Origin of the sequence: Kribbella orskensis (assembly GCF_004342085.1) — a bacterium.
In the GTDB taxonomy this organism is placed as follows: Bacteria; Actinomycetota; Actinomycetes; order Propionibacteriales; family Kribbellaceae; genus Kribbella; species Kribbella orskensis.
On the sequence record NZ_SLWM01000022.1, the window covers coordinates 55,990 to 112,425 of the forward strand.

Genomic DNA, 56,436 nt, shown 5'->3' on the forward strand with positions numbered 1-56,436 from the left:
GGCGATCCGCAGCGGCGTGACGAGGAAGGCGTTCACCAGCCGGGCCGTCGGCGTCACCGGAGTGATGTCGCCGTACCCGGTCGTGGTCAGGGTGACGGTCGCGTAGTAGATGCTGTCGATCAGGCTTACGCTGCCGTCGTAGGTGTCCTTGTAACCGTCACGGTCGACCACCACGATGAGCACCATCAGGGTCAGCAGCGCCAGCGCGATCAGAAAGCGCCGGAACAGCTCCATCACCGGCGAACGTGTGCTCGCGGGAAGGTTGACCAGTAGACCGTGCGGATTGCGACCGGAGGGCAGGGATGGCACGCGTCTGACGATAGGGCACTGACGGCCGATCCACCGCATGCGACAGGCTCTGGTCGGACAGGGCGACCGTCACCATCAGGTGACCGCTGTCCTGCACCACCCGGGTCCGCATCCGCAGCCCCTCGACGGTGCGGAGCATCCCGTCGTTCTCGGGCTGCACCATGCAGACCACCCGGTCGGCACCCAGGTACCGCGACTCCTGGATCACCCGGCGCAGCAGTTGCGAGCCGAGGCCCTGCCGCTGCCAGCCGTCCTCGACCAGAACGGCCACCTCCATCGCCGTACCGCTGAGCTCCTCCCAGGGAGCCGCGGTCGCCATCCCGATCACGGCGTCGCCGACGGTCGCCACGATGGAGACGCCACCCGCGGGGGCGGACAGGTGCCTCGCAGTACGGGCGGTCAGCTTCGGCATCGGCACGTGGTACCGGCGTGTGCGGCTCTCGTACGAGCACCGCTCGTGCATGTCCACCACAGCCGACGCATCCTCGACAGTGGCCCTGCGCAACTCCGGAACTCCGCTGCCGGGGCGTGGGCCCTCCGTGACAGACCCCTGGTAGCGCTCGGCCAGGCGTCCCGCGATCTCGACCAGTACGTCGGCCCGGGCCCACTCGGCGGGCGTGTACTCCTCGAAGCCCTGCAGGGTCTCGAGTTCCTCGTCGACCGAGACCGGGTCGTCGATGAGCCGCAGTACGGCCCGCAGGTAGCGGGTCGGTGCGTCGCTGAGCACGTCGGCCTGGCACGGCCGGACCGTCGTGTTGGAGCAGCCGGCCTCGGCGACCAGCGCGGTCAGGTCCTCCGCGGTCCAGCCGACCCCGGTGGAGATGACGAGTTCGTCGATCGCGCCGGATTCGGCGGTGAAGACTTCCAGACTCAGAATATTGATGTCATCCGCACCACAGCGTGCGGCGAGTTCGGCCAAGGCGCCGGGACGGTCGGCGAGTTCGGTCCTGATCTTCCAGAGCATGAGTGAGGCCCCTCCCTCGTGGCACCGCCCGGTTGCAGGCGGTTCGTTCCAGGGTGCGTGGGAGGTGTTGCCTAACCGGGTCCTGCGTGTTACGCCGAGGTAACCCTGGTGTGATCCAGGGCCCGTGAGAGGCGCTCGCCACAGTCAGCCGCGGCGCTTGAGGTGGGGCAGTCGGGGGCTGACCCTGGGCTTCTGGGCGGTCAGCGCGACCGCGTCCTCGCGGCGGTCGAGGTCGGCGTGCCGGAGCAGCTCGGGGTAGCTGGACTGCGGAACCGGCGGGTAGGTGGTGACGATCGCGTCGCCGCTGAAGACGAAGAAGATCGCCTGGCCTTCCTTGATCACCTTGAGCAGCGAACCATCGCGGACGGTGAGAGCGTGCTCGAGCGCCCTCTTCCGCGCCGACCGCTTCGCCAGCGCGGCCTGGAGCGCCTGCTGGGCCGGTTCCCGCCCGTGCTTGACCGCCTCGAACGCCATCGGCCCGTACCGGACGCCATACTTGACGACGTTCTTGACCAAGCGACTCCGACCGGCTGATGCCATGCCTCCGACTGTACTGACCAGGAGGTCGCTTTGCGGTGTCCTCTGCCTACCGAGCGGTCGCAGTGCCGGGTCGGAATGCGGTCTTGGAGCGGGTCGGGCACCATTGGGCGAGTGACCGCACCTACGCCGCGCCGGCCGATCCTGCCGGGTGCCAAGCTGTTCGAGTCGCTGCCTGGCGCCCATGACCCGGCGGCGGTCGCCGAGGTCGCGCACCGGACGGCCGAACTGCTCGTTCGCGGCGCCCGGTCGAGCGATGACGCCGACGTGATCGCGCGAGTGGTCAAACTGGCCGACGACTACGGTCTGGACGAGTTGGCCGACCTGTGGTCGGACGCTCCCGCCGACTCGCTGCCCGGCACGCTCTGGCGGCTCTACCTGCTGCGCTCCTGGGTGCACACCTCGGCTGAGGACGTCTCCCGCGAGTACGACACCGGCCGCAAGTACGCGGAGGTCCACGCGGTGGTGGCGGGCGTCGCCGACCCACCCGGGCCGACCGAGGTCAAGGACATGGTCGACGCCGTACTGCGAGGCGTCGCGACGGGTGATTTCGCCACCACGCTGGACCGGGCCGCGGCATTCGCGCGGATCGTCGCGACCGGCCGGGCGCACCTGGCCGACGACGGGCACGACCAGGTCCGTTCCGCGTCCCGGCTGGTCGAGATGGCAGACCAGTTGCAGGTGGCCGCGCGGACCGAACGCGCCGGCCAACTCTGGTAGTTCGCCGCGCTGTCAGGTTGTTCACCGCCGGGGTACTTGCAACCTGACGAACAAGGTGTTATCGGCGTCCGATGCGTGACATCTCAACAGGACAAGGGGTTTGGGCACCCGTTACACTGTTGGAGGTGTCGGGCCGCGGTAGCCCCGGGTCCCAAAATTAGCCGCTTCGAGCGGCCACGCGCCGTGAGGCGCTTCCCGGTCCGGCACCACAAATCCTCTCCCGTCGCCATCGTCGCGCGGGCTCATCCGTGAGCCGGACATCCCAGCGCCCCTGGGATGCCCGGCCCGGCTCTGAGATGTCTAGCGAATTCCGTAGAAACGCTTCAGGGTCTGGGTGCCCGACTTCCCGTTCGCGTCGGTCAGCTCGACCTTCAGCGTGACGAAATCGGTCGCCAGGGTGTTGTCCACGCTCGCGGTGACCTTCGTCCCCGTGTTCTTCACCGGTACGTCGAGCCAGGTCCCGCCGTCGTCGTACGACGCCCAGGCGCGGGCCGAGGTGATCTTGCCGGGCTGGTACCACTCCCCCCGCGTTGGCGCCGCCACCGAACCACGGCTGCCGGTCGGGATCAGGTTGAGGCTCCACGGCCGCCACACGTCGGTGTACTCAGGGTCATCTCGGGATCGCCGAGGAACGAGTACGACTCGACCAGCTCGTCAGCGCCGGGCGTGGCGACGACCGCCGCCAGGGAGTAGGTGCCCGCCCGCAGGTGCAGCGTGCGGTCGGCGCCGTCGAACCCGCTGCGCGGCGATGCTGTCGAGGTCGAACACGTCCAGTGTGGTGATCGACGAGGCGGGCTTGCCGTTGCGGTCGATCATCCTGACGGTGACATCCACGTGCTGCGGTTCGAGGTAGAACCCGAGCGGGGACGACCGTCCGGCCGTCGTTGCTGGTGGCAACCACCCGCGCGCTGATCGCGCCGTACAGGCTGTAGTCGAGGTCGACGGACGGATCGACGACGGACAGGGTGGACCGCCGGATCGCGCTGGTGCCGCTTGATGCCCGCATCCTCGGGTTGCTGCTGGCCAGGCTCACCGACCAGGCCGTGGCGAACCAGTTGGGCCTGTCGATGCGCACGGTCCAGCGGCGCGTCCGGGCCTCGATGGACCCGGTGGCCGCCGAGCCCGCCTTCAACTCGGCTTCCAAGCCGCCCGCCGCGGCTGGCTCTGAGCAGCCTGCGGTCTGGGACCTGAGGGCGGGCAACCAGGGTCGAGCCCGGGAAAACCCTCTATCGGGATCCACCGAACGCGAGCAGACTCGACCAAAGGCAAAAGGGATGAGGCCTGCTGGGGCGGCCGCTGAACAGCCGGGGAGGGACGATCGGCATGGAGGGGCAATTGAACGGACAGACGTCCGTCGTTCTCGCGGACGACGTCGTACGGGTCTATGGCGAGGGAGACACGGCGGTCCGCGCCCTGCGCGGGGTCAGCGTCGACATCGCGCCCGGACAGCTGACGGCGGTGATGGGGCCGTCGGGATCGGGCAAGTCGACGCTGATGCACATCCTGGCCGGCCTGGACAAGCCGACCTCGGGCTCGGTGCGGATCGACGGCACCGAGATCACCACGCTCGGCGACAACGACCTGACCAGACTGCGGCGCAAGCACATCGGCTTCATCTTCCAGTTCTTCAACCTGCTGCCGATGCTGACCGCGCGCGACAACGTGCTGCTGCCGATGACGATCGCCGGGGAGAAGCCGGACCCGGCCTTCTTCGACGAGTTGATCGACCGCGTCGGGCTCCGGGACCGGCTCACCCACCGGCCGGCCGAGCTGTCCGGCGGCCAGCAGCAGCGGGTCGCGATCGCGCGGGCGCTGGTGTCCCGGCCGACGGTGATCTTCGCCGACGAGCCGACCGGCAACCTCGACTCGAGGACCAGCGGCGAGATCCTCAACCTGATGCGCGCCTCGGTCGACGACTACGGCCAGACCACGGTGATGGTCACCCACGACGCTCGCGCCGCCACGATGGCCGACCGGGTGCTCTTCCTCGCCGACGGCGAGATCGTCAAGGAGACCGGTCAGGCCAGCCAGCACGAGATCCTGCAGATCATCGACACGCTGGACCTGCAATGATCCGGTTCGCACTCCGCGGGCTGCTCGGCCGCAAGCTCCGTACTGCGCTCACCGCGGTCGGCGTCGTCCTCGGAGTCGCCCTGGTCTCCGGCACCTACGTGCTGACCGACTCGATCTCGAGCGCCTTCGACTCGATCTTCTCGGAGAACTACAAGAACACCGACGCGGCGATCACCGGGAAACCCGCGTTCGAGCTGAGCGACGACAGCGCCGGCGTGGCGCCATCGTTCGACCAGAGCCTGCTGCCGAAGGTCGCCGCGCTGCCTGAGGTCGATCTCGCCGACGGCGCGGTCGCGGGCGAGGCGCAGCTGATCGGCCGCGACGGCAAGGCGATCGTCTTCGGTGGCGCGCCGAACCTCGGCTTCAGCGTCAACCCGGACCGACCGGAGTTCAACTCCCTCGCCCTGGTGAGCGGCGACTGGCCCGCTCCGGACGAGGTCGTGATCGACACCAAGACCGCCAAGGAGAAGGGCTTCGCGGCCGGCGACACGATCGGCGTCCAGGCTCGCGGCGCGGTCCAGCGGATGCGGATCTCCGGACTGGTCGAGTTCGGCGCCGTCTCCTCGATCGGTGGCGCCACCCTGGCCGGTTTCGAGCTGCCGACCGCGCAGCGGCTGTTCGACAAGCCCGGCAAGCTGGACCAGATCCTGCTCACCGGCAAGGACGGCATCTCCCCGCAGCAGCTGGTCGACGCAGTACAGAAGATCCTGCCGGAAGGCACCCAGGTGCGAACCGCGGACGACCAGGCGGCCGAGGACTCGGCCGGAACCGCCGGCTTCCTCGACTTCTTCCGGACCTTCCTGCTGGTGTTCGGCGGCATCGCGCTGTTCGTCGGGTCGTTCGTGATCGCGAACTCCCTGTCGATCACCATCGCCCAGCGGACTCGCGAGTTCGCCACCCTGCGGACGCTCGGCGCCTCCCGCCGTCAGATCCTCGGCTCCGTGGTGCTCGAGGCACTCGTCACGGGCGTGGTGTCGGCCGCGGTCGGGTTGTTCCTCGGCCTGGGCATCGCCACCGGCCTGTTCAAGATCTTCGACGCGGCAGGGTTGACGCTGCCCAACAACGGACTCGTGTTCCGCACCCGAACCGTCCTGGTCGCGCTGGCCGTCGGCATCCTGGTCACCTTGCTGGCCAGCCTGCGGCCCGCTTGGCGAGCCACCCGGGTGCCGCCGATCGCCGCCGTACGGGAGGGCGCCAAGCTGCCGCCCGGCCGGTTCCACCGGTTCCGGCCTCTGGGTGCCGCCCTGCTCGCTGTCGGCGGCGTCGCCCTGGTGATCGCCGGCTTGTTCGTCGACGGGCTCAGCACCACCGCGCTGTTGTCCCTGCTGGCGGTCGGCGTCCTGCTGATCTTCATCGGCATCGCGCTGTTCGCTGCCCGGCTGGTGAAGCCGTTGGCCGCTGCATCGGACCCGATCGCCCGCTGGTCCGTTGTCGTCCTGTCAGCGCTGGCGTGGCCGCTGTTCTCCTTGCCGTACTGGTTGCTGCGCCGTGGATTCTGGGGACCCGGGTCAGGCGCGAGCCGAGCCGGTGGATTCGTGCTCGGCGCAGTACTCAACCCGATCCTGCTCGTGATCGTGGCCCTGATGGCCCTCCGTCGCGCGGTGACCTCCTGGCAGCCGGAGTGGCCGGCGGACTTCCCCGGCGTACTGTCGGATCGGCCGGCGGTACAGATCGGCGGACAGAACAGCCGTCGCGATCCGCAGCGGACGGCGTCGACCGCGGCGGCCCTGATGATCGGGCTGGCGCTCGTGACCTTGGTGGCGACGCTCGGGGCCGGGATCATCCGGCCGTTCGAGGACGCCGTCGACAAGATCTTCAGCGGCGACTATGCGATCGCCGCGCAGAACAACTTCAGCCCGCTGCCTCCGACGGTGGCCGCAGCCGTCGCGGCTGTGCCTGGCGTCGAGGCGGTCTCCAGTGTGCGAGGCGGCCAAGGACAGGCTTTCGGCGAGACGATCAATGTCACTGCGGTGGACACCCAGGCTCCCGGAGTACTGAGGTTCGACTGGCAGGGCGGATCGCAGGCCACCCTCGGCGAACTGGGTCGGGACGGCGCCATCCTGGACGAGCCGTACGCGACCAAGCACAACCTGCAGGTCGGCTCGAAGCTCTCGATGACCACCGTCACCGGCGCCACCCTGCCCTTGACGGTGCGCGGCATCTTCAAGCCACCGGCGGGTGGTTCGCCGTTCGGCAACGTGACGATCTCGACGACGACCTTCGACGCCACCAACCCGCAGCCGCAGAACCTCTATACCTTCCTGAGGATGCAGGGCGGCGTCACCGCCGCGAACACGGCGGCGCTCAACTCCGCGCTGAGCTCGTTCCCGAACGCGAAGGCGCAGACCCGCGAACAGTTCAAGGACGCCCAGTCGGACGGCATCCGGAGCCTGCTGAACGTGCTCTACGTGCTGCTCGCGCTGTCGGTGCTGGTCAGCCTGTTCGGCATCGTGAACACGCTGGTGCTGACCGTCTTCGAGCGGACCCGGGAACTCGGCATGCTGCGTGCGATCGGCCTCACCCGGCGGCAGGTGAAACGGATGATCCGGCACGAGAGCGTGATCACCGCACTGATCGGCGCGGTGATCGGGATTCTGCTCGGACTCGGCCTGGCCCTGCTGCTGGCCGCCCGCCTGGACGAGGTCAGTTTCGCCGTACCGACCGGGCAACTGGTCATCTTCGCCGTCGTGTCGGTGGTGGTCGGCCTGTTCGCCGCGATCTGGCCCGCGCGCCGGGCCGCCCGCCTCAATCCGCTGGAGGCGCTGCAGTACGAATAGCGGTCTGTCGGCGGGTTCCGGCACCGTTAGTCATCACCTGGCGACTCCAGGCTCACCATTCCGCCCTTTTTCGGCTACCTTCGCGAGGGCCACGGTCCATCTGAGCGGTGGACCATCGGCCCGTCCGCCCCGTGCCCCGAAGAAGGGAACCCCTCATGCGCCGCCTCCCCCGCGCGCTGCTCCCGTTTGCCCTGGCCGCCGGTCTGCTGTTCCAGAGTGTGGTCGCGGTGCCTGCCGGCGCCGGCCGTGGCCGCGAGTTCGACATCCAGGCCCACCGCGGCGGCCTCGGCCTCACCGTCGAGTCCACCGTCGCCTCGTTCTCCCGTGGTCTGGAGGTCGGCGTCAGCACGCTCGAGCTGGACGTCCAGATCACCGAGGACGGCCACGCGGTCGTCACCCATGACCGCAAGGTCACCGGCGCCAAGTGCAAGGACACCGCTCCCTACACGCCCGGCGACCCGGAGTACCCGTACGTCGGCAAGTTCATCAACACGCTGAGCCTCAAGCAGGTCAAGCAGCTCGACTGCGGGTCGCTGCCGCAGGCCGGCTTCCCCGGCCAGACCCCGGACCCGGGCGCCCGGATGCCGGAACTGCGGGACGTGTTCGACCTGGTCCACCGGTTCCGCGCGGACAAGGTCAAGCTGAACATCGAGACCAAGGTCGAGGCCGGCGCGCCGACCGAGACCGCGCCGCGCGAGCAGTTCGTCCAGGTGGTCGCGCGCGAGATCCGCAAGGCGAAGATCAGCCGCCAGGTGACGATCCAGAGCTTCGACTGGGGCGCGCTGATGCGGATGCGTCAGGTGGCCCCCGAGCTTCCGATCGTGGCGTTGACGAACTACGACTTCCTGCAGACCGGCCAGCCGGGCAAGTCCCCCTGGCTCGGTGGGATCGACATCGACGACTTCGGCGGTGACCTGGTCAAGGCGACCAAGTCGTTCGGCGCCGACGCGATCTCCCCGGTGCACGGGTTCCCCCAGGACGGCAAGGTCACCGACCCGGCGTACCGGCCGTACGTGACCACGGACATGGTGCGCTCGGCCCACAAGGCCGACATGAAGGTCGTGCCGTGGACCGTGGACGACCCGGCCACGATGCGGTCGCTGATCGACAAGGGTGTCGACGGCATCATCTCGGACTACCCGGACCGAGTCCGGACGGTTGCCCAGGACGAGGGCTTCCGGCTGCCCACGGCGTACGACCAACCTGCGATCCGGGCGCTGCCGGCGGCTCACGCGCACAACGACTACGAGCACCGGCGGCCGCTGCAGGATGCCCTCGACCGCGGCTTCAACAGTGTCGAGGCCGACGTCTGGCTGATGGACGGCGAGCTCCGCGTCGCCCACGACCAGGAGGACGCGGTACCCGGCCGCACCCTGGAGAGCCTGTACTTGCAGCCGCTCGTGAAACAGGTGAAGCAGAACCACGGGCAGGTCTACCGGCACGGCGCCGACTTCCAGCTGCTGATCGACATCAAGAGCGACGGCCCGAGCACCTATGCGGCGATCGACCAGGCTCTGCAGAAGTACCGCGGCATCAGCACGGTCTACGTCAACGGTCGTACCTACACGGGCGCGGTCACCTCGGTGATCAGCGGCAACCGCCCGCTCGACGTACTGAAGGCGCAGAAGGTCCGGTACGCGGGGTACGACGGCAGGTTGTCCGACCTGAACTCCAAGCTCCCGGCGTCGCTGATGCCGCTCGTGAGTGACAACTGGTCCAACAACTTCACCTGGCGTGGCGTCGGGGCGTTCCCGGCGGACGAGCGGGCCAAGCTGCGGGACATCGTGACGACGGCGCACCACGCGGGCTACCGGGTGCGGTTCTGGGAGACGCCGGACACGCCTGGAGCAGCTCGTGAAGCCGTCTGGTCCGAGCTGGTCGTGGCTGGTGTCGACCACCTCAACACCGACGACCTGCACGGTCTCGAGGACTTCCTGCGCTAGCGGACCCCCCGGAGCGCGCGAAACCTCGCCCGCCGCAGCCGCACAGTGTGCTCCGCCCGCGCTGAGAGGGTTCGCCCACTGTCAGAACAGTGGGCGAACCCCCCGAGGAGACAGCGAACCCCCCAGAGCACCAGTGAGGCTTCGCCTCTGACCGCCGAGTGCGGGGCTGGCGTGGGTGTCATGGCGCGGGGTCTGGCCGCCGGCGCCTGGTCAGGGCTTGATTTCCGTGAGGGCGACGATGTCCTCGCCCTCACGGAAGGCCTTGCGCTGCTTGGCGGCGCCGTTGCCTTCTCTGAGCAGCCGCTGGAGGCTCTCGTCCACCAGGTCGAGCTCGTTGAGCTCCTCGAGCGCCGGAGTCACGTGCTGCCGCAGGAGGTCGAGCAGCTTCGGCATCGGGAGTGTCTGGGCCCGGAGCACGTCCAGCCCGTCGTTGGACAGCCCGTCACGCGCGGACAGCCAGTACGCGGCCCGCAGTACCTCTGGCTCCAGCTTCGGGCCCAGGCCACCATCGGCGAGCGCGGTCGTCACCAGGGCGCGGATCAGCGTCGCGAGCAGCACTGTCTCGTCGATGGTCAGCGGGACGTCGCTGATGCGCACCTCGACCGTCGGCAGATGAGTGGACGGCCGGATGTCCCAATAGACCATCCGCTCGTCCATGATGCTGCCCGACTCGACCTGCATCGCCACCGGCGCGTCGTAGTGCTCAGCCGACTCGAAGTACGGCGGTGGCCCGGAGCAAGGCCAGCGAGAAAACATGATCGAGCGCCAACTGCTGAAGCCGGTGTCAGCGCCCAGGTAGATCGCCGAGTTGGCCGTCAACGCCAGCAACGTCGGCATCCAGGGCCGTAGGTGGTTACTGACCCGGATGGCGGCTTCCTTGTCCGGCACGTCGACGTGCACGTGACATCCACACACGCTCTGCTCGCGAGCCAGCTGCCCGTAGCGCGCCTCCATCTCCAGGTAGCGCGGCTTGTTGGTGATCAACTGCACAGCCTCACCACCAGGCGGTACGGCGATCGCCAGGAGCTTCGCGCCCTCCTCGGCGGCGGCCCGGGCCAACTGCGAGCGGAGGCGCTGCAGGTGATCGCGGAGCTCGGCGGGCGTGTCACAGACGGGGAGGTTGATCTCCACCTGTGCCTGGGTCAGTTCGAGCTCCACGTCGATGCCCTCGGCCTCGGCGGCGACGGCCTTGCTGCGCGGCAGGGGTCGACCACTGGCGGACACCAGCAGCAGTTCCTCCTCGACGCCCATGGACGGATGGGTCAACGTGTCTCCTCGGTTCGGTGCACTCCGAGGTACCCAGCCCGCTCAGGGCGGAAACAGCGCGCCTGGCGTGCGGTCCGCGAGCGGGTGGCCGGCGGCCATGGCCTAGGCTCTGCGGCGTGAGTCTGCCGATCGTCACCGCCACCCGGTACGTGCTGCCGCTGCGCGAGGGTGGATCGCTGCCGGGCGTTGTCGAAGGCAACGATCTCGGCACCTACGTGCTCAAGTTCCACGGCGCCGGCCAGGGCCCGAAGGCGCTGGTCGCCGAGATCATCGTCGGCGAGCTCTTCCGCCGGCTCGGCCTGCGGGTGCCCGAGCTGAAGCTGATGGAGCTCGACCCGGCGATCGGCAAGTCGGAGCCGGACTACGAGATCCAGGAACTGCTGATCCGCAGCGCCGGGCTGAACCTGGCCGTCGACTTCCTGCCCGGCGCGTTCGGGTACGACGGCTCCAGCGGCAAACCGGACGACGCCACCCGGGCCAAGATCCTCTGGCTGGACGCGTACGTCGCCAACGTGGACCGCTCCTGGCGCAACACGAACCTGCTGGTCTGGCACAAGGACCTCTGGCTGATCGACCACGGAGCCGCGTTGTACTTCCACCACTCCTGGATGTCCGCGGAGAAGTTCACCGCCCTCGCGTACGCCGCGGCCGACCACGTGTTCGCCGACGTCGCCCCGCAGGTGCCGGGGATCGATGCGGAACTGGCGGCGGCGATCACGCCGGAGCTCCTCACCGAGGTGCTCGCCCTGGTGCCTGACGAGTGGATCGTCGAGGGCGACCGGGAAAGGTACCTCGGCCACCTCTGCGCCCGGCTCGCCGATCGGACCGCCTGGCTGCCGGGTGGTGGCCGGTGAACAACATGGTGAATCTGGTGCCCTTCGACTATGTGATCCTCCGGGCTGCGCCGCGGATCGAGCGCGGCGAGTTCGTGAACGTCGGCGCCGTGCTCTACTGCCGCTCGCTGGACTTCCTCGGCGCCGCCTGGGACGTCGAGCCGAACCGGTTGAAGGCCCTCGATCCAGCGGTGGACGTGGACGTCGTGTGCGCTTCGCTGGAGCACATCCGCGCGATCTGCGCGGGTGACCCGGACGGCGGCCCGGCGGCAGCCACCCGGATCGGCGAACGCTTCCGCTGGCTCGCGGCGCCCCGCAGTACGGTCGTCCATCCCAGCCCCATCCACAGCGGCCTGACGAACGACCCCACCGCAGACCTCGACCGCCTCGTCGAAGCCTTCGTCCGCTAGCCCTCGAGGGCTCCTGACACCACCTCGCGGGCCTGGGCGAAGACCTGGTCCAGGTGGTCCTTGCCCTTGAAGGACTCGCCGTAGATCTTGTAGAGGTCCTCGGTGCCGGACGGCCGCGCGGCGAACCAGGCTGACTCCGTGGTGACCTTCAGCCCGCCGATCGGCGCTCCGTTGCCCGGAGCACTGGTCATCCGATCCAGGATCGGCTCGCCGGCCAGCTCGGTCGCGGTGACCGCGTCGGCCGAGAGCGCGGCCAGCTTCGCCTTCTCCTCGCGGCTCGCCGGCGCGTCCACCCGCGAGTACGCCGAGGCGCCGAACCTCTCCACCAGCTTCGCGTGCGCCTGCGACGGGGTCTCACCGGTCACCGCGGTGATCTCGCTGGCCAGCAGCGCGAGCAGGATGCCGTCCTTGTCGGTGGTCCAGACCGTGCCGTCGAACCGGAGGAAGCTCGCGCCCGCCGACTCCTCGCCACCGAACCCGACCGAGCCGTCGATCAGGCCGGGCACGAACCACTTGAAGCCGACCGGCACCTCCCACAGCCGGCGGCCGAGGTCCGCGACCACCTGGTCGATCAGCGACGACGACACCAGCGTCTTGCCGACCGCGACCTGCGGACCCCACTGCCGGTTGGCGAACAGGTAGGAGATCGCCGCGGCCAGGTAGTGGTTCGGGTTCATCAGCCCGGCGTCGGGCGTGACGATGCCGTGCCGGTCCGCGTCGGCGTCGTTACCCGTGGCCAGGTCGAAGCGGTCCTTCTGCGCGACCAGCGAGGCCATCGCGTACGGCGAGGAGCAGTCCATCCGGATCTTGCCGTCGTGGTCCAGCGTCATGAACGACCAGGTCGGATCGAGCCGCGGGTTCACCACGGTCAGGTCGAGGCGGTGCCGCTCGGCGATCGCGGCCCAGTAGTCCACGCTCGCGCCGCCCAGCGGGTCCGCGCCGATCCGGACGCCCGCACTGCGGATCGCGTCCAGGTTGAGCACCGCGGGCAGGTCGTCGACGTAGTGGCCGAGGAAGTCGTACTCCCCCGCCTGTGCCCGGGCCGCCTCGAACGACTTCCGCCGTACTTCGCGGTTGCCGCCGGCGATCAGCTCGTTCGCCCGCGAGGCGATCCAGCCGGTCGCGTCGGAGTCGGCGGGGCCACCGTGGGGCGGGTTGTACTTGATGCCGCCGTCGCGCGGAGGGTTGTGGCTCGGCGTGATGACGATGCCGTCGGCGCCGGCGCCCGCGCCGCGGTTGAGCCGCAGGATCGCGTGCGACACCCCAGGGGTCGGGGTCAGCCGGTCAGCGCTGTCCACCAGGGTCTGTACGTCGTTCCCGGCGAGCACCTCCAGCACGGTGCGCCACGCGGGCTCCGAGAGGCCATGGCTGTCCCTGCCCACCAGCAGCGGACCCGTAGTACCTTCTCCCGCACGGTACTCGCAGATCGCCTGGGTGATGGCCAGGATGTGTGCCTCGTTGAAAGCGCCGTCGAGACTCGAGCCGCGGTGGCCCGACGTACCGAAGACGACCTTCTGGGCGGGGTTCTCGACGTCCGGCGTGATCCCGTCGTAGGCCGCGAGCAGCGCGTCGACGTCGACGAGATCCTCGGGCTGTGCGGGCTGACCTGCGCGTGGGTGCATGTGGACATGCAACAAGCCTTCGGCGGCTTCCACAACTCCTGCGGTGGTGCGTCTCAGCTCGGGTAGGGAGTGAGCAGCTGATCTACCGGTGCGTAGTCATCGGTGAGGACCGGTCCTGCACCGATGAAGCTCTGCACCGCGGGGGCGTCGGAGAGCAAGGTGGACCGGCCGGCCAGCCGCTGCCGGATCGCCGCGGCGTCGATCGGCTGGTCCGACGCGAGCAGGACGAAGTTGCCGCCCTCGGCGCCGCTCAGCGCGTTCGGCCTGGAGATCACGGCGACATGCGGGAACTCCGCCTCGAGGGTCCGAGTCTCGGCCTTGGCGAAGGCCTGCGGCGGGTAGTCGATGACGTTGACCAGATAGAGGCCGTCCGGCTTGAGCACCCGGCGGACGTCGGCCACCACCTCGCGGGTGGTCAGATGCCACGGCACCGCCACTCCCCCGAACGCGTCCATCACGACCAGGTCCCGGCTGTCAGCCGGCTCCGACCGTACGCCGAGCCGCCCGTCGCGGACCTGCAGGTCGAGGCCCGGGCCTGGCTCGGCGCCCAGTTCCGCCTTGTCGATCTCGATCACCCCCGAGTCGATCTCGTACACCTTGTTCTCGGTGCCCGGGCGGGTGGCCGTCAGGTAGTGCGGCATGGTCAGGCCGCCACCACCGATGTGCAGCGCGGTCAACGGCTGCGCGCCCGGCCAACTGCCGTCGATCGCGGCGCCGAAGTCCTTGGTGTACTCGAACTCGAGGTGCTCGGGGTCGTTCAGGTCGACGTACGAGTGCCGGAGCTGGTCCAGGTACAGCGTCCGGCCACCTTCCCGGTTCGGGTCCGCCACCACCCGGGCGCAGTGGTATGCCGTCTCGATGTCGCACGGCCTCGGCGCGACGACCGTCAGGCCGGTGCCGATCAGGGCGAGCACGAGCGGGCGGGCGGCTGCCTTCAGCCCACGGAAGTAGATCGTCAGCGCGGCGCCCCCGACCACCAGGACGCCGCCGAGGCACAGCACGATCGTGCTGGTCGGGACCTTCGCGACGAAGACGAACCCGGTGAGCACGGTGCCGACGATCGCGCCGACCGTGGCGTAGGCGGACAGCCGTCCGACCACCGTTCCGGTCTGCGTGAGCGTGGACAGCCGGAGCTTGGTCACCATCGGAGTCACCGCGGCGAGCAGCGATGCCGGCAGGAACAGGGCGATCGCGACGGCGAGGAACACGGCGTCGCCGGCTGAGCCGCGGACCGCCTCGCCGGTCCAGCGGACGACCGGGAGGATCAGGAGCACCAGAGCGCCGCCGAACATGATGAGCGGGCCCAGCGTCCTGGTCGGCGGCACAGCGTCCGCGAACTTGCCGCCCATCATGGCGCCGGTGGCGATCGCGGCCAGGGCGACACCGATCACCGCGGTGTTCGTCTCGAGGGTCAGCCCGAGGTACGGCGCGACCAGCCGCAGGGAGACCAACTCGAGGACCAGCACCGCGGCCGAACTGCCGAACGCAAGGGCGATGGCCACTTTGTCGCCGACCGTTTTGCCACCGCTGATTTGTTCCCCGCTCGGGTGCTGGGCGGGCGTCTCTGCCGTCTCGCTCACCGCGCCACCCTATCGACGCCTGTCGAATCTCGCGTCAGCCGTTCGTCAGGGTTTCAATGAGATGCAGAGGAGGTGCTGCCATGGACGCGACCGAGAGTGCCGATCTGTACGCCGCGACGCGGGCGCGGGTGACCAAGGCGGCGCAGGCGTTGACCGCCGACCAGCTGACCACCCGGGTGCCCGCGTGCCCCGACTGGACCGTGCACAACCTGATCTCGCACCTGGCAGGTGTCGCTGGTGACTTCGTGACGGGCAACCTGGACGGTGCACCCCGGCCGCCCTGGACCGCAGTACAGGTGAACGCTCGTCAGGATCTGCCCGTCGACGCGATCCTGGAAGAGTGGGCGGAGACCGGACCGACGCTGGAGAAGCTGATCCGGAGCGGCAGCACGACCCACCCGCTGGTGTGCCATCCGTATGTGGACGCAGGCACCCACGAGGCTGATCTGCGCGGCGCGATCGGCACCGGGCGGCCGCCGCGGGAGATCTGGCTGGCTGCTCTCGACTGGATGCTGCCGGATCCCCGGCCGTCGGACGAGGCGCCCGGGACACTGTCGATCATCACACCCGACGGGACCTACCAACTCGGTTCGGGCGAGCCGAGCGCCGAGGTCCACACGGAGACCTACGAGCTCTTCCGCGCCATCTTCGGCCGCCGGAGTCCCAGCCAGATCGAGTCGTGGCAGTGGCCGGCCGACGCGCGTTCCTGGTCGGCCGCCGTGTCCCGTCTTCCACAGCGCCCTGATCATCAACACGACTGAATTGCCTTGTGGACAAGGCGGTTTCGAAGGTCGGAGGCTCGTACTTTCCTTGGCATGAGCAAACGAATCGTCGCCTTCTGTTCCGATCTCATCACCGCTGCCGGCCCGCAACCCACCGACGAACTGGCCCGCCGAGTAGCCGCGGCCGGCCTGACCAAGTCGACCAACCCGGTGACCACGGTCCGCACTGCGCTGCGCCAGTCGCCGATCATGGTGCACCTCCCGGACGGCCGGTTCGACAGCGCCCGGCGGATGCTCGACGGTGCTGCCCTGACCCACCGAGTCCGCTACGGCACCAAGGACCGTCAGGTGTTGTTCACCGGTCCTGAGCTGGCGGTGCTCGACCACCTGCTCGTGCACGAGGGCTCCCTCGCCCTGGCGGCCGGCGGGGCCGTGACCTCCTCACTCGGCGAGTTCGGTGGCTGGTGCGGTCCACCCGACTGGCTGCCCGACGTCCCGACCGACTCGCTGCTCGCCTTCCGCCTCAGGAACGGCCGGCTCTGGGTCGAGCCCGTCGCGCACGAACCACCCCACCAGAGCCCCGAGCTGGAACGCCTTCGGGTCGTGCTCCGGCGGCATCTGAAGTCCGACGACAGCCTGAACAACTGGCGCAGCCACCACACCCTCGGCCAGGTAATGCTCCGCGCCCTCGCCGAGGTCCCCGATCTGCTGATCGACCCCCTGCCACCGCTCGACGAAGTCCTGCAACTGGGCGACGAGCGCTGGGCTCGTGACTGGCCGGTGGAATCCGTCGAAGGGCTCCGGCCGGGACACCGGGTCGTCCTCGAAGACGTACCGGGAGCGCTGGTGACCGCCCTCCGCCGGGATGCCGAGCAGCTGGGCGTGACCACCGGCGAGTTGACCGTCCTCCTGCTCTCGGCAGCCACCTACCGAACGGCCATGCCCTGCCGTCATGACGCCCGAGCCGCCTGGCTGGCCGATCCGTCAGGCCCTGGGCGCGAGCTGCCTGAGCTCAGAAACGGACGGGACACGCGCGAGCTCCCTGATCCCAGCCACGGCCGGGATGACTGCGATGTCGCCGAGGACGACTTCTCCGAGCACTGGCCCGAGGATCTCGGCGCTCTCACCAGCGATTCGGCCTCGCCGAGTGGCTGAGTCGCTTTACCGCGGTCCGGACTGGTCGAGCTGCGCGATCAGCGTCTTCGGGGCGATCTGGCGGTAGGCGTCGTCGACGATCTCCTCGAGCTGGTCCCAGTCCACTCCCTCGACATCCAGATACACCCCCAGCCAGCCACGATGACCGACGTACGGCGGCCGGAAGAAGTGCTCCGGATCCGCCGCCACCAGCGACTCCTGGACACCCTCGGGAGCCGCACACCAGAAACCGGTCCGGTCGTCGTGATGCTGGTCGGCGAACATCACGAACGTCTTCTTCCCGCGGATGAACCAGGTCGGCTCCCCATGACTCAACCGCTCAGTTGTATCCGGCAACCGGAGGCAGAGCTCCCGCAACCTGTCCAGCCCGTCCACCACGACCACCCTGCCTCTCCACCCGATCCCGCCCCAGTCGTCTCACCCTCCCACCGGAAAGGAGCGATCGTCTTGTCGAAACGGGAGCTCGTTTGTTCAATGGCGCGGTCCCGGGCTGACCACACCGGACTCGTAGGCGTAGACGACAGCCTGCGCTCGATCCCGAAGGTCCAGCTTGGTCAGGACCCGGCTCACATGGGTCTTCACCGTCTGCTCCGCGAGCACCAGGGTCGCGGCGATCTCCCGGTTGGACTGACCCCGCGCCACCAGCCGGAGTACGTCGGTCTCGCGCGGGGTGAGGTCGGCTGCAGTGGTCGGGAGGACGGGCTGCAGCCGGGCGAAGTCCTCGACGAGCCGGCGTGTGATCGACGGAGCCAGCAGCGCATCTCCCGCCGCGACCACCCGTACTGCGGCGGCGAGTTCGTCCGGCGACGAGTGCTTCAGGAGGAACCCGCTGGCTCCGGCGCGCAGCGCGTCGTACACGTATTCGTCGAGGTCGAAGGTGGTGAGCATGATGACCCGGGGCGGTTCACCGGGTGTCGTACCGGTGAGGATCTGCCGGGTCGCCGCCAGCCCGTCCAGAACCGGCATCCGCACGTCCATCAGGATGACGTCGGGCGCCTTCTCGGCGGCGAGCTCCACCGCCTCGGCGCCGTTCGCGGCCTCGCCCACGACCTCGAGATCCGGTTGTCCGCCGAGCAACGCGCTGAACCCGGCGCGGACCATCGCCTGGTCGTCCACCACCAGGACCTTGATCGTCATCCGGCTTCCTTCGCGTTCAACGGAATCGATGCTTGCACCAGGTATCCGCCCTCGGAGGTCGGCCCTGCCTGGAACGTGCCGTCGAGCAGTCCGACCCGCTCACGCATCCCGACCAGCCCGTGCCCGCTCCCCGGCGCCGCACAATCCCCTGTCGGCGAAGGCCCGTTCGCCACAGTCAAGACAAGCGCATCCCCCGCTCCATCGACTGCCACCTCCACCTTGGCGCCGGGGGCGTGCCGCACCGCGTTGCTGATGGCCTCCTGCGCCACCCGGTACGCCGTGAGCTCCGCCGCCGGGTCCGCCTCGGCCGGAAGTGCGACCTCAAGCCGTACGTCGGCACCTGCCCGGCGGGTGGTCGCCACGAGTTCCTCGAGCTCGGCCAGACCTGGCTGCGGACCAAGCTCCGTCGGCCGGTCCACCTCGGCGGCGGGATCCTCCCGCAGCAAGCGGAGCACGCGGCGCATCTCCATCAGGGAGGAGCGCGCATCGTCCGCGATCCCGGCAAACTCCTCCCGCACTTCAGCAGGCAGTTCTCGCAACCGGTGTGGTGCGCTGTCCGCGCGAACCACCACGACGGACAGGTGGTGCGCCACGACATCATGGAGTTCTCGGGCGATGCGTGCGCGCTCCTGCAGCCGGGCACGTTGCGCACGTTCTCCTTCGCTGATGGTCTCCTGCTCAGACAACCGGCGTCGTGTCTCCGCTCGTGACCGGAGCAGGTCCGCTACTCCGACGGCCACCGCCGACAACACCGCCATCGTCAGCAGGCCGGCCCAGGTACCGCGCTCTGGCGCCAACGCCATCGCGACCACGCCGACTACCTGCGTGGCCGCCCACCAGACCGCCAGCGCGGTCCGCGATGCACCACGCGCGCCGACGATGACCAGCACCGCCGCCTGCCCGAAGACGCTCGTCACCGGCCAGGGCCAAGCCTCGTCCGGTGAGACCGGCACACACACCGCGGCGGTCAGAGCCGTTCCCAGCAAGGAAACAGGCACCGCCACCGTCGGCCGCAACCAGGCCGAGGCCAACGCCAGGGCGCGCAACGTTGCCAACGCAAACGCGCCGCCCAAGGGCACCTCGTAGTGCTGCCCCAGATCGGCCGTCGTCAATACCAGCAAGGCCCCAGTGGCAACGCCGGCCGCGATCCCACCCCGCCCGGCAGGCCAGCCGGCCTGAACACGCCGCTCGGAGGTCACCACGCGAGCCTAGACCGCTCAATCTCCCGCGTCGTCATATCTGCTGGGTCCAGGAGTACAGGAGTGCGAGACCGGCAAGAGTCAGCACCGCGGTGACCGGGATAGTCCACCAACGAGTGAGGGAGCCGTAGAGACGGCGCACAGTCGCAGCCTGCAGGAGCGCGATGCCACGGAGGGCGAAACCGAGCACCGGAATGAGCGGCACGGCGACTGCGGCGTGGACCGCCCAGGCACCCGCTTTGGTCGGCCCGCCCCACGTGCCGGGCCCGTAAGGACCGTGCTCGACAAATCCATAGAACGGCCCACGGACGACAGCAAGCACCAGCATCATCACCAGAAACCAGCACAGCACCCCAAGCACCAGACTCGAGAACCCATGCAGGAACAAGGCCGCCTGCCCCGGCCGCCTAAGCCGAACGGCCTCGGCGGCCCCCAGAAACCGCCCAAGCCTCCGCCACCTCTCGTGCACACCATCCCCCCGCCCAACCACCGCTCCCACCATCGCCGCGACACCCACCGGCACCAACGCCACGTCATACGCAATCGCCCGCACAACCCGACCCACAAGGCCGCGACGCCGCCCCTCCTCCCCCGCCGCCAGGCCTGCCACCGGTCCGCGGCCGTTCGCAGCGGACGTGGTGCCGCCGCGTGCCGCGGGGCTGGTGCCGGGGGTTGCCGCGGAGCTGGCGCCGGGGGTTGTGGAGGTGGGCGGGAGGCTGTTCGTCATGGGGTGCTCCTTGGTCTCAGTAAGTGAGATCGAGCCTAGGAATCTGCGTCCCATCTGGCATCCAGCCACAGAGCGAAGTCGCATCCCCTACCCCAGTACGGGGTCAGCTGTGATCTAGCTCACAGTGACCACGGTCCGTGTCGAGGCGTTACACGGTCAGTGCCGGTGGGCGCGAGCGGCAGTGCCGCGCCCGACAGGAGGTTCGGACAACATGCGCATTCGGAACCTGGCGGTGATCGCCACGCTGATCCCGGTCCTGATGCTCACAGACTGCGGCAACGACGAGTCCGCCGAGGTGGCCGCGTCGTCGCCAGGCGCCAAGAAGGCGTCCAAGCACGGCCTGCCCGACCCGGTCGCGAAGGAAGCGGCGCCCGACGAGAACGCCGGCCCCTCGGACGACCCCGTGGTCAACGCGTACTACGAGTACCGCGTCGCCTTCGACGTGATGATGCAGAGCGGCGGTCAATCGACCAAGCAACTGGTCCCGGTGATGACGCCGACCCTGTACAAGTCGATCAGCCAGCAAGCGAGGTACTACCGCTCCAAGAAGCTGCACAACACCGGCGAGACCAAGGTGCTCTGGGCCAAGCGGACCCTCGGCACCACCGGCGTGATCGTCCGCGCCTGCTACGACACGACCCGGGCCCGCACGGTGAACGCCAGAGGCAGGAGCGTCCTCCCGGCGACGACCCCGACCCGCTGGCTCGACGAGATGCGCGTCGAACTCCGCGAAGGCGTCTGGGTGGTCGACGGCGGCCGCACCACCCCGGAGAAGTGCTGAGTCACACCCGCAAATCGACTCCGGTCCGATGCCGCCGGGCACACCTCGCGGACCGGAGCCAACTCACAGCGCGGAGAGCCCCATGCTCTCCGCGCTGTCGTTTCTCCACCCAGGCAAGGGCGCCGAGACAACTCTCCAGCTCTCCAGCTCTCCAGCTCTCCAGCTCTCCAGCTCTCCAGCTCTCCAGCTCTCCAGCTCTCCAGCTCTCCAGCGAGGATGATGAGGCCTCCCGGCGAGGTGGTGGTCTGGCTCCCCGGGGTTGTCAGGCGTGGCGGCTCGACTGGTGAAGGAGGGATTCGACGGCTTCCAGCAGGATGGGGTCGTCGATGGGGCCGGACCACACGATGACGCGAGCCTTGTCGCCGAGCTTGGCCGCCACCAGTTCACGCGCCGGCGTGGGGTCGCCCTGATTCAGCAGTACGACGAGACGTCGACCGTCGCGCTGGAGCCGGTCCAGCAGCGGCGGCAAAGTGGAACCGCGGAACAAGCCCGGGTCGCTCTTCACCTTCGTCTCGATCATCACCCCGCGGCCGCGGACCACCAGCAGGAAGTCCGCGCGATCCCGGGTGAACTCGCGATCGTGGTACACCCGCGCCTTCGGCCAGAGTCGCTGCAGGGCAAGATCCACCTCAGCGTCGTACCGGGTCGCCAGGCGGCTGACCCGGGAACTCGTGCCGCGCGGACGGAACGTCTCCGGTGTGCGGCGACCTCGCCGCCGGCGCCCCAGCAGGGGCCGTAACCATCGATACAGCGTGGTGTCGATCATCGGCGGACCCCCTGGACCTAGCCGGCACTCACAGAAAGTCTGTCAGCACCGACTGTGACGAACCAGGCCCGGAAAGGGTCCACCGCTGATCGTGACACCATTGCGACGAACCCGCGAAACATCCGCCACCCAACAATTTCCGCGACCTCGGATTTCCACGACCTCGGTCTGTGGATGGGGTGGGCGGCGTTGCCGAAGCCGGCGAACTGCCGGGCATGCGCGGGGTAGCTGGTCAGGCGTTCTTGATCGCCGAGATCTCGATCTCGAGTGCGACCTTCTCGCTCACCAGGACGCCGCCGCCCTCGAGGGCCGCGTTCCAGCTGACCCCGAAGTCCTTCCGGTTCACCACGACCGCTCCCTCCAGACCGATCCGGGAGTTGCCGAACGGGTCGGTCGCCGCGCCGGTGAACTCGAAGTCGATGTCGACCGACTTCGTGATGCCGCGGATGGTGAGGTCACCGGTCACCTTGAAGCTCTCGTCGCCCTGCGGCTCGATGGCCGTCGACGCGAACGTGATCTCGGGGTGGTTGTCCATATCGAGGAAGTCATTGCTGCGCAGGTGGTCGTCGCGTTGCTTGTTTCGGGTCTCGATGCTCTTGGCCTGGATGGCGACCCGGCCGTGGGAGTTCGCCGGCTTCTCGCCATCGATGTGCAGCGCGCCTTCGAACTCGTCGAACCCGCCCCGCACCTTGGCCACCATCGCGTGCCGGGCGACGAAGCCCATCCGGCTGTGCGCCGCGTCGATGGCGTAGTCGCCGGTCAGTTCGGGATGTCCAGTGGTCATGCAGTCCGCCTCCCAAAGAGGTAGTTTAGTTTTCATCTTCTAACTTGTCAGACCGGGAGCCCTTCGTCCAGACCCGATTACGGGATGTCCGCGGATCCGCCCAAGAAACCTCCTGCCGCCTCAACAAGCGCCAGGAGCCGCTCCTCCACGCCTCACGGGCTGGCCGTCCACCACCTTCGTGTCCGCCAACGCCGCCCTCTCCGGGCAACGGCTGACCTGACTCCCGCCCACGACCGCCACCCCGAGCCGCGCCAATCCACCGCAACCGCCGACTAGCGAGTTGTCGACGCCGTCTCGCATCGACCTTCTTGCTTAAGGCAACGAGATTATTTCGGTTGCCAGCCCGCCGCCCGAGCGGGTTGGCTGTGGCGGCAGCCCGAGGAAGTCGGCTGCGCCAATCGTCGACCGATCCCGGAGGACCAGCCGTGCAGCCGCTCAGTGCGGACGAGATCAGAAGCTCCTTCGTGAACTCGTCCAGGAGCCTGGTGAAGGCGATGACGCTCCCCCGCGACTTCGACTCCCTGCCCTGGGACAGCCTGGACTACCTCGGCTGGCGCGACCCGAAGGCCCCCGCCCGCGGCTACCTCGTCGTACGCCGGGACGACTGCGTGACCGGGATCGCCGTGAACACCGCGGCGACCGGCAAGCCTCGGCGCGGTACCGGGTTGTGCGACCTGTGCCACACGGCGCACCAGGTCACCGACGTGGCGTTGTTCGTCGCGCGCAGGGCCGGCGCGGTCGGCAAGGCCGGGAACACCGTGGGCACCTACATCTGCGCGGATCTGGCGTGTTCGCTCTACCTGCGCGGCCTTCGCGAGCTCGAGGTACCGCAGGGCGAGACCGTCGCCGCGGAGGTCCGGGTCGAACGTCTCGGACAACGGCTTGAAACATTCGTCAGCCGGGTACTCGCCTAACCACGACCAGGACGACACAATCTCTCTGTCCGACTGGTCCGGAGAACTAGTCTGATCGACAAGGCCAGGGCAGACCGCCAAGGGAGAACGAGGTCGCGATGTCGGAGTTCAGAATCACCCACGAGATCCACAAGGTCCACCCGGACATCCGCGAGCAACTCACCGCCACCACCATCGAGGCGATCAACGAGTCGAGTTCGCGGTCCGCCGAGGACGCCGCCCTCGTGCTGCGCAACAAACTGGGTGAGATCGGCGTACACATGAGCGAGGAGGCCTGCCTGTCGGCCATCGAGCGACTCCGATCCGGCAAAACCCTTCGCTTCGAAATAGAGCGCGAGGACGGCCACTCCCACATCGAGGAGTGAGCCACACCCCTGAACCCAAACACCCCGGTACGCCGGACCGGATCCGCCGGCATGCCCGCACCTGAGCATCCCGTCGCGCCGGGGGGCGAGTACTTCGTCGGTGTGGACCTCGCTTGGGGACAGCGAGGTACCACCGGCCTCGCGGTCCTCGACCACACCGGATCACTGCTGGACGTCACCACCCGGCAGACGGACGAGGACATCCTCGCCTGGTTGCGCCCGTGGACGGCGGGCCCGTGCTTCGTCGCGTTCGACGCCCCGATCATCGTGGTGAACCCCTCGGGCCACCGCTCGTGCGAACGTCTGGTCTCCCGCCACTTCGGCCGCTTCGGCGCGTCCTGCCACGCCGCCAACACCGCGAACCCAAGCTTCACCAACGGTTCGCGAGCCCTCCGCCTAGCAGACGCGCTAGCCCTGGACCTGGCCCCAACCTCCCCAAGACGAGCAGCCGAGGTCTACCCCCACCCCGCCCTCGTCACCTTCTTCGACCTGCCGAAAATCCTCACCTACAAACACAAACCAGGCCGGGACTTCAACCACCTCCAGTCCGAACTACTCCGCCTGATCACCCTCCTGGACTCCCTCGCAGACGCCTCCCCGCCTCTACTCCTGAAGTCCGACCCGGACTGGCAAGCCATCCGCTCCGCAGCCGAACTCGCCACCCGCAAGTCCCACCTGAAACGCCTCGAAGACGCCATCGACTCAGTCGTCTGCGCCTACATAGCCCTCTACTCCACCACCCACCCCACCAGAACCCGCCTCCTAGGCAGTCCCACCACCGGTCAAATCCTGGTTCCCGTCTCGCCCACCCAAGCCAACCAAATAGACCACCCCTAACCACATCCCGAGCCACCGCCAGGGAGACTCCGCAAGCGACGCCAAGCAGCCAGCGCCCCAGGAGCAGCCGGCGAGCAGAGCCCAGCCGTCGGAGCACGACGCGCAACAAGCAGACGATCACCCGAGGCCAGCCGCCGGAACACAGCCCGAGCAACCAGCAAGCGACCGCCCGAGGCCAGCCGCCGGAGCACAGCGAGCGGCGGGCAGGCGATGGGCAGACACCGCCGAGTGGCGGCGCATGGCGAGCGTCGATCGGGTGATGACCTGGGGCAGCGACCAGTGATCTGGTTGGACGTCGGCCGCGAAACCGCGACGACTTTGTGCATCGCGTGAGCGCCCCAACCGGCGACGAGCGCTCAGACCGTGCACAAGGTGCCGGCCCGCCCGCATCTGCCATCCACTTAGTGCACCGGACGAGTAGTCCTCGGTTCCGTCGACGCACGAACGGTGCACAAAGCCGCGGCGCACCCGGGCGCGGTCGAGAGGCTGCGGAGGGCGGCCGAGGTACGGCGGCGGGTGCAGGCGCGCGCTGGAAGGAGGTCGGCAGCCGGTGGGAGCGGACGCGGCTGGAGCTAGGTGTCCAGCGGACGGGAGCGGGCGCGGGGAAAGAGGTCGGCAGCCGGTGGGAGCGGACGCGGCCGGAGCTAGGTGTCCAGCGGACGGGAGCGGGCGCGCTGGAAAGAGGTGGTCAGGCGGTGGGAGCGGACGCGGCTCGGGCGAGGGATGCGGGCGGGAGCGGGCGCGCGGGAAAGGGTGGGCAGGCGGCGGGGAGCGGATGGCGCTGGGAAGAGGTGGGCTGGTGGTGGTCAGCGGGCAGGTGGGGCCGAGGTCTGGCGTCGGGGTGGGGGTAGGAGAGGCGGGGGTGTGCGGTTAGGGGTGGGGGGTGGGTGGGCGGAGGTTGGTGGCGGTCAGGAGGGAGCGGAGGGTGATGTTGGCGAGGGCCAGGGCTTCGTGGCCGCCCTGTTGGCGGTCTACTACGCAGAGGGCGGAGTCGATGGTGGCGCCCAGGGTGCGGAGGTCGTTGGTTGACTGGAGGATTTGGCCGCCTTTGGTTACCACGTCTTCGACGATCAGGACTCGGCGGTTGGTGACGTCGGTGCCTTCGGCCAGGCGGCGGGTGCCGTAGGGCTTGGCGTGTTTGCGGACGAAGGCGCACGGAAGACCGGTGTGGCGGCTGAGGGCGGTGACGACGGGGATGCCGCCCATCTCCAGGCCGGCGAGAACCTCCGTGTCCGGCGGGACGAGGGGTGCCATCGCCTCGGCGATCGCGTCGAGGAGGACCGGGTCGGACTCGAAGCGGTACTTGTCGAAGTACTCGTTCGTGGTGATGCCCGAGCGGAGTACGAACTCACCGGTCATATGCGAGGTTTGATAGATCCGCTGCGCCAACTCGTCGAGGTCCACGCCCGCACCTTAACCACCGCCCGACCCGCCGGTTGCATCCGGCACCTAATCCCCCGCGGCGAGCCGACATCTCCCCCGGCAGCCCGACCCCCGACACCTCCTCGGCCAGTCGATCCCCGCCAGCCCGACACCTCCCGGCAGACCGACAACCTCCCCCGCGGGCCAACGCCCCGACTCCCGAGACCTCCCGGCAGGCGTCTCAGCCGGCCTTGCGTTCGTTGGAGGATGGGAGCAGGTGAGGCGGCAGCATGCGGACGAAGTCCTCGAGCGCGACGATCGGCACGCTGAGTTCCCGAGCCGCCTGCGCCTTCACCGACAGGCTGTCCACGTCAGCGGCGACCAGGAACGTCGTGTCCGGCCGCACCGCCTCCTGCGGGATGAACCCGGCAACCACCGCCCGGTCCCACCACACCTCGCGCTGCTCGACCATGTCCCCGGTGAACACCATCGTGCTCCCCGCGGGAAACGCTCGCGCACCGGGACGCGCCGGTACGACGTATCGCCCGTTGCTGGCTCGGACCAAAGCATCATCAACGTCGGAAGCGCGGTGCCCGAGCATCACCGCCACCCGGTCCAGGTCGTTGCGCTCGTCGGCGCTGACGTCGAAACCCTCGGTCCACAAGGCATCCGCGAGATCCGCCACGTAGACCCGGTGCAGCTCGTCCACCTGCGACCGGCTCAACCCGAGATCGGTCGCCACGTGCACGAGCTGATCCGCGCCCTCCTGGTTGATCTCGCGATCGGCCAGGATCATGTCGAGCACGGCGAGGTACGAGTCGGCCTGCGGCGGCTCCGGAACACGGGGCAACTGGTCGACCAGACGGCTCATCCATCCGTGCCGGCCACCCGCGTGCACCGGCCGCACGGTGGGCGTGAACTCCCCACCGGGCATCGAGGGCCACCTCAGCCGGCGGACCTCGTCGTACGCCCATTGCCAGGGCGGTGGTGAAGGGAAAGCGCGCAGATAATGACTGAAGAGTTGGGCTGTCGCGCGAGTATCCGCCAGCGCCGAATGCCAGCCCTCGATGGAGATGCCGGCCGCCGAACAACACGCGCCGAGGGTGCGCTTGGCACCCGGATACAGATAGCCCGCGAGCGCCATCGTGCACATCGACCGCTCGGTGATCAGCGGTACTGCGAAGCCGAGGCGGGCGAACTCCGCGCGGAGGAATCCGAGGTCGAACTCGACGTTGTGCCCGACAACCATCCGGCCGGCGAGCAACTCCCCCAGCTCCCGCGCGACATCGGCGAACTCGGGCGCGGCGAGAACGTCCGCGGTCAGAATCCCGTGGATATGTTGAGGTCCGAGGTCGCGCTGCGGATTCAGCAGCGTCACCCACTCGCGCTCAACCCGGCCGTGCGCGTCGAGCAGCACGACGGCGATCTCGATCACCCGATGCCGGTGTCCGGGCAGCAGGCCGGTGGTCTCGGTGTCGATGACGGCATACATCCCCGGCGCCTCCTCCAGCTCGAATTCCAACCTGCCTCAACCCAATCACACCCCGCCGACACTTTCCGTCGACCGCCCCACGCGGAGCCCACCGGCAACCTCGAACACACGACTCGACAGCCACACCTGCACACGTTGCCGCACGAAACGAAATGACAGCCGCAATTCGTTGTAACGAACGCATTGGAACGATCGATAGGCCAGATGCGTGGGGGGAACGCCGGACGGCGCCGCGCATCAAACGAATGCGCCGCAGCGCGCACCGGAGGGAAATCACTGATGAGTCACTCAACTACGCCCAATTTCTCGCTGCCCGGCGAGGACCGCCCGGAAATGCCACTGCTGGAGGCTTCGGCGAACGCCCAGGCACCCGCAGCCGCGCCGACCGCGGCACAGCAGACGGAAGTCCCGCAGCCAGCGCAGTACGGCAACTGGCAGGCACCTGTCCCGCAGCCGATTGCCCACGGCACACAGCGGCCCTTGCCGGCTCACACAGCGCCGGCCTACCAGCCGCTGCCGATGCACCAGCAGCAGGCGATCGGCCAGATCCGCAGTACCGGGTTGGCGATGTTCCTGTTCGTGATCACGCTCGGCATCTACGGACTCGTCTGGTTCTACCAGGTGCACGATGAGATGAAGCGCCACACGGGCCAAGGTCTCGGCGGCGGGCTCGGCCTGCTGACCGCCTTCTTCCTGGGCATCGTGAGCCCGTTCATCGTCTCCGCCGAGGTCGGCCAGTTGTACCAGCAGCGCGGGCTGCAGCGGCCGGTCAGCGGTACGACCGGACTGTGGTACGTGCTCGGCATCTTCATCCTGGTCGGGCCGATCGTCTGGTTCGTCAAGACCAACAGCGCATTGAACGCGTACTGGCGTTCGCTCGGCGCTAGCTGAGAACGCCTTGCGCAGCTCACAACGGAGTGACATGCAACTGACTATCGACACAAGTCTCAGGCCGCGGCTTCTGGAGTTCGTCACGGACTCCGAGGCAGTCGAGGATCTCGCGAGCTACTACCAGGAGGGACCGCCCGGCACGGGGTACAGCGGGCGGTGGTTCGAGCGGATCGGGACGCCGGAGGACCAGGAGCGGGACCGGAACAGGCTGACGGCTGATGACATCGTTGCCGTATCGGCCCTGGGGATTCGGTTGCCGATCACGGTGTCCAGTCGGCTGCTGGGTGAGGACGCCGCCGAGATCTCCGAACTGCTGGCGGAGATCCCCGCCGATGTGGACCTCTGGGACGCCTCCAGGTCTGACCTCGGACCGCGGTCGGCGGCCGGCCGGCTGTTCCAGCGGTTCCGGGCGATGGCGTGGAACGGCGGGGAACACGGGACGTCCGGAGTCACCGCGAGCAAGCTGCTGGCTCGCAAACGGCCCCTGCTGATCCCGATCTACGACCGCCAGGTGAGGACTCTGGTCGGCCTGAGCAACGGCGCGAACTGGTGGGTGTCCTTGAACGCCGCGCTGACCCAGGAGCTCCGCGAGCACCTCGAGGTGCTGCACCAGGAAGCCGGCCTCGAACCGATCATCACCCCACTGCGGACGCTCGACGTGGTCCTGTGGATGCGCGCCCGCCGGCACGCGGCGGCAGCCCGAGCTTCCTGACCAACGCCCGTACGCCGCGGGAGGCGTACGGCGCAGGGGACCTTTCGCTGATCGGGGGGCGTCAGCGCAGGGAACCTCCCCACCGGCGGGACGTCAGCCAGGGATGACGTCCCGCCGGTGGCTCGCCAGCCTCGAGGACATCCAGCCGGTGGCTTCGAGGAGGTCCCGCGTGCCTTCGGGCGGATCCCGCCGTTGGCTCGTCAGCTTGGGGTGACGCTGGGCTCGTCTGGCGGTGGGATGTCGACGGCGATCTCCTCGCCGAGCGTGGCGCCGCCCGCCAGGTCGAGGTCGTCGCCGCTCCAGAACCGGCCCGGGTCGTACCAATTGGGGCGCCGCCCGGGCGGCAGCAGGCCCATCTCCTCGTAGGTCACGGCGACCACCTCCGCGCAGTACGCGGTCTCCAACTCCAGCTCGCGTTCGCCGCGGCGGAACTTGGGGATCCGCCCGCGCAACCAGCGCGACGCCAGCCGGGCGGTGGACGGGAACGGCGTACCGTCCAGGCGCGCCACGGTCCGCAGTACGGCGTCCTCGGTCTCGCGGGTGATCGGATACTCGAGCTGGCGCAACCATGCGCGCTGGCCGTACCGCCGGGACCAGACGAGCACCGCGTCGCGCAGATCATGCAGCTGTACGCCGCGGTGGTGGCTCCCGGTCCACACGTCCGGCAGGGAACGACCGAGCTCGGCGTGCCACATCAGCGGCGGCAGATCCTCGATCACGATCGCCATGCCGACGTGGTTGATCGGGCTGTTCGTGGTCAGCTGGATCGCGCGATCGGCCGCGCTCTCCCCGCGGAACAGCCAAATGTCACCTGTTCGTGTCAGTTCCGTAGCGTCATCCAGTGAAATCCGTGTCTCCACATAGTTAGGTTAGTGACATGAAGGCATGGAAGGTCGTAGGGCTGGCTGGGCTCGTCGGAGTCGCCGCCACCGGTGTCGTGATCGCGCGGGGCGAGCGGAAGCGCCACGCCTATACCCCCGAGGAGGTCCGCGACCGTCTCAAGACCCGCGTCAAGGAAGCGGCCAACGGGTAGCAGTACCTCGTACTGCGCGCCCTGGCCGGGGGTCGGCACTCACCTGAAGGTCGTGCCGGGCTCAACCCCGCACGGCTAAAGGTTGTGTAGGGCAACATCTTTCAGGCGGCCGGACTCGATCACGGCCGTCTGGAAGGTGCAGTGCGGCTGGCGCCGGCGGTCCGTCGGCGAGCCCGGGTTGAGCAGGCGAAGACCGCGGTGCGTCGTCGTGTCCCACGGGATGTGGCTGTGCCCGAAGACGAGCAGGTCCACGCCCGGGTAGGCCTTCTCGCAGCGCTCCTCGCGACCTTTCGCCTGACCGGTCTCGTGCACGACGGCCACGGACAGCCCGCCCAACGTGACCCGGGCGACCTCCGGCAGGCGCTCCCGCAGTACCGGACCGTCGTTGTTGCCCCAGCAGCCGATCAGTCGCTGGGCCCGGTCTTCCAACTCGTCGAGCAGCTCGACGTTCACCCAGTCGCCGGCGTGGACGACCACGTCGGCGTCCTCGATCGCCTCCCACACCGCGGCGGGGAGCCGCTTCGCGCGTACCGGCAGATGGGTGTCCGAGATCAGCACGAGCCGCATGGCTCCCACTCTGCCAGACACCCCCTGCCGATGGTTTCAGCCGTGCAGTGCCGCGATCAACTCCCGTTCGCGTTGTGGGCTGAGGCCCGCCTTGCGCTCACGGTCGAGACCGAGCTCGCGCTCCCAGGCCAGCGTGTCCGCCACGAACGATCCCCGGGAGCGATGCTTCAGCCCCGCCGCGATCGCCGCCTGACCGCTGCGGTTCGACCAGCCCTCGTAACCAGGCTCGGTCAGCCACATCGCGAGCGAGTCGGGCCCCATGTACTGCTCGACCTTCTGCTCCTCCAGCCACTCGCGCGGCGCGAGCACGACCGGCCCGGTGTGCCCGCCGACCGATCGGATCAGGTCGATCCACTCGCCGAACGGCACCACCGGGCCAACGGTGTCGAAGGTCCCCGTCGTGCCCTTCTCGGCGCAGTCCAGCAGCCAGGACGCGAGATCCCGTACGTCGATCACGGACGTCGGCTGCTCGGGTGTGTCGGGGACCAGGAGTGGCTCCTCAGGCGCTCGCGCGGCGCGGGCGACCCATGCCCCGGCCCGGTCGCTCTTGTCCCCCGGCCCGCCGATCAGGCCGGCCCGCGCGATCACCAGGCGATCCCCCACCGCCTCCAGGGATGCCTGCTCCGAGGCGACCTTGGCCTCGCCGTACAGCTCCCGATCGACGACGTCCTGATCGGTCGCCTCCCGCAAGGCCGCGGACTCGTCGGCTCCGGGGGTGTCGAACTTCTCGTACGCGTTGCCGGATGACACGTAGGTCCAGTGCTTCGCGCGAGCGCCGAAGGCCTCCAGAGCGGCCCGGACGAATCCCGGCTGCCACGACACCTCGAACACCGCGTCCCACTCCTGCTCCGGTACGCCGTCGTACGCGTCCGGCTGGCTGCGGTCGGCGGTGACGAGGGTCGCTCCGTCGGCCACGGCACCGCTCTCACCACGGGCCAGACAGGTGACGGCGTGCCCACGGGCCAGCGCCCGGGTGGCGATCTCGCGCCCCAGGAAAGCGGTTCCACCAAGAATCAGAATGTCCACCAGGACAGCAAATCAGGCGCCCCGGACAAAACCCACGATCTCTGCCCAGGGCAGACAGCCGGACACGCTTCGTCGCCTCTGATCTGCACCGAGTCAACCGTCCCGGCAAACCCTTGCGGTGGGCACCTATCAGGCGCAGTGTCAGCAGCAGGAGGGACCAACTAGCAAGGGGGAGAAATGGCTGCATTCGTTCAGATCATCGAGTACCGGACCTCCAAGCCGGACGAGGTCGCCGCACTCACCGAGGAGTTCCGCAAGGCCCGTGAGGCCGCGGGTGACGGCGAGGCGCCGGTCCGGGCGACGACCGGGCAGGACCGGGACGACCCGGGTCGCTTCCTGAGCATCGTGGAGTTCGCGTCGTACGAGGCGGCGATGGAGAACTCGAACCGCGCCGACACCACGGAGTTCGCGCAGAAGATGATGGCGCTCTGCGACGGCGAGACGAAGTTCCACAACCTCGACGTGACCCAGTCGATGGAGTACACGCGCTAGAACGCAGGAGGCTGGCTGAGGACAGCAGCTCGGAGTACTGCGCGAGCGGGCCGGGCGCCGGAGGGAGTTCGGCGCGCCGGCCCGCTTGGGTCAGACCAGGTCCGCGGCGCCGGATCCGGTCGTGGTCTTGTTTCCGTGGGTCGAACCGTCTGGAGCCCCGGTCGGGGCCTTCGGACTCGTTGTCGCCTGGTTCGGGAGCCGCGTGCAACTCCGGCCAGGGTTGGGGAGGCCCAGACCGTGGTGGTCGGGCAGTCGCCGTACCAGCGGAGCGCGACCGCCCCGTCGGTGAACCGGACCCCCTCGGCGACGGGACCGGTACCGCTGACGCCGGAGACGTCATGATGGCGGATCAGCCGGAAACGGCGAGCTGTCATGTCGGTGCGACCTCCCAGAGCCGTTCACCCGGCAGCGGGCGGTCCGGGCCGGGATCGGAGTCGGGGACGGGTTCGCTGGTCACGCGCAGACCGGCGAACCGGCGCGACATGGCTGCGGCATGGCGGTCGGCCAGGTCGGCCTCGGTAGTCCGCGACGACGTGGTCACCGAACCACACTTGTACGCGGCGACGATGCGGTCCCGCCGGATCGCCGGACATCAGTGCACCCTGCGCCCGGATCGCGGACCCGGAGCCGCCACACCGTCACCTGTCGGAGTTCCCATCAGCGACATCGAAAACCTGCAGTTCTCGTCAATCACTTCCACTTCCCTGTGGGATGGGTTCACTCGTAGTGACGGCCCACGCAGACAGTTCGATGTCGATCACAGGGGGCTCGGGTGCGATGGGGTCTTTTGCGTAGGTGTAGTTCGCGGTTACTCGGTCTGGGCTGATGGTGATGCGGGCTTCGGACCATTGCTGGCGGGAATCGGCGGCCATCGACTTCAGCAGCTCGGCGACCGCCGGGCCGAGGTCGACCTGGATCTCGTACTGCGACTCCTCGGGCGGGTCTTGCTCCGTGATCTCGAGGTCGCCTGATTCCGCGACTACGATCTCCAGTTCGATCGGCTCGGGTTCCTCGTACTGCTCGTCGGCCTTCTGTTGCTTCTTGCGGAGCCTCTCGAAGGCCTTGCGAGCCACCTGGATCAGTGGGGGTTCGTTGCCCTCGGCAGGTTCCGAAGGTTTGAAGGGCAGGGAGAGCCTCTCGACACGGCCGAAGACATCCCGCTCGGCAATGTCCCCCGACCCGCCGGTCGCCTTGTTTCGGTCCGCCGACCGGGCGTCCGGCTGGTCGCTGGAGCGCGACGCACCGACCAGGCGTTCGGCCCAAGCACGTGCCTTCGGGGGCGCCATCGACAGATAGTGCGCGGCCTGCTCACACGAACGGGCGGCCGCGTCCAGTTGCTGGGCGGCGACCGTGGCCCGGCCATGAGAAGCGGCCATGGCGAGGGCGGCGTTCTCTCTGCAGCGGTCGGCTGTGCGTTGGAGGTGGGCTACTACCTGCGGGACCTCGTCGAGACACTCGACGAGGCCGCGAGCGACTCGCTGCAGGTCGGAGGGCATCTGCTCAGATCTGGTCGGCGTAGCTCTTGCAGCCGGCCGAGGCGATCTCCAGGGCCTCCGCGGCCTGTTCGACCGCCTTGCCGGCGGCGTCGAGGATCTCGGAGATGTCGCGGTCCACCCCGGTCGCAGTACCGGCGATCAGGCTCTCCACCTGGGCGCTGTGCTGGGTGAAACGGAGCTTGAAGCCGGCCAGGCCGCCCGCTGCCTGCTTGGCCTCGGCGGAGACCTGGTGCAGCTGTTCCTTGAGCCGCTGTACGTCGGACACTTACTGCCTCTTCCTGAAAGTCACTGCTACTGGTTGCGCTTCTTCGGCAGCACGATCGCCGTACCGGAGACTGCCGCTGGTACCAGGATCGCCAGCCACCAGGGCAGGCCTGCTGCCATCACGATGAAGACCACGGCTGCCCCGCCCCAGCCCCACCACCGAGCACCAGCCAGGCGCGGCAGCCCCAGCACCCGCGACGCGGCGAGCATTGTGACGGCGGCGATCGCGGCAGCCTCCAAGGCGACCAGGAGCGAGCCCCTGAACGCCCAGACCACCAAGAACCCGACCAGCACCTCGGCGGCGCTGATCGTACGGCGTCTGCGGCGCTCCTGCAGGGCCCGGGCATTCGTCCGGACCTCCTCCAGCTCGTCGACCGTGTCCGCGAGCTGCTTGGTGAGCTTGGCCGCGGCGGCCTCCATGTCCGTCATACCGCGCATTTCCGGCAGCGGGATGGTGGTCCGCTTGCCCTCCGGCGGCAGCCCGGCACGCCGCAAGCTGGCAGCGGCCGCCTCGGCGAGCGCGTTGAGCCGGGTCTCCAGCTTGCGGCCGCGCTCGGCCATCGCGTCCGCCTCTGCCATCGCAGTGGCTTCCGCCTTCGACCGGTTCGCGGTCAGTCTGTCCTGGGCCTGCTGGGCGTCCGCCCGCGCTCCTGCCACCTGCCGCAGGGCCCGCGCGTAGTCGGACCATTCCTGCTGTTCGGTCTTCATCGGGGTACCAGCTCCAGCAAACGGTCGACCTCGTCGAAACGCAGCGGCGCGAACGGTACGACGACCTGCGCCTCGGGGTGCAGGCCGTCCCACAGCAGCGCGCGGTGCGGCTCGGAGGCCCACCTGATCAGCGAGCCGGCCACCGCGCGGACGCCGTCCTGCGGGTGGCGCAGGAAGAGGTGGGTAGCGACGTTCGCCCGGTTGAAGCCGAGCTGCTCGGTGCAGACGTGCAGCCGGTTCCACCAGCCGAAGGTGACGAGCCCCTGCGCCGGTCCCCCGCGGACGATGTCCTGCAGCGCGTTCGCGGGACTCTCGAAGAACCCGTCGGCGTGCAGCTGCATCTTGGGCACGCCGTGGAAACCGAAGCCCAGCAGGTACGTCGTACCGCCTACACGCCCGTCCCGTACCGCGTCCCGCAGGGAGAACAGCCGCGGCACGATGTCGCCGTGCTTGTCGACGGTCTCGACCTCACACCCGAGCTGCTGCAACGTCTGGATCAACGCGCCCTTGCCCTCGGCAACCACCGGCGCCGAGTCGGTCCCGTCCATGAAGATGAACCGCGGCGGTACGGCGGCCGCCGCGGCCGCGGAGACTGCGAGTCCCGTCAACACACCGAGCGCATCCGCCGGACCATCACCGAGAACCAGTACTCCGGCGCCGGGCTCGGGCCGCACCTCCACGGCAACAGGTTCCTCCGTCACCGCGATCGGCAGCCCGGTCCACGGACGCCCCAACTCGGGTCGAACCGCCGCGGCCGTGTCGGTCACCCGGGCCGGCTCGTCCAGGTGGAACACCCGCGGCGGGTGCGTAGTACCGGCTTTCTCCCACAGCTCGCGGCGGAGATCGTCGAGGACGACCTTGTCCGCGAAGCTCACCAGGACGTGCTGGTTGTCGTCGGGCGAGCCGAAGTTCGCGTTCAGCACGGCCTCACCGCGGAACTGCAGCTCGGCGGCGGCCGTGTTCCCGGTCCGCAGGATCGCCTGCGAGTCGGCCGGCGTGGTCTTCAGCGCGATCCGGTACGGCACCTGCCCGAAGATCGAGTCGCGGCGGGTGGACAGCCGCTTCACGCCCTCGATCGTCTGCGTCGCCAGCACCACGTGGACGCCGTACGCGCGGCCCAGCCGAACCAGCCGCTCCAGCAACCGCGCCGCCTCGTCCGCGAGCTCGTCGTCGTCCTCGAGCAACACCTGGAACTCGTCCAGTACTGCGAGGATGCGCGGCGGGCGGTCCTCGCTCGCCGGCAGCTCGGCGATGTCCGCGACGTTGCCGTGCGACTTGAAGATCTCGCTGCGCCGGGCCAGCTCGTCCGACAGATGGCGGAGCACGGCGAGGCCGAACGCCCGGTCGCTGTGGATCCCGAGGACCCGCACCTGCGGCAGCCAGTGCTCCCGCTCGTTGGCCGGTCCGAGCGAGGAGAACTCGACACCGTGCTTGAAGTCGAGCAGATACATCTCCAGGTCCGCCGGGGCATAGCGCGCGGCCAGCCCGTGGATCAGCACCAGCAGCAGGTTCGACTTGCCCTGGCCGACCGCGCCACCCACGAGAACATGCGGAAGAGCGGGATTGCCGCTGCGCAGGCGGACCAGCGCGGGGGTGCGGTCGTCGTACCCGATCACCGTGCTGAGCTCGTCCGTGACCGGTTGCCACCAGGTGTGGCGCTCCGGCAGGGTGCGGTTGAAGTCGATCGTCGGCAGTACCGCGATCTCGGCCAGCTCGGCGATGACATCACAGATGCCGGCGGCAACGTTCGCGTCGAAGGCCGGATCGAGCCTGGCCGGCACGTTCGGCAGCTGCGACAGCTCGACCTTCTCGTTGATGATGGCAACGGGATCGAGGAGGTCGAGCAACTGCCGTGCGTCGACCTCGTGCTCGGAGGTGCTGCTCGGGTCGTGGTGGACGAGGAAGCAGATGCCCCGATCGGCCCCCGTCGCCGCGAGCCGGACGAGGTCGCGCTGGGCCAGGTTGTCGATCCCGGCCGGGTAGTCGAACAGCACGATCAACCGGTACGGATCGGTCACCCGGCCGCTCTCCCGGACCAGATCCTCGAACCGCTTGTGCCCCAACTGTGCCTGCCTGCTGGCACGCATCGAGGACACGTCCACCAGCCCGGACAGCACCGTGTGCAGCTGATCAGCGGTGTGCGTTGCCCTCGGCACCAATTGCGGGTACTTCGTGGTCAGGTGCCCGAGCAGCCCCATCATCCCGGTCAGCCGCGGGTCGAACGCGTCGATGCGCAGCCGGAACGGCTCGGCCGAGGCAACCAGCCGCAGCGCCACACTCTGCAGCAACCGCCGCGCGGCCTCGTGGCGATCCGCCGTCACCTTCCACCCGTTGGTGCGCAGCAGCGGCGCCACCACCGGAGTACCGGTTTCCAGCTCGCCGACCCGCACGTACGACGGGGTGCCGGCGCCGACGAGTTGCCTCGAACGCCAGCGGGCGTCGTTGGGCGGGATCGATGCCAGTCCGGGTGCCAAACGGTCGGCCGCCAGCCGCGCCGCGGGCTCCGCGGTGGCGAGAGCCTCCGCGGTCGCGGCCTCGACCAGACCGCGCGACTCCCGCCGTGCGGCGACCGTCTCGGCCTGCATCTGCCGATGCAGCTGCACGGCGCGCTGGTGCTCGCCCCGGGTGTGCCGACGGGCGTTCTCGAGGAGTTCCCCGAGCGCGAACTGCAGGCCGCGGATCCGTGCTTCCAGAACTTCTGGAGAAACCGGTCCGGGCGCACCTCCCCCGTCAGGCGTCTCCGTCACGAGCACCGTCCTTCCACCTTCGCCCCGCGACCCAGCAAATGCCTTCGCCAACCATGTCACACCAGCAGTCCCGGGTGTCACTCCAGATATCAGAAGTCTCACCTTCCGATCCGTCAGTCGGGGGCCACGATCTCGAGTTCGTAGCCGTCCTGGTTATGCAGGAAAGCGGCGTAATGCTGGGGGCCGCCGGCGTACGGATGACGATCGGCGAACATCAGTGTCCAGCCGCGGTTCGCTGCCTCGGCAACGATCGCGTCGACCTCGGCCCGGCCGGCGGCGTTCAGCGCCAGGTGGTTGATGCCGGGCCGGAGCCTGTCGTGGGTGGTCGCGGACAATGCCGGGCTCTGCTCGACGACGATGTACGAGCTGTCGACGCCCGATGTGAAGATGAATCCGCCGGGCCAGCCGTCCCCGTCCTTCCAGCCCAGCCGGCGCAGGACCCAGCCCCAGTCGTTCAGCGCTCGGGAGAGGTCCGGGACCCAGATCTCGATGTGGTGCACAGCGGCGGCCATCGGAGCATTATCTGTGCTCGTCGAAACGGCTCGACACCGCCACCGCGACCAGCCCCGAAACCACCAGCCAGGCCAGCGCCGCGACCAGCCACGGCCACCAGTGCCGGCCGGACGCGGCGACGGCGACGGCCTTGCCGAAAAGGCCGCCCGCCGGGGCGAAGACCAGCACCACGAGAAGGCGGGCGATCGTGGTCTCCTTGGTCATTCCTCCATTGTCCGAGCCGATCGCCGCCACCGCAGCGACGTGGGCGTTTCGCGGGTTCGCTTGAATGTCGCTTGTTTGTCGGAGCGGGGCGCTACCGTCTGCAGTGACACTCGAGCAGGCTGCAGTGATATCGAGCAGGGGGAATGGTGAGCGCGACCCGGATCGAGACCACGGCCTACGGCGCGGCCGCCCTGGAGCGCCTCCAGGACGTCGTGGCGGGGCTGAAGAGCGACGACCCGATGAAGCCGGTCACGCTGCTGCTGCCCAACAACCTGGCCGGCGTCGCCGCCCGTCGTTTCCTGGCCCGGTCCGGTATCGCGGGACTTTTCCTGGCCACGCTGCCGCGGCTCGCCGAGCAGCTCGCCGCCGGTCTGCTCGCGCCGCGGCGCCCGGCCACCCGCCCGATCGTGGCCGCCACCTGGCGTACTGCGCTGTCGAAGGCACCGGGGATCTTTACCGACGTGGCGGAGCATCCGTCCACCATTCAAGCGCTTGCAGCGGCCCATCGGGAGCTACGCGATCTCAGCGCCACCGCGCTCGACAAGGTCGCCGCCGCTTCCACCCTCGGCCCTGACCTGGTCCGGTTGCATCGTCAGGTCACCGATGACCTGGCGCCCGAGTGGTACGACGAGACCGATCTTCTGGTGGCTGCTTCAACTCGGTGCACCGAGGATCCCTCGGTGGTCACGGAGCTCGGCGCGCTGGTGCTCTACCTGCCGCAGGAGCTGACCCAGGCCGAGGCGGGGTTCGTCGAGGCGCTGGGCGATGCCGCCGCCGATCTGACGGTGATCGTCGGGCTGACCGACGTCCGGCGCGCCGACCGCGCCGTGCGGCGGTCCCTGGAGCGGATCGGGATCGACCTGCCGACGTCCATCGCGAAGAACTACCCGGTCGCGACCGAGGTACTGAACGCGTCGGATGCCGATGACGAGGTTCGTTGTGTCGTCCGTGATGTGGTCAGGTCGCTGGAGCGCACGCCTGCTCATCGGATCGCGGTGCTCTACGCGTCGGCAACGCCCTACGCGCGGCTGCTGCACGAGCACCTGGCCGCGGCCAAGATCGAGGTCAACGGGCCGGGCACCCGTCCGGTGCACGAGCGCGCGATCGCCCGAACCTTGCTGGAAGTGCTCGCGCTGGTCGACCACGATCTGCCGCGAGGCGACTTGTTCCGGGCGCTCGCGAACGCGCCGACGCGCGATTTCACCGGCGAGCGCATCCCCGTGCCGCAGTGGGAGCGACTGTCCCGCGTGGCCGGGGTGGTGCGCGGTGACGACTGGGACGAGCGGTTGGCGCGCTACGTGGAGTCCGAGCGCCGTACCGCGGAGCAGGAGCAGGCTTCCGAGGATCCCCGGCCGGCGGTGATCCGCCGAGCGCAGTACAACGCGGGTAATGCGCAGCAACTGCACTCCTTCGCTGTGGAGCTCCGTAGGCGGCTGCAGGGGGCTTCTCAGCTCGGGACGTGGGCGGAGGTGGCTCAGTCCGTGCTCGGGCTCTTCCAGGCGCTGCTCGACGTGTCTTCGCTGCCTCTCGAGGAGCAGTACGCCGCGGTCGCGGTCGAGGGATCGTTGCGCGGGCTGTCCACGCTGGACGAGCTCGGTACGCCGGCCAGCCTGTCCGTACTGCGGGATGTCCTCGACCTGGAGTTGCAACAGTCCCTTCCCCGCGTCGGGACGTTCGGCACCGGAGTACTGGTGGCTCCGCTGTCCGCGAGCATCGGGCTGGCCGTCGACACCGTCTTCGTGGTCGGACTGTCGGAGGACCTCTATCCCGGTCGGGTGCACGAGGACGCGCTGCTCCCCCATCGGGTCCGGGAGGCGGCCGCGCCGGAGTTGGCGTCGTTCCGGGACCGGCTCGACGAGAAGCAGCGACATCTGCTCGCGGCCTTCTCCGCCGGATCGTCACGGGTGGTCGCGTCGTTCCCGCGCGGAGACCTCCGCCGCTCGAGCCGCCGCCTGCCCACGCGCTGGCTGCTCGGCACGTTGCGCTCGCTGACCGGCGACCACGCGCTCGCCGCCACCGAATGGGACCAAGCCGAGTACGGCGACCGCATGCTCACGTCGGCCTCCTACGCGGGGTCGTTGACTACGGCAGCCATGCCCGCGACAGAGCAGGACTGGCAGGTCCGCGCTGCGACAGCCGGTCTCTCGCTGGGTGACGGCGTAGTCGATCAGGCTCGGATCCTGCTGCGTGCAAGGGCATCGGACGAGTTCACCCGCTTCGACGGGAACCTGTCAGGCGTGTCCGGTCTGCCGGACTACGCGCTGGAGGACCGGGTTGCCTCACCGACTTCGCTGGAGTCGTATGCGTCCTGCCCGCACGCGTACTTCGTCGAGCGGTTGCTGCAGGTGGAGCCGCTGGAGGCTCCTGAAGACCTGCTGGTGATCTCACCGCTGCAAGTCGGGAATCTGATCCACAACAGCCTCGACGCCTTCGTCAGCCGGCTCGCGAGTTCGCTGCCCGGGTACGGCGAGCCGTGGTCGGAGGAGCAGCGGTCTTTGCTACTGACGATCGGGGCGGATCTCGCGGAACGCTTCGAGGCGGAAGGGCTGACCGGCCATCCGCGATTGTGGCAGCGCGAGCGGTTGCGGATCCTCGGAGACCTGCTGGTGCTGCTCGCCGACGACGAGCGCTGGCGTGCCGAGCACGACGCCTCGGTGGTGGCGAGCGAGTTGCGGTTCGGGTTCGACGGCGAGCCACCGGTGGAGATCCCGGTGCCCTCGGGGCGCGTGTTGCTGCGCGGATCCGCGGACAAGGTCGACCTCGGCAAGGACGGCACGATCTACGTCACCGATGTGAAAACCGGGGGTTTCTCCCGGTACGAGGCGATCGAGTCAGATCCGGTGGCCGCCGGGACCAAGCTGCAACTGCCGGTCTACGCGTACGCCGCACGCGCTCGGCTGGGAGATCCGGGGACGCCGGTCGAGGCGTCGTACTGGTTCGTGCGCAAGGGCGGACGACGGATCCCGGTGCCGCTGACCCCCGAGGTGGCCGCGCGATATGTGGACACCCTCGACGTGATCGTGTCCTCGATCGCCGCGGGGTACTTCCCGGCCAAGGCGCCCGAAATCCCGGACTTCCTTTGGGTGCAGTGTCCCTACTGCAACCCGGACGCGATCGGCCACAGCGAGGTCCGGGCCCGGTGGGAGCGGAAGAGGAACGACCCGACGTTGGAGCGGTTGGTGCGGCTGATCGATCCGAGTGCCCTGCCCGCGTTCGAGGAGGTGGCTCTCGATGACTGAACTCCTGGACGAGAATGCGCGCGAGCAGATCCGGTCGGACACGGCGTCCACGCTCTTCGTGGAGGCCGGTGCGGGCTCGGGGAAGACGCATGCGCTGGTCGATCGCGTGACCACCTTGGTACTGCGGGACGGGATCCCGCTGCGGGAGATCGCGGCGGTGACGTTCACCGAGAAGGCGGGTGCGGAGCTTCGGGATCGGCTGCGGGTGGAGTTCGAGAAGGCCCGGAAGGGTGAATTCCGGTCGTTGGCGGACGAGGCGCTCGATGACCTGGACTCTGCCTCGATCGGGACGCTGCACTCGTTCGCGCAGCAACTCCTGCTCGCGCACCCGATCGATGCCGGGCTGCCGCCGCTGATCGACGTACTGGACGAGGTCGGGTCGTCGGTCGCCTTCGAGGAGCGGTGGTCCGAGCTGCAGCAGCAGTTGCTGGACGACGACTCGATCGCGGAGCCGTTGCTGCTGGCCATGGCCGTCGGGGTGGAGCTGAAGCACCTGCGGTCCTTGGCCCGGCTGTTCGGCAACGACTGGGACCTGATCGGCGATCGCGTGCTGGTGGATCCGCCTGAGCTGGTGGCGATGCCCGATCTGACCGGGTTGATCGCGGCCGCGGCTCAGATCGGTGCGACCGTGGCGCACTGCCGCGACGACGAGGACCGGATGCTGGCGAAGGTACATCAGGTCCGCGAACTCGGGCTGATGCTCGACGCGGCCACGGACCAGGAGACGCAGCTCGCGATCCTGCAGAGCCTGCGAGCGCTCAAGATCGGCAAGGTCGGGCGCAAGGAGAACTGGCCGGACGTCGCCAAGATCCGCAGCGACTGCGCCGAGGTGGTCGAGGTCGCCGGGTCGCTGGTCGAGCTGCTGCTGGATGCTTGCCTGCGGCATCTGTCGCACTGGATCGCAGAGCGGGTGCTGGAGTCAGCCGAGCTGCGGCGGGCCGAGGGGCGGCTCGAGTTCCACGATCTGCTGGTGCTGGCGCGTGACCTGCTGCGGCGGGATGCCGCGGTGCGGTCGGCACTGCAGGAGCGGTACCAGCGGTTGCTGCTGGACGAGTTCCAGGACACCGACCCGATCCAGATCGAGCTGGCGGTGCGGATCGCGGGCGGCGCCGAAGCCGACGCCCTGGACTGGCGAGATGTGGAGGTGCCGGACGGCCGGCTCTTCGTGGTCGGCGACCCGAAGCAGTCGATCTACCGCTTCCGCCGGGCGAACATCGCCACCTACCTGACCGCTCAGGAGCTCCTCGGCGAGACGGTCACGCTGACCACGAACTTCCGGACCGTGCCACCGGTTCTCGACTGGATCAACACGGTCTTCGCCCAGCTGATCATCCCGGAGCCCGCAGCCCAGCCGACGTACCACCCGCTGACGCCGCACCGCGTCCCGTCGCCGACCTTGTCCCTCGAGCCAGAGGGTGGTGGCGGGTCGTCTGCTGGGCTTTCTGCCGACGACCCCGTCGACACGGCTCCGGTGACTGGCGACCAGCTATCACTTCTCGGCGACTCCGACGACGTGGATGACGCAGCCGAGGAAGCGCTGACGGATCTCGCCACAGTCATCCCACTCAGACGCCACCTCTCCGTGGTACCGGCACCGGATGCCACCTCCACCGAAGCAGCCGACTCCCCGAGCGCAGCCGGAAGCATCAACTCATCCAGCACCGCAGGTGCGGATATCGGCGGCTCCCCGCTGGCCGCGGCGGCACCGGGGTCGAGTGGGGCCGGGCCTGCTGTGGTGGTGTTGGGGGCGGAGCCTCACGACGACCTGCCGCGTGCGCAGGCGTCCGTCCTCCGCGAACGAGAAGCAGCCGACGTCGCCGCCGTCATCGACCAAGCTCTGGGCGAAGGTTGGCTGGTCTACGACGAGAAGGCCGAGGCGTGGCGACGAGCCGGCGCCGGCGACATCGCAGTACTGGTTCCCGCTCGCACCTCGCTGCCGTTCCTCGAGGAGGCGCTCGACCGCGCGGACATCCCGTACCGCGCCGAGGCCAGCTCGCTCGTCTACCAGACTGCCGAGGTCCGCGACCTCCTCGCCTGCGCCCGAGCGCTAGGCGATCCCAGCGACCAGCTCGCCCTCGTCACGGCCCTCCGCTCCCCGCTCTTCGGCTGCGGCGACGACGACCTCTTCACCTGGAAACGCTCCGGCGGCTCCTTCACCCTGACGGCGCCCGTCGCCGACTCCCTGATGACCCACCCGGTCGGCGAGGCCATGGAGTGGCTGCGCCGCACGTACTACGCGTCGCGCTGGATGACGCCGAGCGAAGTACTCGCGAAGATCGTCGCGGATCGCCGGATGCTCGAAGTTGCTGCCACCGGACCGCGTGCACGTGATGCGTGGCGCCGGGTGCGGTTCGTCGTGGATCAGGCGCGGGCTTGGTCGGAGGTGGAGCACGGCGGCCTGCGGTCTTACCTCGCCTGGGCGGCTCACCAGGGCGAGGAGGCCTCGCGCGTCGCGGAGGCGGTGCTCCCCGAGACCGACGCGGATGCCGTGCGGGTGATGACGATCCACGCGGCCAAGGGCCTCGAGTTTCCGATCGTGATCCTCTCGGGCATGACCGCCGCGCCGAACCACCAGCGCGGAGTACAGGTGTTGTGGCCGCCCGACGGCGGGTACGCGGTGAAGCTGAAGAAGTCCGTCCAGACCGAGGACTTCGATCTGGTCCAGCCGGTTGACGAGCAGATGGACGACTACGAGCGCCGGCGCCTGCTGTATGTCGCCACGACGCGAGCCCGGGATCACCTGGTGGTCTCGCTCCACCGCTCCGGCAACCGCCGCCACTCGAGCAACGCGGAGCTCTTCGCCTCCGCGGGTGGGGTCGACGCTGCCAACGCCGTCCTCTTCACCAGCCCGGCGGTCGAACCGCGGACGAGCGAGGCGCAGTCGCCAGGCTCCGAGGTCGCACCTCCCGTCAACCGGGCGGAGTGGACCGCGCGGGTCACCGCGGCGCGGCAGGCCAGCCGCCGGAAGTCCGCCCAGAGCGCCTCCGGCCTCGAAGGAACCGGCCCGGACGTCGCTCTCGAAGGAGCCGACCCGGGCATTGCCAAGGCCCCCCGCGACGTCGAGCTACCTCCGTGGTCGAAAGGCCGCTACGGCACCGCCATCGGCCGAGCCGTTCACGGCGTACTGCAGGTGGTCGACCTCGCCACCGGCGCAGGCCTCGACGCAGCCGTCTCGTCGCAGTGCCTCGCCGAGGGAGTTGTCGAGTACGCCGATGTCGTGACCGCGCTGGTCCGTTCAGCGCTAGCCTCCGACGTCGTCCAACGAGCAGCCGCCCGCGAACACTGGCGCGAGTCGTACGTCGGCACCCTGCAACCCGACGGCACGGTCCTCGAAGGCTTCGTCGACCTCATCTACCGGGAGGACGACGGCACGCTCGTCATCGTCGACTACAAGACCGACGCGATCCCCGCCTCAGCCCTCGACGCCCGAGTCGCCTACTACGCCCCCCAACTCCAGTCCTACGCTGCCATGCTCCCCAACACCGGCCGCCCCGTCCTCCTCTTCCTGGCCCCCACCATCGCCCACGCCCACACCCTCTGAGAGCACTTCACTTCGACCGGCTCGGACGATGGCTGACCCACCTGCATCATTGAAATTGGGTTGCTGGGGCAAGTGGTGAGCTGCACGATCGTGGCATGACCACGACCACTGTCCTTCTGCTGTTGATCGCCGCCGCTCGTTCGGTGCGGGTCCAGCAGCAGGCCGGCCGAGTGTTGGGATCCAGCCGCTCGCAGTCGTGATCGCCGCCCTGGTCGCAGGGCTCCTCGCCGGCTATGGCATCGCCATGCCCGTCGGAGCCGTCGCGACGTACCTGGTGGCTCTCACCGCCCGCACCTCGCTGAAGCTCGGCGCCTTCGCCGCCCTCGGCGTCGCAACAGCCGACGGCGTCTATGCCCTGATCGCCACCCTTGGCGGCTCAGCCCTGGCCCCACTCATCGAACCGATCACGGTCCCGCTGAAGTTGATCTCAGTGCTGGTCCTCCTCACCCTGGCAATCCGAGGCGCAACCACCGCGATCACCCAACACCGCCGACTCCAGTCCTCCGCGGGCTCGACCGACACCCCACTCACCCCGGCGCGCGCCTATGCCGGCCTGCTGGCGATGACCATGCTCAACCCCACCACGATCATCTACTTCACCGCCTTGGTCCTAGGCAGCCAAGACGCCACAACCCCCACCCACCTCCAACAAACCGTCTTCATCCTGGCTGCCTTCCTCGCCTCCGCCTCCTGGCAACTAGCCCTAGCCACCAGTGGCGCCGTACTCGGCCGAGTCCTCACCACCCCACGAGCCCGCCTGGCCACAGCCCTCATCTCCAGCACCCTGATCACGGCCCTGGCGCTCCACCTACTCCTGTCCACCCTCTGACTCCACCGAGACCCATGGTCCCGAAATGAGCCCGATGCCCGACGCAACCCCCAGTACGCCGTACCGGCAGGTGCGGGCGAGACGCAAACAGCCGCCCAGACGCCACTACGAGAGCTACGGATCCCCACCTCTACTGTTGGGCGGTGGCGAGACTCGCGGTGAAGCTTCTGTTGTTGGATCAAGATGACCGTCTGCTGCTCATCCACGCCAAGGACCCTCTGACACAGGCCGAGTGCTGGTACCCCGTGGGTGGCGGCATCGAACCTGGCGAGACATTGCAGGAAGCCGCGGCCCGCGAGGCCCACGAAGAGACCGGCTTGGTCGACCTCCCGCCGGGGCTTCCGGTCTGGCGACGCGATCACACCTACGAGTACGACGGCCGAGCCATCGAGGTACACGAAAAGTGGCTGATGCACACGGTTGATCGTTTCGACCCGGTGCCCGCGCAATTGACCGAGACCGAAGCCCGCACCATCTTGGGCTTCCGATGGTGGCGGGCGCAGGAGCTGGCCGAAGTGACCGAGACAATCTTCCCGCCTCGGCTCGGCTACCTACTGATGGACCTGCTGACCGACGGCGCGCCGGCAGAACCCGCCGACATCAGCGAGCCGAAATCCACCAGCCATCCTCATTTCCCTGCCAGCCGGTGACTGCGGATTCCGCGTCGGGTCAGGTCACCTCCGTTGGCTTGTGACGGAGAGTTCAGGGAGGCGAGGGGTGATGGTTACAGGTTGTGGATGAGTGGGGATGTCACCCTGTGCTGCGGGGAGGGGTGGCGTCCCCTACGATTCAGCGCATCCGGGTGTAGTTCGGATTCGTCAGACGGATGCCCGATCCGGCTGGCGGGTCTGCCACGAAGAGTGTGAGGGTGTGGCCATGAACATCGGTAGTCGGAAGATCGTCGTGGACGAGGCAATCGCGCAGCTACGGCTGTACGCCGAGACGAACGGCGCGGTGCTCAAGTACTACGACGGTCTGCCCGGGATGACGAACGTCGGTGGATCCGAACCGGACCAGGTGACGCTGGAGGACCTCGCCCGGACGATGGTGATCGGGTCCGACCTGCGGGCGGCGGACATCCCCTGGCTGCTCGAGGTGGAGGCGGAGAAGGAGTTCGCCGCGATCCCGGTCGACGCGCGGCTCGAGGACGCCGCTCCTGGCACCGACCTGTTCGAGGCGGCCAACGCGCTGGACGAGAAGTTCTCCGGGCACCGCGGCTTCGGCCAGGCGAAGAAGTCGAAGCTGCTGCACCTGAAGCGCCCGTATCTCTACCCGGTCAGCGACAGCTTCATCCGGATGACCTACAGCAGCGCGTCCGCGGGCGCCGAGTTCCTCGCAGCCGTGCACCACGACCTGGTCAACCCGGCCAACGTCCGCGACTTCAAGCTGCTCCAGGTCCGCCTGATCGCCGAGCCGGCGACCTCCGCCGCCCGCCTCCTCGGCGAGGCCCCCACCCTCCGCCTCCTCGACATCCTCGCCTCACTCCTGGGCGAGGCGAAGTAACCTCCGTACGCCGAGACCGCGCCGCCTCCCGTACGCCGAACCCCGCCGCGCGCGGTCCCGCCGTACTCCGGGGTCGGGCTGCTACATGACTCCGAGACGGGCCAGCGGTTCTACCAGTTCGCGCTCTTCGTAGGAGAGGTGCGACAGCAGTACGTCGTCCAGGAGGTCGACCGCGGCGCGGAGGCCGTTGATGTCTCCTGATCCGTCAACCAGTGCGACCAACGCCTTGTCGACGCCTTCCAGGACGTCGTGGATCACCAGGTGCTCTTCCTGCAGGCGGTTGACCACCGGGGCCAGAGCTGGATCGGCCCGGCGCAACCGCGGGAAGAGCGAAGCGTCCTCGATCGAGTGGTGCGTGGTCACCAGCCGGCAGTACGACTCGCAGTACACGCCCAGGGTCCAGTTGTTCTGCCGCATGGTCATGGTGTTGATGTGGGAACGCGCCTGCCCGACGCCCATGGATCCCGCGGCCACCTGCTCGACCAGATCCCGGATCTGCTCAAGTTCAGCTCGCAGATGGTCGTGGACCTGGATGAGGTGCTGGCCTGACGCCAGTTCGTGGGGTGTGTAGGTGCGGTTCGGGTCGAGTGCGGGGCCGGTCGGGCGCTCGGATTCGTCCCAGGGCTGGACTGCGCTCCGCTTCACAGCGGGCGGCGGTGTGGGCACCACGCTGAAGCTGCCGGCCGCGCGCCCTGCGGATGCCGAGGAAGGCGAGCTGCCAGCGGAGGCCGCGCCCGCAGCAGGCGCCGAGGACAGCACAGCAGCGGGGGACGTGGAGGCAGAAGTGGCGGAGACCGAGCGCGCAGAGGAGACGACCTCGCGGACGCCTTCTGCGACGTCGGCGAAGCGGCGGATGTCGTCGGGGTCGTCGGAGCCGAGGATGTAGGTGGACATCCCCTCGGTGAGGGTCAGCTCGGCGAGCTGCTCCACCCACACTTCCTCCGGTCCCTGTAGGAAGCCGCCACGTCCGTCGAAGCGCCCGGACAGGTTGTACAGCCGCCGTATCTCCGACGGATCCCGCCCAGCAGCCACAGCCGCCTCGTCGATGAGCTTGTTCTTCTCAGCAAGCTCCTCCGGCGGCAGGTATCCGCTCGACGGCAGCCACCCGTCCGCCAGCCGCCCGGTCAGCGCCAGCATCCGAGGCTTGTACGCCCCCAGCCAGATCTCCACCTCATGCGCAGGCGCCGGCCCTCTCTTGGCGCCAGAAACCGTGTAGTGCTTGCCGGCAAGCCGAATCCCACCGCCCTCAGGAGTCCAGATCTCGCGGATGATCGCGATGGCCTCCTCCAGCGCGGTGATGCTCTGCCCCGTCGTCAGCGCGGGCCCACCGTTGGCAGCGACAGCCTGCAGGAACCCACCAGCCCCCAGACCAAGCTCCACCCGTCCGCCGCTGATCCGGTCCAGCGTCGCCACGCTGCGCGCCAGCACGACCGGGTGACGCAGCGGAAGGTTCGCGACGTTGGTCGACACCTTGACCGTCTGGGTGTGCGACGCGATGACCGACAGCAAGGTCCACGCGTCGAGCAACCGCGGCTGGTACGGATGGTCCTGCAGGGTGACGAGGTCGAGCCCGACCTGCTCGGTCAGCTGTGCCAGCGCGATCACCCGCTCGGCGTTCTCGACCGCCGGCGTCAGGAACGTGCCGAAGACCAGCTCGTGCCCGTAGTCCATGCTCCACCTGTGCCCTGTTGTCGACGTTGCAGTAGTCGTTGCCCGAATAGTTCGTGCCACGTACTGTTGACCTGACGAACAAATTACTTCGTGCCACGAACAATCACAAGTGGAGCCACCATGCGGGAGACCATCGGAGCCGCCAGAGGCCTGGTCAGGCTGGCCTTCCTCGTGCAGAACCTGTACGCCGAGGTCGGCCGCGGGTGCGATCTCACCGAGGCACAGGCGCGGATGCTCTGCGTGCTGACCAACGGCTCCGTCGGGATGGCGGAGTTGTCCGGCCAGCTCTGCCTCGAGCGATCCAGCCTCACCGGCCTGGTCGATCGCGCCGAGCAGCGCGGTCTGGTTGTACGCGAAGGAGATCCGCACGACCGCCGCGCGGTGAAGGTCAGCCTGACCCCGGCCGGGTCGACCGCGGTGCACCGGTTCCACCAGGAGCTGACCGAGCGCCTGGAGAAGCTCACCGCGGAACTCCCCGTCGCCGAGCGGGAGCGATTCACCCGGACTCTGCAGCGACTCGTTGCCGACGTACCGGTTCTGTTCGCAGACTGAGTGCCGTGATCCTCTCCTCCGCACTGCAGGCGATCGGCAACACCCCGCTGGTGCGGTTGCGGCGCATCGTGCCGGACGGCGGCTACTCAGCCACTTCGGCGAACGCCTCGTCCAGCGACAACTCGGAGCCGCGCGCGTACTCCGCCTCGAACGCAGCCGCGCCCAGCGCAGACCGCGCAGCCACGAGAGCCCGCTCGATATCCGGCTGCTCGGCCTCAGTCACCAGATGCCCCCCAGCAGCCCGGACGACGGCCGCAGCCCCCAGCAAGTGCGCCGCCACAACCTTGTCCGCAATACAGGCCGCAAGCCCCTCCAGAGCCCAGCACATCCCCCGCCCCGACTCGTACTCACGGGAGATCCGGTACGCCTCCACATGCCGTTCGCGCGCGCCGGCAGGCTCACCGCGCAGCTCCAGCGTGTACCCGAGCTCCTCCAGCACCATCGACAGATAGAGCACCGGCTCGTCCTGCCGACGCGCCGCATCGACCAGCGACTGCAGCCGCTTCTCCGCAACGTCCAGATCACCCGTACGCCGGGCCGCGCAGCCCAGGACGATCTCCGCCAGCGCCTGCGACGGCCGCGAGCCTTGCTCGGTCGACAAGCGCAGTCCCCGCTCCCCGTACTCGAGCGCGCGGTCATAGTCGCCCTGCCTCACGAAGGTCCAGCCGAGCCATCCCAGCTCGCCGGCAACCTCCGGCCAGAGACCAAGCTCCTCAGCCATCTGCAGGGCTTCGGTGTGGAGCCGCACGGCCCGCTCGAGTTCTCCCCTGAGCTCAGCGACCGCCCCGAGCCAACCAACGGACTGCAGGAGACCCCAGCGATCACCAAGCTGCCGGAAGATCCGAGCACCCTCGGCGGCATCCTCCTCCAGCGCCTTCAAGTCCGACCGGACATGGGAGTGCTTGCCACGAGCCACCAGCACGGCGGCCACACCCCACTGATCACCAGACTCCTCGAAGGCCGGCAGCACCTCATCCAGCAGCGCCTGACAGGTCACCAGATCGCCCGCATCGCTACCAGTGAAGGAGATCCACCACTTCGCTCTCGCATCCGCGGTCGCCAGCACACGGTCCCGAGCGGCCGCCGCATCACTGTCACCATCGAGGTACATGAACCCCGCCAGCCAAGCCGCCGCCTTGTCCGTCGGCACAGCCAACAACGATCGCCGCGCCTCAGCGAAGCGGCCCCTGAGGAACCAGTACCAGCTCAGCGAATCCACCAGCCGCTCAGCGAGCTCGAAGTCCCCCGCAGCGACAGCACCGTCCAGAGCGCTCCGGAAGTTGCCCGCTTCGTCGTCGAGCCGCTGGAGCCACTTGCTCTGCTCCGGGCCATACAAATGAGGCCGAGCCAGCTCCGCGAAGTCCGCGTAATACAGGTGATGCCGCTGCCGGAGCTGGTCGAGTTCACCCGCCTCGCGCAGCCGGCCGACGCAGTACGCGGCCACCGATTCCAGCAGCCGGTACCGCGGGCCGTCGGCTCCGTGCACGGACACCACGAGCGACCGATCCACCAGCCGGATGAGCACGTCGTCCACGCCCTCTTCGGCGCACACCCGCTCGGCCGCGTCCGGAGTACAGCCGTCTGCGTGTACTGCGAGCCGGCGGAGCACGGTCTGCTCCTCAGGCGAGAGCAGCTCCCAGCTCCAGTCGATCATCGCCATCAACGTCTGCTGCCGGGGCGCGGCACCCCGATGACCGGTCGCCAGCAGGCGGAACCGGTCGTCAAGCCGTGCGACCAGCCCCTGCACGCCCAGCGCGCGAACCCGCGTAGCGGCCAACTCCAGAGCGAGCGGGATGCCGTCCAGTCTTCTGCAGAGCACCGCGACAGCTGAAGCAGTGTCGGCGTCCAAGGCGAAACCTCTGTCAGCCGCCGTCGCTCGCCCGACGAACAACTGGACAGCAGCCGACGCACGGAGTTCGTCGAGGTCAGCAGCCACAGCAGGCACCTCCAGCGGCGGCACACTCCACACCGCCTCACCTGGTAGTCCCAACGGCTCACGGCTGGTCGCCAGCACGCGCAGCCCGGGCGCGGCAGCGAGCAAACGGTCCGTCAGCTCAGCAGCCGCGTCTACTACGTGCTCGCAGTTGTCCAACACCAGCAGCAGTTCCAGCGTCTCCAGGGCCGCAACAAGCTTGTCTCCACCCGACTCAGGCCCACTGTCCCGAAGATCCAACGCAGCCTGTACTGCGTCGCCGAGCGAGCCGGCCACGTCTAGAGCGTCAGGGGTCACCGCAGCCAGTTCGACCAGGATCACCCCGTCGGGGAATCGCTCGGCCAGTCCTGCAGCCGCAGCAAGAGCGAGGCGTGTCTTGCCCACTCCCCCGGGCCCGGTCAGCGTCAGCAGGCGATCCTCAGACAATCGGTCCTGGATCTCCGCAACTGCCTCGGAGCGGCCGACAAGATCAGTGAGCTGAGCAGGAAGGTTGGTCCGGCGCGATCGCACCTCCTGCGGCGGGACCGCTTGCTGCAGCACTGCCTGCTGCACCGCCGCCAGCTCAGGACTCGGGTCCAGACCGAGCTCGTCGGCCAGCAGCACGCGCAACTGCTCGTAGCTGTCCAGAGCCTCGCTCTGCCTTCCCGCTCGGTACAGCGCCTTCATGTGAATCGCCCGCAGACGCTCTCGCAACTGATGCTGCGCGACGAGATCCGCCAACTCACTGATCAGCGCGTTGTGCTCGCCACGCGCCAGCCTGGTCTCGAAGTGCTCCTCCTGCGCCGTCAGCCGCTGCTCGCTCAGGCGCGCGATGGCCGTCTCCAAGTACGCCTCGTCGGCGAAGTCCGCATAGGCCGGTCCTCGCCAGAGCGCCAGCGCGTCGTCCAGCCGCCCCTGCTCCACGAGAGCGGAGAACCCCAGCGCATCGTACGAGCCGCTGTCGACCTTCAGGGAGTACCCGGCCGGGCCGGACACAACCAGCGCGCGGCTGCCGGGCTCGGCGTCGTCGAAGGCTCGGCGGAGCTGGGAGACCTTGGCCGAGAGCGTGCCGGACGGGTTGCCGGGTAGGTCCTCGCCCCAGAGGTCGTCGATCAGGCGGTCGGCCGGCACCGGGCGGCCCTCGTGCACGAGCAGGTCCGCCAGCAGGGCGCGGACCTTCAGGCCTGGGACAGTGACGGGCTCGCCACTGTCGGTCCAGGCCGTGACCGGTCCAAGCACGCCGAAACGCATGGCCGCACCCTATCTTTCCCGAGGTTTCCCGGCCCTGCGCTTTTCGGAGCTTTCCGGCCGCACCGTCCACGACCGGAAAGAAACCGTAAAGGGTCTCCGGCAGAGTCTTCCTCAACAGCCACGGAGAACAGCCACGGAGGAGGTGAGCAGGTTGAAGTTGCGGCTGGCGGTCATCATCGGCAGCACCCGGAACGGGCGCTTCGGACCGACAGTGGCCGGCTGGTTCGCCCAGCAGGCAGCCAAGCGGGCCGCCTTCGACGTAGACCTGGTCGACCTGGCCGTTGCGAACCTGCCGTCGACGATGACGGACACGGACGAGCCGACGCCGGCCGAGGTCGCAGTACTGGCTCCGCGGCTGGCTGCGGCGGATGCCTTCGCGGTGGTGACGCCGGAGTACAACAGCAGCTTCCCGGCGCCGCTGAAGACCGCACTCGACTGGTACTACGAGGAGTGGCACGCCAAGCCGGTCGCGATCGTCGCCTACGGCCGCGAGAGCGGAGGCCTGTACGCCGCGGCTCAACTTCGGCAGGTCTTCACGGAGCTGCAGGCGGTGGCCATTCGCAACACCGTCTCGCTGCCCTGCTACTGGGAACAGTTCGCCGCCGACGGCAGCTGGCCCCGCCCCGGCTGCGGCTACGAGGCCGCGGCCAAGAACACGCTCGACCAGCTCGTCTGGTGGGCCCGAGCACTCCGCAACGCCCGCACCGAACACCCGTACCAACCTTGAACACCCCAAGAACAACGAAGAAAGGCAAGACCATGAGGAAGCTGATCGAATCCACCTTCATGACCCTGAACGGCTCCATCGGCAACCCGCAGGAATGGAGCGGCCCGTACTGGGACGACGAGCACACCGCCTACTCGGTCGCCCTGATGGAGAACACCGAGGCGCTGCTGCTCGGCCGGGTCACCTACGAAGGCTTCGCCGAGGCCTGGCCGCAGCGCGGTGGCGACCCGTTCACGGACAAGTTCAACGCGATGCCGAAGTACGTCGCGTCCCGGACGCTCAAGGAGACCACCTGGAACGCGCAAGTGCTGCAGGGCGACGCGGCCGACGCGGTCGCCGAGCTCAAGAAGCAGAACGGCGGCGATCTGCTGAAGTACGGCACCGGCGAGTTCGACAAGGCGCTGCTGGAGCGGAAGCTGGTCGACGAGTACCACTTCTGGATCTTCCCCGTGCTGGCCGGCGGCGACCGGATGTTCCAGGGCGTCGACCTCGACGTCACCCACCTCGAGCTGCTCGACTCGACCACTTTCAAGTCCGGCATCATCGTGCACAAGCTCGCCCCCAAGGCCTGACGACGGGCGGAGCCAGGCACCGGCTGTCACGTCCGGGGAACCGTGGGTCACCACCCATGGTTCCCCGGACGTTTCGTCGTTTCAGGCTGGGTACGGGCAGGTCAACGGGGATGGGGAGGCGAGCCGGACAGCGTTTCGGCCGCCGTGAGAAGGTCCTCGCGGTCCATCCAAGATCGCAGGCCTGACAGTCGGACTGGAGGTCTGATGGAAACCGTCATCACCATCATCGTGATCGTCGTGGTCGTGGCCGCAGCCATCGTGGCGGCGTACGCGTACAAGCGACGGCGGTCGGACCAGCTGCAACAGCGGTTCGGACCGGAGTACGAACGCACGATCGAGGAGTCGGGCGACCGCAAGGTCGCCGAACGCGATCTGCGCCAGCGCGAGCAGCGTCGCGCCAAGCTCGACATCCACCCGCTGAGCGGCGCTACGGCCGAGCGGTACCGCGCGGAGTGGAACGTCCTGCAGCAGGGATTCGTGGACGCGCCGGCCGACGCCGTCGAGCAGGCCGATCGCCTGGTCCTGCGGATGATGCGCGAATCCGGCTACCCGGTCGACGACTTCGACCAGCGGGCGGCGGACATCTCGGTCGACCACCCCGAGGTCGCGGAAAACTACCGCGAGGCACACCGCGTCGCGGTCGCGCAGACCCAGGGCCCGGTGGACACCGAGGACCTCCGCCAGGCCGTCACCGCCTACCGGCGGCTGGTCGACGTCCTGCTGGTGGACGAACGCGCCGAGCTGGACGGACAACGCGCGGACCTTGATGGCGCGGACATCGATGCAAGGCATGTCACGGGGCCGACCGACACCAGGGAGCAATCATGACCACCAAGGACAACGAGCCGCTCGACCACCGCTACGAGGACGACCGCCTGCTCGACGGCGAGCGCCCGCTCGACAGCGACCGCCCGCTCGACGACCGTCGCCCGGATGAGGACCGCCCGCTGGACGCCGGCCGCGGCCTGGACGACAACCAACACCTCCACGACAACCAACGACTGGACGACAACCAGCCACTGGACGACACCCGCCTCGTGGACGACGACCGCCCGCTCGACGCCAATCGTGGGCTCGAGGACGACCGGCCGCTCGACGCGAATCGTGGGCTCGACGACGACACGCCGTTGGACGCCGGCCGTGGGTTGGACGACGCCGACCGTACTGCGGACGTCGATCGCTCCGGCGACACCGGAGAGCAGACCCCGACCGAGGGGCTGTCGGCCGACGACCCGCTGGTACCGACCGAGACCGCGGTGGACTTCAAGGCGCGCTGGGACGTCATCCAGCAGGGCTTCGTCGACGACCCGCGTAACTCGGTCACCGACGCGGACAAGCTCGTCGGCGACGTGCTGCAGCGGCTGTCCACGTCGTTCGACCAGCAGCACCAGGGCCTGGAAAGCCAATGGGCCAACGGCGAACCGTCCACCGAGGACCTCCGCGCTGCACTACAGCGCTACCGCGCCTTCTTCGAGCGCCTGCTGACCCTCTGACCGTCCTGAACTCAGCACTGGTACGGCGAGTCGCGCCCACAGCGGCTCGCCGTACCGGTGCGTGGTGACCCCGAAAATCGTCCGGAAGTCCTACAACCAACCGGCCCCGCCCGCGGGGCGAGGCCTTCCCAAGCACTCGTCAGGGCGCGATGTTCTGGTTGAGGTGGAACAGGTTGTCCGGGTCGTACTTGCGCTTGACCTCCACCAGCCGCTCGTAGTTCCCCTTGTAGTTGTCGACGATCCGGCCCTGGTCGTCGCCCGCCATGAAGTTGATGTAGCCGCCGGCCTCGGAATGCGGCGCGACCGCGTCGTAGTAGTTGCGCACCCACTCGATCCCGGCCTCGTTCTGCGCCGGATCCGGCCACATTCCCGCGATCACCGTGGCGAAGTTCGCGTCGCGATAGGCGAAGGCGGTCGCGTCGGCAGGCACCCGGTGACAGGCGCCGTCGATCGGGTAGATGTGCACGGTCGAGTTCACCGCCGGCAGCCCCGGCGCGTGCTGCATGTGTGCCTGGATCGCCTCGTCGGTCAGTTCGGTGACGAAGTTCGCCTTCCAGTAGTGCTGGAGTCCCGGCGGCACGAGCGCGTCGAAGGCGCTGTTCAGCGCGGGATACGGCATCTGCCCGACGCTCTCGGCGACCACCGGCGCGAACTCGCGGAACCTCGCGATCTCCTGCTCACCGCGCTCCGGATCACCGGCCCAGCAGCCGACGATCAGCGTGAAGCAGTCCCCGTGCCGGTTCTCGGGGATGAACGGCAGTGGCGGCGCGAGCTGGAACGCCGGGAATCCACCAAGCTGTTCCGGTGCGTCCTTGATCATGTCCCGGAACCCGGCCAGTACTGCGGCCGCATCGGACATCTCGAACAGCATCGGGCCGCCGTAGATCGTGTCCACCGGCGCGAGCCGGTACTCCAGTGCCGTGACCACGCCGAAGTTGCCGCCGCCGCCGCGCAGTGCCCAGAACAGGTCCTCGTTCTCCTTCTCGCTGGCGATCAGGAACCGCCCGTCGGCAGTGACCACATCGGCCGAGATCAGGTTGTCGCAGGACAGGCCGAGGCCGCGAGCCAGGTAACCGATGCCGCCACCGAGTGTCAGCCCGCCGACACCCGTGGTCGAGATGATGCCACCGGTCGTCGCCAGGCCGAAGGCATGCGTCGCCGCGTTGAAGTCGCCCCAGGTCGCTCCTCCGCCGGCCCTCGCGGTCCTGGTCGTCGGAT

Annotated in this window: 55 protein-coding genes (2 of these 55 cut by a window edge); 26 read left to right on the forward strand and 29 right to left on the reverse strand. The window is 68.8% G+C overall.

Annotated features, from left to right (window positions below):
* From EV644_RS35955 to EV644_RS35965, 3 genes are all read right to left on the reverse strand, one after another.
* Nucleotides 1–234 carry the beginning of a potassium channel family protein gene (locus EV644_RS35955; RefSeq protein ID WP_241999249.1) on the reverse strand. Its footprint begins 765 nt before the window's first position, so 234 of the gene's 999 nt are visible here — the first part of the coding sequence; it begins with the start codon at nt 232–234; its stop codon lies beyond the left edge, outside the window.
* A complete protein-coding gene (locus EV644_RS35960) occupies nt 158–1,273 on the reverse strand; it encodes a GNAT family N-acetyltransferase (protein WP_241999250.1) in 1,116 nt (371 codons plus the stop codon). The genes EV644_RS35955 and EV644_RS35960 overlap by 77 nt, the downstream gene beginning before the upstream one ends.
* Before the next feature lie 144 nt (nt 1,274–1,417).
* Nucleotides 1,418–1,813 carry a hypothetical protein gene (locus EV644_RS35965; protein WP_241999251.1) on the reverse strand — a complete coding sequence of 132 codons (396 nt, stop codon included), beginning with the start codon at nt 1,811–1,813 and terminating at the stop codon, nt 1,418–1,420.
* 111 nt (nt 1,814–1,924) lie between these two features.
* Here EV644_RS35965 and EV644_RS35970 point away from each other — a divergent pair, with 111 nt between their 5' ends.
* Nucleotides 1,925–2,530 (forward strand): hypothetical protein, encoded by a 606-nt coding sequence (locus tag EV644_RS35970; RefSeq protein ID WP_132194726.1) that lies wholly within the window; start codon nt 1,925–1,927, stop codon nt 2,528–2,530.
* Between the two features lie 300 nt (nt 2,531–2,830).
* On the opposite strand, the gene EV644_RS35975 is transcribed toward EV644_RS35970, so the two are convergent.
* Nucleotides 2,831–3,073 (reverse strand): hypothetical protein, encoded by a 243-nt coding sequence (locus EV644_RS35975; RefSeq protein ID WP_132194728.1) that lies wholly within the window; start codon nt 3,071–3,073, stop codon nt 2,831–2,833.
* Nucleotides 3,074–3,865: 792 nt separating this feature from the next.
* Here EV644_RS35975 and EV644_RS35980 point away from each other — a divergent pair.
* From EV644_RS35980 to EV644_RS35990, 3 genes are all read left to right on the forward strand, one after another.
* Nucleotides 3,866–4,603: an ABC transporter ATP-binding protein gene (locus EV644_RS35980; protein WP_370451517.1), complete on the forward strand. Its 738-nt coding sequence runs from the start codon at nt 3,866–3,868 to the stop codon at nt 4,601–4,603.
* On the forward strand, nt 4,600–7,380 hold the full coding sequence (locus EV644_RS35985) for an ABC transporter permease (protein WP_132194732.1): 2,781 nt from the start codon (nt 4,600–4,602) through the stop codon (nt 7,378–7,380). The genes EV644_RS35980 and EV644_RS35985 overlap by 4 nt, the downstream gene beginning before the upstream one ends.
* A gap of 155 nt (nt 7,381–7,535) precedes the next feature.
* On the forward strand, nt 7,536–9,323 hold the full coding sequence (locus EV644_RS35990) for a glycerophosphodiester phosphodiesterase family protein (RefSeq protein ID WP_132194734.1): 1,788 nt from the start codon (nt 7,536–7,538) through the stop codon (nt 9,321–9,323).
* A 210-nt stretch (nt 9,324–9,533) separates the two neighbouring features.
* On the opposite strand, the gene EV644_RS35995 is transcribed toward EV644_RS35990, so the two are convergent.
* Nucleotides 9,534–10,589, reverse strand: a complete 1,056-nt coding sequence (locus EV644_RS35995; protein ID WP_241999253.1) for a carboxylate-amine ligase — start codon at nt 10,587–10,589, stop codon at nt 9,534–9,536.
* Between the two features lie 116 nt (nt 10,590–10,705).
* On the opposite strand from EV644_RS35995, the gene EV644_RS36000 reads away from it, so the two are divergent.
* Both EV644_RS36000 and EV644_RS36005 read left to right on the forward strand, forming a co-directional pair.
* Nucleotides 10,706–11,443, forward strand: coding sequence for a HipA family kinase (locus EV644_RS36000; protein ID WP_132194736.1), 738 nt, complete (start codon nt 10,706–10,708; stop codon nt 11,441–11,443).
* A 5-nt stretch (nt 11,444–11,448) separates the two neighbouring features.
* Complete coding sequence (locus EV644_RS36005; protein WP_132194809.1) at nt 11,449–11,832, forward strand: DUF3037 domain-containing protein; 384 nt, start codon at nt 11,449–11,451, stop codon at nt 11,830–11,832.
* Here EV644_RS36005 and pgm read toward each other — a convergent pair.
* Together pgm and EV644_RS36015 are read right to left on the reverse strand one after the other, a co-directional pair.
* On the reverse strand, nt 11,829–13,454 hold the full coding sequence (gene pgm / locus EV644_RS36010; RefSeq protein WP_132194738.1) for a phosphoglucomutase (alpha-D-glucose-1,6-bisphosphate-dependent): 1,626 nt from the start codon (nt 13,452–13,454) through the stop codon (nt 11,829–11,831). The genes EV644_RS36005 and pgm overlap by 4 nt on opposite strands.
* Nucleotides 13,455–13,507: 53 nt before the next feature.
* Nucleotides 13,508–15,034 carry a fused MFS/spermidine synthase gene (locus tag EV644_RS36015; protein WP_241999255.1) on the reverse strand — a complete coding sequence of 509 codons (1,527 nt, stop codon included), beginning with the start codon at nt 15,032–15,034 and terminating at the stop codon, nt 13,508–13,510.
* A gap of 80 nt (nt 15,035–15,114) precedes the next feature.
* Here EV644_RS36015 and EV644_RS36020 point away from each other — a divergent pair, with 80 nt between their 5' ends.
* Together EV644_RS36020 and EV644_RS36025 are read left to right on the forward strand one after the other, a co-directional pair.
* On the forward strand, nt 15,115–15,795 hold the full coding sequence (locus tag EV644_RS36020; RefSeq protein WP_158293023.1) for a maleylpyruvate isomerase family mycothiol-dependent enzyme: 681 nt from the start codon (nt 15,115–15,117) through the stop codon (nt 15,793–15,795).
* A 54-nt stretch (nt 15,796–15,849) separates the two neighbouring features.
* Nucleotides 15,850–16,911 (forward strand): hypothetical protein, encoded by a 1,062-nt coding sequence (locus EV644_RS36025; RefSeq protein WP_132194741.1) that lies wholly within the window; start codon nt 15,850–15,852, stop codon nt 16,909–16,911.
* Between the two features lie 6 nt (nt 16,912–16,917).
* On the opposite strand, the gene EV644_RS36030 is transcribed toward EV644_RS36025, so the two are convergent.
* The 4 genes from EV644_RS36030 to EV644_RS36045 all read right to left on the reverse strand — a co-directional run bounded on the left by EV644_RS36030 (nt 16,918) and on the right by EV644_RS36045 (nt 19,974).
* Nucleotides 16,918–17,295 carry an MmcQ/YjbR family DNA-binding protein gene (locus tag EV644_RS36030; protein ID WP_241999256.1) on the reverse strand — a complete coding sequence of 126 codons (378 nt, stop codon included), beginning with the start codon at nt 17,293–17,295 and terminating at the stop codon, nt 16,918–16,920.
* An 87-nt stretch (nt 17,296–17,382) separates the two neighbouring features.
* Entirely contained in the window at nt 17,383–18,048 is a 666-nt protein-coding gene (locus EV644_RS36035; protein ID WP_132194743.1) for a response regulator, read from the reverse strand.
* Complete coding sequence (locus tag EV644_RS36040) at nt 18,045–19,247, reverse strand: sensor histidine kinase (RefSeq protein WP_132194745.1); 1,203 nt, start codon at nt 19,245–19,247, stop codon at nt 18,045–18,047. The genes EV644_RS36035 and EV644_RS36040 overlap by 4 nt, the downstream gene beginning before the upstream one ends.
* A gap of 34 nt (nt 19,248–19,281) precedes the next feature.
* Entirely contained in the window at nt 19,282–19,974 is a 693-nt protein-coding gene (locus EV644_RS36045; RefSeq protein ID WP_132194747.1) for a hypothetical protein, read from the reverse strand.
* 211 nt (nt 19,975–20,185) lie between these two features.
* Here EV644_RS36045 and EV644_RS36050 point away from each other — a divergent pair, with 211 nt between their 5' ends.
* Entirely contained in the window at nt 20,186–20,755 is a 570-nt protein-coding gene (locus tag EV644_RS36050) for a hypothetical protein (RefSeq protein WP_132194749.1), read from the forward strand.
* A 262-nt stretch (nt 20,756–21,017) separates the two neighbouring features.
* On the opposite strand, the gene EV644_RS36055 is transcribed toward EV644_RS36050, so the two are convergent.
* Complete coding sequence (locus EV644_RS36055) at nt 21,018–21,521, reverse strand: hypothetical protein (protein ID WP_132194751.1); 504 nt, start codon at nt 21,519–21,521, stop codon at nt 21,018–21,020.
* 232 nt (nt 21,522–21,753) lie between these two features.
* Entirely contained in the window at nt 21,754–22,305 is a 552-nt protein-coding gene (locus EV644_RS36060; protein WP_132194753.1) for a YceI family protein, read from the reverse strand.
* 425 nt (nt 22,306–22,730) lie between these two features.
* On the opposite strand from EV644_RS36060, the gene EV644_RS36065 reads away from it, so the two are divergent.
* From EV644_RS36065 to EV644_RS36075, 3 genes are all read left to right on the forward strand, one after another.
* The gene (locus EV644_RS36065) at nt 22,731–23,219 is read left to right on the forward strand and encodes an FBP domain-containing protein (protein WP_132194755.1); all 489 of its coding nucleotides are present in this window, start codon (nt 22,731–22,733) and stop codon (nt 23,217–23,219) included.
* Nucleotides 23,220–23,317: 98 nt separating this feature from the next.
* Complete coding sequence (locus EV644_RS36070) at nt 23,318–23,584, forward strand: hypothetical protein (protein WP_132194757.1); 267 nt, start codon at nt 23,318–23,320, stop codon at nt 23,582–23,584.
* Between the two features lie 51 nt (nt 23,585–23,635).
* Nucleotides 23,636–24,421 (forward strand): DUF429 domain-containing protein, encoded by a 786-nt coding sequence (locus EV644_RS36075; protein WP_132194759.1) that lies wholly within the window; start codon nt 23,636–23,638, stop codon nt 24,419–24,421.
* Between the two features lie 870 nt (nt 24,422–25,291).
* On the opposite strand, the gene pyrE is transcribed toward EV644_RS36075, so the two are convergent.
* Both pyrE and EV644_RS36085 read right to left on the reverse strand, forming a co-directional pair.
* Entirely contained in the window at nt 25,292–25,825 is a 534-nt protein-coding gene (gene pyrE / locus EV644_RS36080; protein WP_132194761.1) for an orotate phosphoribosyltransferase, read from the reverse strand.
* 199 nt (nt 25,826–26,024) lie between these two features.
* A complete protein-coding gene (locus tag EV644_RS36085) occupies nt 26,025–27,305 on the reverse strand; it encodes an exonuclease domain-containing protein (protein ID WP_241999258.1) in 1,281 nt (426 codons plus the stop codon).
* Between the two features lie 249 nt (nt 27,306–27,554).
* Here EV644_RS36085 and EV644_RS45665 point away from each other — a divergent pair, with 249 nt between their 5' ends.
* Together EV644_RS45665 and EV644_RS36095 are read left to right on the forward strand one after the other, a co-directional pair.
* Nucleotides 27,555–28,166 carry a DUF4234 domain-containing protein gene (locus tag EV644_RS45665; protein ID WP_199240185.1) on the forward strand — a complete coding sequence of 204 codons (612 nt, stop codon included), beginning with the start codon at nt 27,555–27,557 and terminating at the stop codon, nt 28,164–28,166.
* 31 nt (nt 28,167–28,197) lie between these two features.
* The gene (locus tag EV644_RS36095; protein ID WP_132194763.1) at nt 28,198–28,878 is read left to right on the forward strand and encodes a DUF6308 family protein; all 681 of its coding nucleotides are present in this window, start codon (nt 28,198–28,200) and stop codon (nt 28,876–28,878) included.
* 200 nt (nt 28,879–29,078) lie between these two features.
* On the opposite strand, the gene EV644_RS36100 is transcribed toward EV644_RS36095, so the two are convergent.
* Nucleotides 29,079–29,738 (reverse strand): hypothetical protein, encoded by a 660-nt coding sequence (locus EV644_RS36100; RefSeq protein ID WP_132194765.1) that lies wholly within the window; start codon nt 29,736–29,738, stop codon nt 29,079–29,081.
* A 17-nt stretch (nt 29,739–29,755) separates the two neighbouring features.
* On the opposite strand from EV644_RS36100, the gene EV644_RS45670 reads away from it, so the two are divergent.
* Nucleotides 29,756–29,911, forward strand: coding sequence for a hypothetical protein (locus EV644_RS45670; protein ID WP_199240186.1), 156 nt, complete (start codon nt 29,756–29,758; stop codon nt 29,909–29,911).
* Nucleotides 29,912–29,986: 75 nt separating this feature from the next.
* Here EV644_RS45670 and EV644_RS36105 read toward each other — a convergent pair whose 3' ends face one another.
* Both EV644_RS36105 and EV644_RS36110 read right to left on the reverse strand, forming a co-directional pair.
* A complete protein-coding gene (locus EV644_RS36105; RefSeq protein WP_132194767.1) occupies nt 29,987–30,478 on the reverse strand; it encodes a metallophosphoesterase family protein in 492 nt (163 codons plus the stop codon).
* Nucleotides 30,479–30,514: 36 nt separating this feature from the next.
* Complete coding sequence (locus tag EV644_RS36110) at nt 30,515–31,504, reverse strand: NAD-dependent epimerase/dehydratase family protein (protein ID WP_132194769.1); 990 nt, start codon at nt 31,502–31,504, stop codon at nt 30,515–30,517.
* 177 nt (nt 31,505–31,681) lie between these two features.
* Here EV644_RS36110 and EV644_RS36115 point away from each other — a divergent pair, with 177 nt between their 5' ends.
* Nucleotides 31,682–31,996, forward strand: coding sequence for a hypothetical protein (locus EV644_RS36115; protein ID WP_132194771.1), 315 nt, complete (start codon nt 31,682–31,684; stop codon nt 31,994–31,996).
* On the opposite strand, the gene EV644_RS48315 is transcribed toward EV644_RS36115, so the two are convergent.
* The 8 genes from EV644_RS48315 to EV644_RS36155 form a co-directional block, all read right to left on the reverse strand.
* Complete coding sequence (locus EV644_RS48315) at nt 31,993–32,370, reverse strand: hypothetical protein (RefSeq protein WP_500789610.1); 378 nt, start codon at nt 32,368–32,370, stop codon at nt 31,993–31,995. The genes EV644_RS36115 and EV644_RS48315 overlap by 4 nt on opposite strands.
* Nucleotides 32,367–32,537, reverse strand: coding sequence for a hypothetical protein (locus EV644_RS36125; RefSeq protein ID WP_241999261.1), 171 nt, complete (start codon nt 32,535–32,537; stop codon nt 32,367–32,369). Before EV644_RS36125 ends, EV644_RS48315 begins: the two co-directional genes overlap by 4 nt.
* Before the next feature lie 145 nt (nt 32,538–32,682).
* Nucleotides 32,683–33,492 (reverse strand): hypothetical protein, encoded by an 810-nt coding sequence (locus EV644_RS36130; RefSeq protein ID WP_199240187.1) that lies wholly within the window; start codon nt 33,490–33,492, stop codon nt 32,683–32,685.
* A 4-nt stretch (nt 33,493–33,496) separates the two neighbouring features.
* The gene (locus tag EV644_RS36135) at nt 33,497–33,757 is read right to left on the reverse strand and encodes a hypothetical protein (RefSeq protein WP_012922179.1); all 261 of its coding nucleotides are present in this window, start codon (nt 33,755–33,757) and stop codon (nt 33,497–33,499) included.
* A 26-nt stretch (nt 33,758–33,783) separates the two neighbouring features.
* A complete protein-coding gene (locus EV644_RS36140) occupies nt 33,784–34,464 on the reverse strand; it encodes a hypothetical protein (protein WP_132194773.1) in 681 nt (226 codons plus the stop codon).
* Complete coding sequence (locus EV644_RS36145) at nt 34,461–37,211, reverse strand: FtsK/SpoIIIE domain-containing protein (protein ID WP_132194775.1); 2,751 nt, start codon at nt 37,209–37,211, stop codon at nt 34,461–34,463. The genes EV644_RS36140 and EV644_RS36145 overlap by 4 nt, the downstream gene beginning before the upstream one ends.
* Before the next feature lie 113 nt (nt 37,212–37,324).
* Complete coding sequence (locus tag EV644_RS36150; RefSeq protein WP_132194777.1) at nt 37,325–37,723, reverse strand: VOC family protein; 399 nt, start codon at nt 37,721–37,723, stop codon at nt 37,325–37,327.
* A gap of 7 nt (nt 37,724–37,730) precedes the next feature.
* Nucleotides 37,731–37,928 (reverse strand): hypothetical protein, encoded by a 198-nt coding sequence (locus EV644_RS36155; RefSeq protein ID WP_132194779.1) that lies wholly within the window; start codon nt 37,926–37,928, stop codon nt 37,731–37,733.
* 143 nt (nt 37,929–38,071) lie between these two features.
* Between EV644_RS36155 and EV644_RS36160 the strand changes: the two genes are divergently transcribed.
* From EV644_RS36160 to EV644_RS36180, 5 genes are all read left to right on the forward strand, one after another.
* Nucleotides 38,072–41,167, forward strand: coding sequence for a PD-(D/E)XK nuclease family protein (locus EV644_RS36160; protein WP_241999262.1), 3,096 nt, complete (start codon nt 38,072–38,074; stop codon nt 41,165–41,167).
* Nucleotides 41,160–44,708: a UvrD-helicase domain-containing protein gene (locus EV644_RS36165; RefSeq protein WP_132194781.1), complete on the forward strand. Its 3,549-nt coding sequence runs from the start codon at nt 41,160–41,162 to the stop codon at nt 44,706–44,708. The genes EV644_RS36160 and EV644_RS36165 overlap by 8 nt, the downstream gene beginning before the upstream one ends.
* 196 nt (nt 44,709–44,904) lie before the next feature.
* A complete protein-coding gene (locus EV644_RS36170; RefSeq protein WP_241999264.1) occupies nt 44,905–45,537 on the forward strand; it encodes a LysE/ArgO family amino acid transporter in 633 nt (210 codons plus the stop codon).
* 143 nt (nt 45,538–45,680) lie between these two features.
* Nucleotides 45,681–46,187, forward strand: coding sequence for an NUDIX domain-containing protein (locus EV644_RS36175; RefSeq protein ID WP_132194783.1), 507 nt, complete (start codon nt 45,681–45,683; stop codon nt 46,185–46,187).
* Between the two features lie 226 nt (nt 46,188–46,413).
* Nucleotides 46,414–47,040, forward strand: coding sequence for a DUF6308 family protein (locus EV644_RS36180; RefSeq protein WP_132194785.1), 627 nt, complete (start codon nt 46,414–46,416; stop codon nt 47,038–47,040).
* 81 nt (nt 47,041–47,121) lie between these two features.
* On the opposite strand, the gene EV644_RS36185 is transcribed toward EV644_RS36180, so the two are convergent.
* A complete protein-coding gene (locus tag EV644_RS36185; protein ID WP_132194787.1) occupies nt 47,122–48,711 on the reverse strand; it encodes an LLM class flavin-dependent oxidoreductase in 1,590 nt (529 codons plus the stop codon).
* A gap of 120 nt (nt 48,712–48,831) precedes the next feature.
* On the opposite strand from EV644_RS36185, the gene EV644_RS36190 reads away from it, so the two are divergent.
* Nucleotides 48,832–49,263, forward strand: coding sequence for a MarR family winged helix-turn-helix transcriptional regulator (locus EV644_RS36190; protein WP_132194789.1), 432 nt, complete (start codon nt 48,832–48,834; stop codon nt 49,261–49,263).
* Nucleotides 49,264–49,345: 82 nt separating this feature from the next.
* Here EV644_RS36190 and EV644_RS36195 read toward each other — a convergent pair whose 3' ends face one another.
* Complete coding sequence (locus tag EV644_RS36195) at nt 49,346–52,426, reverse strand: AfsR/SARP family transcriptional regulator (RefSeq protein ID WP_132194791.1); 3,081 nt, start codon at nt 52,424–52,426, stop codon at nt 49,346–49,348.
* 142 nt (nt 52,427–52,568) lie between these two features.
* Between EV644_RS36195 and EV644_RS36200 the strand changes: the two genes are divergently transcribed.
* The 4 genes from EV644_RS36200 to EV644_RS36215 all read left to right on the forward strand — a co-directional run bounded on the left by EV644_RS36200 (nt 52,569) and on the right by EV644_RS36215 (nt 55,218).
* Nucleotides 52,569–53,153 (forward strand): NADPH-dependent FMN reductase, encoded by a 585-nt coding sequence (locus tag EV644_RS36200; RefSeq protein WP_241999265.1) that lies wholly within the window; start codon nt 52,569–52,571, stop codon nt 53,151–53,153.
* 32 nt (nt 53,154–53,185) lie between these two features.
* Nucleotides 53,186–53,725, forward strand: a complete 540-nt coding sequence (locus tag EV644_RS36205; protein WP_132194795.1) for a dihydrofolate reductase family protein — start codon at nt 53,186–53,188, stop codon at nt 53,723–53,725.
* Nucleotides 53,726–53,929: 204 nt separating this feature from the next.
* Complete coding sequence (locus EV644_RS36210) at nt 53,930–54,553, forward strand: hypothetical protein (protein ID WP_199240188.1); 624 nt, start codon at nt 53,930–53,932, stop codon at nt 54,551–54,553.
* Nucleotides 54,550–55,218 (forward strand): hypothetical protein, encoded by a 669-nt coding sequence (locus EV644_RS36215; RefSeq protein WP_132194797.1) that lies wholly within the window; start codon nt 54,550–54,552, stop codon nt 55,216–55,218. The genes EV644_RS36210 and EV644_RS36215 overlap by 4 nt, the downstream gene beginning before the upstream one ends.
* 139 nt (nt 55,219–55,357) lie before the next feature.
* Here the strand turns inward: EV644_RS36215 and EV644_RS36220 are convergent, their stop codons facing one another.
* Nucleotides 55,358–56,436, reverse strand: partial view of an FAD-binding oxidoreductase gene (locus EV644_RS36220; protein ID WP_132194799.1) — the 3' portion only. It continues 292 nt past the right edge of the window; 1,079 of the gene's 1,371 nt are visible here — the last part of the coding sequence; the start codon falls outside the window, past its right edge — the gene reads right to left on this strand; the stop codon is at nt 55,358–55,360.

Excerpts from the sequence above, each read along its gene's own strand:
- EV644_RS36055 (WP_132194751.1), bottom strand. The coding sequence starts at position 21,521 with ATGATCGACACCACGCTGTATCGATGGTTACGGCCCCTGCTGGGGCGC.
- EV644_RS36215 (WP_132194797.1), top strand. The coding sequence starts at position 54,550 with ATGACCACCAAGGACAACGAGCCGCTCGACCACCGCTACGAGGACGAC.
- EV644_RS36020 (WP_158293023.1), top strand. The coding sequence starts at position 15,115 with ATGGACGCGACCGAGAGTGCCGATCTGTACGCCGCGACGCGGGCGCGG.
- EV644_RS36130 (WP_199240187.1), bottom strand. The coding sequence starts at position 33,492 with ATGCCCTCCGACCTGCAGCGAGTCGCTCGCGGCCTCGTCGAGTGTCTC.
- EV644_RS36060 (WP_132194753.1), bottom strand. The coding sequence starts at position 22,305 with ATGACCACTGGACATCCCGAACTGACCGGCGACTACGCCATCGACGCG.
- EV644_RS35985 (WP_132194732.1), top strand. The coding sequence starts at position 4,600 with ATGATCCGGTTCGCACTCCGCGGGCTGCTCGGCCGCAAGCTCCGTACT.
- EV644_RS36035 (WP_132194743.1), bottom strand. The coding sequence starts at position 18,048 with ATGACGATCAAGGTCCTGGTGGTGGACGACCAGGCGATGGTCCGCGCC.
- EV644_RS36210 (WP_199240188.1), top strand. The coding sequence starts at position 53,930 with ATGGAAACCGTCATCACCATCATCGTGATCGTCGTGGTCGTGGCCGCA.
- EV644_RS36150 (WP_132194777.1), bottom strand. The coding sequence starts at position 37,723 with ATGGCCGCCGCTGTGCACCACATCGAGATCTGGGTCCCGGACCTCTCC.
- EV644_RS36195 (WP_132194791.1), bottom strand. The coding sequence starts at position 52,426 with ATGCGTTTCGGCGTGCTTGGACCGGTCACGGCCTGGACCGACAGTGGC.
- EV644_RS36075 (WP_132194759.1), top strand. The coding sequence starts at position 23,636 with ATGCCCGCACCTGAGCATCCCGTCGCGCCGGGGGGCGAGTACTTCGTC.
- EV644_RS36045 (WP_132194747.1), bottom strand. The coding sequence starts at position 19,974 with ATGACGAACAGCCTCCCGCCCACCTCCACAACCCCCGGCGCCAGCTCC.
- EV644_RS36155 (WP_132194779.1), bottom strand. The coding sequence starts at position 37,928 with ATGACCAAGGAGACCACGATCGCCCGCCTTCTCGTGGTGCTGGTCTTC.
- EV644_RS45665 (WP_199240185.1), top strand. The coding sequence starts at position 27,555 with ATGAGTCACTCAACTACGCCCAATTTCTCGCTGCCCGGCGAGGACCGC.
- EV644_RS36165 (WP_132194781.1), top strand. The coding sequence starts at position 41,160 with ATGACTGAACTCCTGGACGAGAATGCGCGCGAGCAGATCCGGTCGGAC.
- pgm (WP_132194738.1), bottom strand. The coding sequence starts at position 13,454 with ATGCACCCACGCGCAGGTCAGCCCGCACAGCCCGAGGATCTCGTCGAC.
- EV644_RS36070 (WP_132194757.1), top strand. The coding sequence starts at position 23,318 with ATGTCGGAGTTCAGAATCACCCACGAGATCCACAAGGTCCACCCGGAC.
- EV644_RS36140 (WP_132194773.1), bottom strand. The coding sequence starts at position 34,464 with ATGAAGACCGAACAGCAGGAATGGTCCGACTACGCGCGGGCCCTGCGG.
- EV644_RS35965 (WP_241999251.1), bottom strand. The coding sequence starts at position 1,813 with ATGGCATCAGCCGGTCGGAGTCGCTTGGTCAAGAACGTCGTCAAGTAT.
- EV644_RS36160 (WP_241999262.1), top strand. The coding sequence starts at position 38,072 with ATGGTGAGCGCGACCCGGATCGAGACCACGGCCTACGGCGCGGCCGCC.
- EV644_RS36005 (WP_132194809.1), top strand. The coding sequence starts at position 11,449 with ATGGTGAATCTGGTGCCCTTCGACTATGTGATCCTCCGGGCTGCGCCG.
- EV644_RS36025 (WP_132194741.1), top strand. The coding sequence starts at position 15,850 with ATGAGCAAACGAATCGTCGCCTTCTGTTCCGATCTCATCACCGCTGCC.
- EV644_RS36205 (WP_132194795.1), top strand. The coding sequence starts at position 53,186 with ATGAGGAAGCTGATCGAATCCACCTTCATGACCCTGAACGGCTCCATC.
- EV644_RS36185 (WP_132194787.1), bottom strand. The coding sequence starts at position 48,711 with ATGGACTACGGGCACGAGCTGGTCTTCGGCACGTTCCTGACGCCGGCG.
- EV644_RS36180 (WP_132194785.1), top strand. The coding sequence starts at position 46,414 with ATGAACATCGGTAGTCGGAAGATCGTCGTGGACGAGGCAATCGCGCAG.
- EV644_RS36190 (WP_132194789.1), top strand. The coding sequence starts at position 48,832 with ATGCGGGAGACCATCGGAGCCGCCAGAGGCCTGGTCAGGCTGGCCTTC.
- EV644_RS36050 (WP_132194749.1), top strand. The coding sequence starts at position 20,186 with ATGCGCATTCGGAACCTGGCGGTGATCGCCACGCTGATCCCGGTCCTG.
- EV644_RS45670 (WP_199240186.1), top strand. The coding sequence starts at position 29,756 with ATGAAGGCATGGAAGGTCGTAGGGCTGGCTGGGCTCGTCGGAGTCGCC.
- EV644_RS36115 (WP_132194771.1), top strand. The coding sequence starts at position 31,682 with ATGGCTGCATTCGTTCAGATCATCGAGTACCGGACCTCCAAGCCGGAC.
- EV644_RS36095 (WP_132194763.1), top strand. The coding sequence starts at position 28,198 with ATGCAACTGACTATCGACACAAGTCTCAGGCCGCGGCTTCTGGAGTTC.
- EV644_RS35990 (WP_132194734.1), top strand. The coding sequence starts at position 7,536 with ATGCGCCGCCTCCCCCGCGCGCTGCTCCCGTTTGCCCTGGCCGCCGGT.
- EV644_RS36105 (WP_132194767.1), bottom strand. The coding sequence starts at position 30,478 with ATGCGGCTCGTGCTGATCTCGGACACCCATCTGCCGGTACGCGCGAAG.
- EV644_RS48315 (WP_500789610.1), bottom strand. The coding sequence starts at position 32,370 with ATGACAGCTCGCCGTTTCCGGCTGATCCGCCATCATGACGTCTCCGGC.
- EV644_RS35960 (WP_241999250.1), bottom strand. The coding sequence starts at position 1,273 with ATGCTCTGGAAGATCAGGACCGAACTCGCCGACCGTCCCGGCGCCTTG.